At 66.1% G+C, this 56,982-nt stretch carries 52 protein-coding genes and 2 pseudogenes (1 of these 54 only partly in view); 14 read left to right on the forward strand and 40 right to left on the reverse strand.

The genetic code is table 11. From position 1 onward, the window contains the following. A partial coding sequence (locus tag B3D50_RS13535) for a phosphate acyltransferase (RefSeq protein WP_286951972.1) occupies positions 1-1,784 on the forward strand: 1,784 nt, incomplete at its 5' end. A 64-nt stretch (positions 1,785-1,848) separates the two neighbouring features. On the opposite strand, the gene B3D50_RS13540 is transcribed toward B3D50_RS13535, so the two are convergent. The 3 genes and pseudogenes from B3D50_RS13540 to B3D50_RS13550 form a co-directional block, all read right to left on the reverse strand. Next, entirely contained in the window at positions 1,849-3,528 is a 1,680-nt protein-coding gene (locus B3D50_RS13540) for an AmpG family muropeptide MFS transporter (protein ID WP_286951973.1), read from the reverse strand. Between the two features lie 54 nt (positions 3,529-3,582). Further along, a complete protein-coding gene (locus B3D50_RS13545; protein WP_286952308.1) occupies positions 3,583-5,058 on the reverse strand; it encodes a response regulator in 1,476 nt (491 codons plus the stop codon). Between the two features lie 140 nt (positions 5,059-5,198). Continuing rightward, positions 5,199-6,179: pseudogene (locus B3D50_RS13550) on the reverse strand (ATP-binding protein); the annotation flags it as partial. Between the two features lie 37 nt (positions 6,180-6,216). Here B3D50_RS13550 and B3D50_RS13555 point away from each other — a divergent pair. Beyond that, a complete protein-coding gene (locus B3D50_RS13555; protein ID WP_286951974.1) occupies positions 6,217-7,878 on the forward strand; it encodes a recombinase family protein in 1,662 nt (553 codons plus the stop codon). Between the two features lie 312 nt (positions 7,879-8,190). Here the strand turns inward: B3D50_RS13555 and B3D50_RS13560 are convergent, their stop codons facing one another. Next, the gene (locus tag B3D50_RS13560) at positions 8,191-8,619 is read right to left on the reverse strand and encodes a hypothetical protein (RefSeq protein ID WP_286951976.1); all 429 of its coding nucleotides are present in this window, start codon (positions 8,617-8,619) and stop codon (positions 8,191-8,193) included. Positions 8,620-9,147: 528 nt separating this feature from the next. On the opposite strand from B3D50_RS13560, the gene B3D50_RS13565 reads away from it, so the two are divergent. Further along, entirely contained in the window at positions 9,148-12,027 is a 2,880-nt protein-coding gene (locus tag B3D50_RS13565; RefSeq protein ID WP_286951977.1) for a DNA polymerase, read from the forward strand. 108 nt (positions 12,028-12,135) lie between these two features. On the opposite strand, the gene B3D50_RS13570 is transcribed toward B3D50_RS13565, so the two are convergent. The 7 genes from B3D50_RS13570 to B3D50_RS13600 form a co-directional block, all read right to left on the reverse strand. Continuing rightward, on the reverse strand, positions 12,136-13,050 hold the full coding sequence (locus B3D50_RS13570) for a GIY-YIG nuclease family protein (protein WP_286951978.1): 915 nt from the start codon (positions 13,048-13,050) through the stop codon (positions 12,136-12,138). A 221-nt stretch (positions 13,051-13,271) separates the two neighbouring features. Then, positions 13,272-14,426 carry a hypothetical protein gene (locus B3D50_RS13575; protein WP_286951980.1) on the reverse strand — a complete coding sequence of 385 codons (1,155 nt, stop codon included), beginning with the start codon at positions 14,424-14,426 and terminating at the stop codon, positions 13,272-13,274. 635 nt (positions 14,427-15,061) lie between these two features. Continuing rightward, positions 15,062-15,769 carry a recombinase family protein gene (locus tag B3D50_RS13580; RefSeq protein WP_286951982.1) on the reverse strand — a complete coding sequence of 236 codons (708 nt, stop codon included), beginning with the start codon at positions 15,767-15,769 and terminating at the stop codon, positions 15,062-15,064. 245 nt (positions 15,770-16,014) lie between these two features. Continuing rightward, entirely contained in the window at positions 16,015-17,400 is a 1,386-nt protein-coding gene (locus tag B3D50_RS13585; RefSeq protein WP_286951984.1) for a hypothetical protein, read from the reverse strand. A 37-nt stretch (positions 17,401-17,437) separates the two neighbouring features. Then, the gene (locus B3D50_RS13590; RefSeq protein ID WP_286952310.1) at positions 17,438-18,781 is read right to left on the reverse strand and encodes an LlaJI family restriction endonuclease; all 1,344 of its coding nucleotides are present in this window, start codon (positions 18,779-18,781) and stop codon (positions 17,438-17,440) included. Next, on the reverse strand, positions 18,768-20,393 hold the full coding sequence (locus B3D50_RS13595; RefSeq protein ID WP_286951986.1) for an AAA family ATPase: 1,626 nt from the start codon (positions 20,391-20,393) through the stop codon (positions 18,768-18,770). The genes B3D50_RS13590 and B3D50_RS13595 overlap by 14 nt, the downstream gene beginning before the upstream one ends. 17 nt (positions 20,394-20,410) lie before the next feature. Further along, positions 20,411-21,430: a DNA cytosine methyltransferase gene (locus tag B3D50_RS13600; RefSeq protein WP_286951987.1), complete on the reverse strand. Its 1,020-nt coding sequence runs from the start codon at positions 21,428-21,430 to the stop codon at positions 20,411-20,413. Positions 21,431-22,438: 1,008 nt separating this feature from the next. Between B3D50_RS13600 and B3D50_RS13605 the strand changes: the two genes are divergently transcribed. Continuing rightward, positions 22,439-22,906, forward strand: a complete 468-nt coding sequence (locus B3D50_RS13605; RefSeq protein ID WP_286951988.1) for a hypothetical protein — start codon at positions 22,439-22,441, stop codon at positions 22,904-22,906. Between the two features lie 330 nt (positions 22,907-23,236). Here B3D50_RS13605 and B3D50_RS13610 read toward each other — a convergent pair whose 3' ends face one another. The 4 genes from B3D50_RS13610 to B3D50_RS13625 are packed head-to-tail and all read right to left on the reverse strand — an operon-like array spanning position 23,237 to position 24,951. Next, positions 23,237-23,740, reverse strand: a complete 504-nt coding sequence (locus B3D50_RS13610) for a hypothetical protein (protein WP_286951990.1) — start codon at positions 23,738-23,740, stop codon at positions 23,237-23,239. Beyond that, positions 23,706-23,888 carry a hypothetical protein gene (locus tag B3D50_RS13615; protein WP_286951991.1) on the reverse strand — a complete coding sequence of 61 codons (183 nt, stop codon included), beginning with the start codon at positions 23,886-23,888 and terminating at the stop codon, positions 23,706-23,708. The genes B3D50_RS13610 and B3D50_RS13615 overlap by 35 nt, the downstream gene beginning before the upstream one ends. After that, positions 23,885-24,088 carry a hypothetical protein gene (locus B3D50_RS13620; RefSeq protein ID WP_286951993.1) on the reverse strand — a complete coding sequence of 68 codons (204 nt, stop codon included), beginning with the start codon at positions 24,086-24,088 and terminating at the stop codon, positions 23,885-23,887. The genes B3D50_RS13615 and B3D50_RS13620 overlap by 4 nt, the downstream gene beginning before the upstream one ends. 8 nt (positions 24,089-24,096) lie before the next feature. Continuing rightward, a complete protein-coding gene (locus B3D50_RS13625; protein ID WP_286951995.1) occupies positions 24,097-24,951 on the reverse strand; it encodes a lysozyme inhibitor LprI family protein in 855 nt (284 codons plus the stop codon). Between the two features lie 122 nt (positions 24,952-25,073). Here B3D50_RS13625 and B3D50_RS15805 point away from each other — a divergent pair, with 122 nt between their 5' ends. Further along, entirely contained in the window at positions 25,074-25,271 is a 198-nt protein-coding gene (locus B3D50_RS15805) for a helix-turn-helix domain-containing protein (RefSeq protein ID WP_409516102.1), read from the forward strand. A 135-nt stretch (positions 25,272-25,406) separates the two neighbouring features. Continuing rightward, the gene (locus B3D50_RS15810) at positions 25,407-25,601 is read left to right on the forward strand and encodes a helix-turn-helix domain-containing protein (protein WP_409516103.1); all 195 of its coding nucleotides are present in this window, start codon (positions 25,407-25,409) and stop codon (positions 25,599-25,601) included. A gap of 34 nt (positions 25,602-25,635) precedes the next feature. On the opposite strand, the pseudogene B3D50_RS13630 reads toward B3D50_RS15810, so the two are convergent. From B3D50_RS13630 to rdgB, 8 genes and pseudogenes are all read right to left on the reverse strand, one after another. Next, positions 25,636-26,277: pseudogene (locus tag B3D50_RS13630) on the reverse strand (magnesium chelatase domain-containing protein); the annotation flags it as partial. Positions 26,278-26,342: 65 nt separating this feature from the next. Then, positions 26,343-27,047, reverse strand: a complete 705-nt coding sequence (locus B3D50_RS13635; protein WP_286951997.1) for a hypothetical protein — start codon at positions 27,045-27,047, stop codon at positions 26,343-26,345. A gap of 26 nt (positions 27,048-27,073) precedes the next feature. Next, a complete protein-coding gene (gshB, locus tag B3D50_RS13640) occupies positions 27,074-28,024 on the reverse strand; it encodes a glutathione synthase (RefSeq protein ID WP_286951999.1) in 951 nt (316 codons plus the stop codon). A gap of 120 nt (positions 28,025-28,144) precedes the next feature. Further along, positions 28,145-28,957, reverse strand: a complete 813-nt coding sequence (locus tag B3D50_RS13645; protein WP_286952001.1) for a SirB1 family protein — start codon at positions 28,955-28,957, stop codon at positions 28,145-28,147. After that, the gene (locus tag B3D50_RS13650) at positions 28,954-29,382 is read right to left on the reverse strand and encodes a YraN family protein (RefSeq protein ID WP_286952003.1); all 429 of its coding nucleotides are present in this window, start codon (positions 29,380-29,382) and stop codon (positions 28,954-28,956) included. Before B3D50_RS13650 ends, B3D50_RS13645 begins: the two co-directional genes overlap by 4 nt. Continuing rightward, positions 29,379-30,251 carry a 16S rRNA (cytidine(1402)-2'-O)-methyltransferase gene (gene rsmI, locus B3D50_RS13655; protein ID WP_269296489.1) on the reverse strand — a complete coding sequence of 291 codons (873 nt, stop codon included), beginning with the start codon at positions 30,249-30,251 and terminating at the stop codon, positions 29,379-29,381. Before rsmI ends, B3D50_RS13650 begins: the two co-directional genes overlap by 4 nt. A 33-nt stretch (positions 30,252-30,284) precedes the next feature. Next, positions 30,285-31,415 (reverse strand): radical SAM family heme chaperone HemW, encoded by a 1,131-nt coding sequence (hemW, locus tag B3D50_RS13660; protein WP_286952311.1) that lies wholly within the window; start codon positions 31,413-31,415, stop codon positions 30,285-30,287. A gap of 115 nt (positions 31,416-31,530) precedes the next feature. Then, a complete protein-coding gene (rdgB, locus tag B3D50_RS13665) occupies positions 31,531-32,133 on the reverse strand; it encodes an RdgB/HAM1 family non-canonical purine NTP pyrophosphatase (RefSeq protein ID WP_286952006.1) in 603 nt (200 codons plus the stop codon). A gap of 440 nt (positions 32,134-32,573) precedes the next feature. On the opposite strand from rdgB, the gene B3D50_RS13670 reads away from it, so the two are divergent. The 3 genes from B3D50_RS13670 to B3D50_RS13680 are packed head-to-tail and all read left to right on the forward strand — an operon-like array spanning position 32,574 to position 34,068. Continuing rightward, positions 32,574-33,188 (forward strand): DUF2975 domain-containing protein, encoded by a 615-nt coding sequence (locus B3D50_RS13670; RefSeq protein ID WP_052748002.1) that lies wholly within the window; start codon positions 32,574-32,576, stop codon positions 33,186-33,188. A 23-nt stretch (positions 33,189-33,211) separates the two neighbouring features. Then, positions 33,212-33,445 carry a helix-turn-helix domain-containing protein gene (locus B3D50_RS13675; protein ID WP_003166522.1) on the forward strand — a complete coding sequence of 78 codons (234 nt, stop codon included), beginning with the start codon at positions 33,212-33,214 and terminating at the stop codon, positions 33,443-33,445. Positions 33,446-33,447: 2 nt separating this feature from the next. Beyond that, positions 33,448-34,068 (forward strand): Smr/MutS family protein, encoded by a 621-nt coding sequence (locus B3D50_RS13680; RefSeq protein WP_286952010.1) that lies wholly within the window; start codon positions 33,448-33,450, stop codon positions 34,066-34,068. On the opposite strand, the gene ccmB is transcribed toward B3D50_RS13680, so the two are convergent. Together ccmB and ccmA are read right to left on the reverse strand one after the other, a co-directional pair. After that, on the reverse strand, positions 34,065-34,730 hold the full coding sequence (gene ccmB / locus B3D50_RS13685; protein WP_286952012.1) for a heme exporter protein CcmB: 666 nt from the start codon (positions 34,728-34,730) through the stop codon (positions 34,065-34,067). The two genes, B3D50_RS13680 and ccmB, sit on opposite strands and share 4 nt — an antisense overlap. Further along, a complete protein-coding gene (gene ccmA / locus B3D50_RS13690; RefSeq protein ID WP_003166525.1) occupies positions 34,727-35,347 on the reverse strand; it encodes a heme ABC exporter ATP-binding protein CcmA in 621 nt (206 codons plus the stop codon). The genes ccmB and ccmA overlap by 4 nt, the downstream gene beginning before the upstream one ends. Before the next feature lie 186 nt (positions 35,348-35,533). Here ccmA and acnA point away from each other — a divergent pair, with 186 nt between their 5' ends. The 3 genes from acnA (at position 35,534) to B3D50_RS13705 (ending at position 39,355) form a co-directional block, all read left to right on the forward strand. After that, a complete protein-coding gene (gene acnA, locus B3D50_RS13695) occupies positions 35,534-38,239 on the forward strand; it encodes an aconitate hydratase AcnA (protein ID WP_269296485.1) in 2,706 nt (901 codons plus the stop codon). Positions 38,240-38,403: 164 nt separating this feature from the next. Continuing rightward, complete coding sequence (locus tag B3D50_RS13700) at positions 38,404-38,871, forward strand: antitoxin Xre/MbcA/ParS toxin-binding domain-containing protein (RefSeq protein ID WP_286952015.1); 468 nt, start codon at positions 38,404-38,406, stop codon at positions 38,869-38,871. Positions 38,872-38,878: 7 nt separating this feature from the next. Then, positions 38,879-39,355: an RES family NAD+ phosphorylase gene (locus B3D50_RS13705; RefSeq protein WP_125900741.1), complete on the forward strand. Its 477-nt coding sequence runs from the start codon at positions 38,879-38,881 to the stop codon at positions 39,353-39,355. Positions 39,356-39,365: 10 nt separating this feature from the next. Here the strand turns inward: B3D50_RS13705 and B3D50_RS13710 are convergent, their stop codons facing one another. After that, complete coding sequence (locus B3D50_RS13710; protein WP_269296483.1) at positions 39,366-40,259, reverse strand: hydrogen peroxide-inducible genes activator; 894 nt, start codon at positions 40,257-40,259, stop codon at positions 39,366-39,368. A gap of 222 nt (positions 40,260-40,481) precedes the next feature. On the opposite strand from B3D50_RS13710, the gene B3D50_RS13715 reads away from it, so the two are divergent. Further along, positions 40,482-41,036, forward strand: coding sequence for a peroxiredoxin (locus B3D50_RS13715; RefSeq protein WP_128719178.1), 555 nt, complete (start codon positions 40,482-40,484; stop codon positions 41,034-41,036). A 262-nt stretch (positions 41,037-41,298) separates the two neighbouring features. Next, entirely contained in the window at positions 41,299-41,832 is a 534-nt protein-coding gene (locus tag B3D50_RS13720) for a carboxymuconolactone decarboxylase family protein (RefSeq protein ID WP_286952020.1), read from the forward strand. A 78-nt stretch (positions 41,833-41,910) separates the two neighbouring features. On the opposite strand, the gene B3D50_RS13725 is transcribed toward B3D50_RS13720, so the two are convergent. The 14 genes from B3D50_RS13725 to B3D50_RS13790 form a co-directional block, all read right to left on the reverse strand. After that, positions 41,911-42,330 carry a helix-turn-helix domain-containing protein gene (locus B3D50_RS13725; protein WP_286952022.1) on the reverse strand — a complete coding sequence of 140 codons (420 nt, stop codon included), beginning with the start codon at positions 42,328-42,330 and terminating at the stop codon, positions 41,911-41,913. Between the two features lie 101 nt (positions 42,331-42,431). Beyond that, positions 42,432-44,021, reverse strand: a complete 1,590-nt coding sequence (gene lnt / locus B3D50_RS13730; RefSeq protein ID WP_286952024.1) for an apolipoprotein N-acyltransferase — start codon at positions 44,019-44,021, stop codon at positions 42,432-42,434. Further along, positions 44,018-44,488: an rRNA maturation RNase YbeY gene (gene ybeY, locus B3D50_RS13735; protein WP_286952026.1), complete on the reverse strand. Its 471-nt coding sequence runs from the start codon at positions 44,486-44,488 to the stop codon at positions 44,018-44,020. Before ybeY ends, lnt begins: the two co-directional genes overlap by 4 nt. Beyond that, positions 44,488-45,495, reverse strand: a complete 1,008-nt coding sequence (locus B3D50_RS13740; RefSeq protein WP_286952028.1) for a PhoH family protein — start codon at positions 45,493-45,495, stop codon at positions 44,488-44,490. The genes ybeY and B3D50_RS13740 overlap by 1 nt, the downstream gene beginning before the upstream one ends. Before the next feature lie 104 nt (positions 45,496-45,599). After that, a complete protein-coding gene (miaB, locus tag B3D50_RS13745; protein WP_286952029.1) occupies positions 45,600-46,991 on the reverse strand; it encodes a tRNA (N6-isopentenyl adenosine(37)-C2)-methylthiotransferase MiaB in 1,392 nt (463 codons plus the stop codon). 58 nt (positions 46,992-47,049) lie between these two features. Then, positions 47,050-47,520 (reverse strand): Fur family transcriptional regulator, encoded by a 471-nt coding sequence (locus B3D50_RS13750; RefSeq protein ID WP_003166535.1) that lies wholly within the window; start codon positions 47,518-47,520, stop codon positions 47,050-47,052. A gap of 37 nt (positions 47,521-47,557) precedes the next feature. After that, the gene (gene rimI / locus B3D50_RS13755; RefSeq protein WP_286952030.1) at positions 47,558-47,992 is read right to left on the reverse strand and encodes a ribosomal protein S18-alanine N-acetyltransferase; all 435 of its coding nucleotides are present in this window, start codon (positions 47,990-47,992) and stop codon (positions 47,558-47,560) included. Next, positions 47,989-48,687 carry a tRNA (adenosine(37)-N6)-threonylcarbamoyltransferase complex dimerization subunit type 1 TsaB gene (gene tsaB / locus B3D50_RS13760; protein ID WP_286952031.1) on the reverse strand — a complete coding sequence of 233 codons (699 nt, stop codon included), beginning with the start codon at positions 48,685-48,687 and terminating at the stop codon, positions 47,989-47,991. The genes rimI and tsaB overlap by 4 nt, the downstream gene beginning before the upstream one ends. Positions 48,688-48,745: 58 nt before the next feature. Beyond that, positions 48,746-49,114 carry a helix-turn-helix domain-containing protein gene (locus tag B3D50_RS13765; RefSeq protein ID WP_269296476.1) on the reverse strand — a complete coding sequence of 123 codons (369 nt, stop codon included), beginning with the start codon at positions 49,112-49,114 and terminating at the stop codon, positions 48,746-48,748. Positions 49,115-49,175: 61 nt separating this feature from the next. Beyond that, positions 49,176-49,760 (reverse strand): helix-turn-helix domain-containing protein, encoded by a 585-nt coding sequence (locus tag B3D50_RS13770; RefSeq protein ID WP_286952034.1) that lies wholly within the window; start codon positions 49,758-49,760, stop codon positions 49,176-49,178. A 61-nt stretch (positions 49,761-49,821) separates the two neighbouring features. After that, the gene (locus B3D50_RS13775) at positions 49,822-50,379 is read right to left on the reverse strand and encodes a NifU family protein (protein WP_286952036.1); all 558 of its coding nucleotides are present in this window, start codon (positions 50,377-50,379) and stop codon (positions 49,822-49,824) included. Between the two features lie 87 nt (positions 50,380-50,466). After that, a complete protein-coding gene (locus B3D50_RS13780; protein WP_003166540.1) occupies positions 50,467-50,934 on the reverse strand; it encodes a universal stress protein in 468 nt (155 codons plus the stop codon). Between the two features lie 206 nt (positions 50,935-51,140). Then, positions 51,141-56,003 (reverse strand): NAD-glutamate dehydrogenase, encoded by a 4,863-nt coding sequence (locus B3D50_RS13785; RefSeq protein WP_286952039.1) that lies wholly within the window; start codon positions 56,001-56,003, stop codon positions 51,141-51,143. A 437-nt stretch (positions 56,004-56,440) separates the two neighbouring features. Beyond that, positions 56,441-56,982, reverse strand: partial view of an AI-2E family transporter gene (locus B3D50_RS13790; protein WP_286952041.1) — the end only. The gene runs 628 nt beyond the window's last position; only the last 542 of its 1,170 coding nucleotides appear in the window; its start codon lies off the right edge, out of view; the stop codon is at positions 56,441-56,443.

Here is a 56,982-nt window from a genome sequence, read left to right on the forward strand (position 1 = left end):
ACGACGACCAGCACGGCACCGCCATCATCTCGACCGCCGGCCTGATCAACGCCGCCCATATCGTCGGCAAGAAGCTGGAAGACCTCAAGGTCGTCCTGTCGGGCGCCGGGGCCGCGGGCCTGTCGTCCATCGCCCTGATGAAGGCCGCCGGCGTCAAGGCCGAGAACACCGTCATCTGCGATCGTCAGGGCGTCATCTACAAGGGCCGCGACAACGTCTCCCAATGGCAGGCGGCGCACGCCACCGACACGCCGCTGCGGACTTTGGCCGAGGCCATGGTCGGCGCCGACGTGGTGCTGGGCCTATCCGCCAAGGGCGCGATCTCCAAGGAGATGGTCGCCTCCATGGCGCCCAATCCGATCATCTTCGCCATGGCCAACCCGGACCCCGAGATCACGCCGGAAGACGTCAAGTCGGTGCGCTCGGACGCCATCATCGCCACCGGCCGCTCGGACTATGTGAACCAGGTCAACAACGTCCTGGCCTTCCCCTATCTGTTCCGCGGCGCGCTGGACGTGCGCGCGCGTCAGATCAACCACGAGATGAAGATCGCCTGCGCCCACGCCCTGGCGGCGCTGGCCCGCGAGGACGTGCCGGACGAGGTCGCCGCCGCCTATCGCGGCCGCAAGCTGAAGTTCGGCCCTGAATACATCATCCCCACCCCGTTCGACCCGCGCCTGATCTGGTACATCCCGCCCTTCATCGCCCAGACCGCGATGGACACCGGCGTGGCGCGCAAGCCGATCGAGGACATGGAGGCCTATCGCATCGCCCTGCGTCAGCGGGTCGATCCGTCCGCCGCCCTGATGCAGAAGATCCAGGCCAGCGTGCGCTCGGGTCCGAAGCAGCGCGTCGTCTTCGCCGAGGGCGAGGAGCAGGTCGTCATCCGCGCCGCATGGGCCTTCAAGCAGGCGGATCTGGGCACGCCGATCCTGGTCGGCCGGGAGGAGTTGATCCGCCACAACGCCGCCGAAGCCGGTCTGAACTTCGACGACCTGGGCATTCAGATCATGAACGCCCGCGTATCGGATCGAAACGCCGAGTACGTCGACTGGCTGTACGCCCGCCTGCAGCGTCGCGGCTATCTGCGCCGCGACGTCCAGCGCATGATCAACCAGGATCGCAACTACTTCGCCGCCGCCATGGTCGCGCGCGGCGAGGCGGACTGCATGGTCACCGGCGTGACCCGCAACTTCAACATGGCCCTAAAGGAGGTCCGCCGCGTCCTGGACGTCACGGACCGGATGATCGGCCTGTCGATCCTGCTGGCCAAGGGCCGCACCCTGTTCGTGGCCGACACCTCGATCCACGAACTGCCCAGCGCAGCCGAACTCGCCGAGATCGCGGTCAAGGCCGCCGCCACGGTCAAGAAGCTGGGCCGCAAGCCGCGCGTGGCCTTCCTCAGCTACTCGACTTTCGGCGACCCGCCCGGCGATCGCGGCGAGAAGGTGCGCGAGGCCATCCGCATCCTGGACTCGATGGACGTCGACTTCGAGTACGAAGGCGAGATGCCGCCGGCCCTGGCGCTGAATTCCGAGGCCCGCGCCAACTATCCCTTCATGCGCCTGACCGGCGACGCCAACGTCCTGGTCATGCCGGCCATCCATTCGGCGGCCATCTCGACCCGCCTGGTCCAGTCGCTGGGCGGCGCCACCGTGATCGGCCCCCTGTTGGTCGGCCTGGAGAAGTCGGTGCAGATCGTGCCCCTGGGCGCCTCGGTCGGCGAGATCATCACCGCCGCCACCTTCGCCGCCTACGCCGAGGGCGTGGAAGTCGAGGACTGATCCTCCGCTTGACCACGATGACTTCGAGAGGCGGCCTTCGGGCCGCCTCTTTGCGTTTCCGCCCCTAGGCGTCGAGGTTGAGGCGGCGGCGCTCCATCGTCTGGCGGCCCCATTCCATCGCACAGAAGACCACCGCCACCACGCCCAGCCAGGCGGCGATGACGAACATGGCGGCATACCCCTGACGTTCGATCAGTTCGCCCAGGGCCCCGCGCCCCAGGGTGCCGATCAGCAGGGCCAGGGAGGTGAAGACGGCGAACTGCACCGCCCCGAACATCTTGTTCGACAGGGCCGACAGATAGGCGACGAAGGCCGCGCCCGCGAAGCCGCCGGCGATGTTCTCGCCCGCGATGGCCAGCATCAGCCGCGCCAGGGGCTCGCCTACCCCGAAGGCGCCGAACAGCTTGTAGAGGCCGGTCGCGCTCATGAAGCCGCCGATCACCGGCGCCCCCAGAGCCAGGTCCATCATCAGCAGATTGGTCGCCGCCGACAGGGCTGCGCCCAGCAGAAGGCTGGCCATCCGACCGATGACCAGCAGCGCCCATCCGCCCAGGGCGATGCCGACGATGGTCATGACCACGCCGAAGGTCTTGGACGCCAGGGCGATCTCGGTCTTGGTGTGGCCCAGCGCCCCGCCCGTGTCCCCCATGTAGAAGGGGAAGGCGAACGGGCCCCAGACGCCGTCCGTGATGCGGTAGGTCAGGATCAGCCCCAGCACGATCACCGCGCCCCAGCCCAGGCGTCCCATCAGCTCGACCAGCGGCGCCAGGATGGCGTCATAAAGGGTGTTGGCGAGCGCCGGCCCCTGATCGGTCTCGGACGCCGCCCCCGCCTTGCCGCCGCGCCAGACGATGATCCCGGCCAGCACGGCGGGCAGGATCACCGCCATGCCGACGATCCACGGTCCCCAGACGGCGGTGAACTCTCCGGCGCTGGGCGCAGGCTTGACGGTCAGAGCCGTGACCATGAAGCGCACCAGCATGAAGGCCGCCCAGGCCCAGGCGGCCAGGGTGACGACCAGAGCGGTCATCCGCAGACGCGGCGAGCCGATGCGTTCGCGGGCGATGGCGGCGCGCGGCGCCGCCTTGGGCTCGGGTGCGATCAGCGTGCCCAGAACGCCCAGACCCATCAGTCCCGCGCCGATGACGAAGGTTGTCGACCAGCCCAGTTGATCGGCCAGAACCAGAGCGCCCGCCCCGCCGACCAGGGCCGCCGTGCGGAAGCCCAACTGATAGACGGTCGACAGCAGATCCACCGGGGTCCGCTCGTCCGCCGCCTCGATCCGCCAGGTGTCGATGACAATGTCCTGGGTCGCCGAGGCGAAGGCGCCCAGGGCGGCGGCGCCCGCCAGCACCACGATGGCCCCCGTGCCCGGATGCGACAGGGAAATGGTCAGAAGCGCGCCCGCCAGCACGATCTGGCACAGGATCAGCCACGACCGACGTCGCCCCATCCGGCCGATCACCGGCGGCGTCAGCCCGACCGCGGGCGACCACAGGAATTTGAAGGCCCCGAACAGCCCGACCCACGACAGGACGCCGATCGTCGCCACCGATACGCCCGCGTCGGACAGCCAGGCGTTCAGGGTGCCGAACAGCATGGCGAAGGGCAGACCGGCCGAGAAGCCGAGCAATAACATGGCCAGGGTGCGCCGCTCGCGGAACGCCGCCTTGAGCACGCCCAGCCCTTTGGGCGACGGCTGCAGCGCCGCGACCTCGGAAGCGGGCGTCTTGGAATCGGTCATGCGTGGCTCCGGCGGGGCGCCGCCGGGTGATGCGGACGACGGACTACTGGCAGATCAGGAAACGGCGACCTTGGCGCGGTTGGCGGCGTTCGTCCAGCGGGCCAGGACGACGCGCAGCGCGTCCGCCTCCAGCGGCTTGGCCAGATGATCGTCCATCCCCGCCTCGAGACAGGCGACGCGATCCTCGGCGAAGGCGTTGGCGGTCAGGGCGATGATCGGCGTCTGGTCCCCGCGCGCCCGCAACGCCCGCGCCGCGCTCGGTCCGTCCAGGCGCGGCATCCGCATGTCCATGAACACCAGATCGAAGCGCGCCGCCTTCAGGGCGTCCAGCGCCTCCTGGCCGTCGGCGGCGGTCTGGACCACGCAGCCCTCGCGCCGCAGCAGGGTCTTGGCCAAAAGAGCGCCGACCGGATTGTCCTCGACCAGCAGCACCCGCACGCCCTTGAAGGCCACATGGGCCACGCGATCGTCGTCGCCAGATCGGACCGGCGGCGTCGGCAGACCCCGGCGCGGCGCGGCGGCCGCCCTGACGCGCTCGGCCAGAGACTCGCGGCGCAAGGGCTTGATCAGATAGCCGCAGAAGCCCGCCGCCCGATAGCGGCTGATCAGGTCGCGTTCGGATGGGCGCAGCAGGATGATGGCCTGACCCTGGCCCGGTCGAACGGCCAAGGCTCCGCCTTCGGCGCCCGCATGGTCGATCAGGGTCACCCCGGCCTGGCGCGCCACCCGGCCGCCCGAGGCCTCGACCTGATCGGTCGCCGCCCGGCGCACGAAGGGGTTCGGCGAACGGACCGCCACAACCAGCCCCTCCAGCAGGCGCGTGCGCGCCTCGGCGTCGGCCGCGACGGGAAACTCGGCTTCAAAGCGAAACCGGGCGCCGGGACCGTCCGGCCGGTCCTCGACCACGGCGTCGCCGCCCATGGCGCGGGCCAGCCGCCGCACCACCGCCAGACCCAGGCCCGCCCCGTCGAACCGGGCGGCGTCCGAAACGTCGGCGTGGCCGAATTCTTCAAAGATGCGGCCGCGCGCCTCTTCGGGCACGCCGGGGCCGGTGTCGTCGACGATGAAGGCCAGGCGCGCAAATGATCCGGCCGGGCGTCCTGCACCGAGAGGAGCCGCTTCAACCGTCAGACGCACCCCGCCCCGATCGGTGAACTTCACGGCGTTTCCCGCCAGGTTGAACAGGATCTGCCGCAGGCGGCCCTCGTCGGCAACGACGTCCGGGGCGTCGGCGGCCACCGACCAGACGATCTCCAGCCCCTTGTCGTGCGCGCGCGGGCTCAGCAGTTCGGCCACGCCGCGCACCAAGCCCTCCAGCTCGACCGGCGCCGGATCGAATTCCAGCGCCTCAGCCTCCAGCCGGGCGTAGTCCAGCAGGTCGTTGACCAGGCCCAACAGATGCTCGGCCGACTTCTGCGCGGCCTCCGCATAGGCGCGCTGGGCGCCGTCCAGACGGGTGCGCGACAACAGGCCCAGCATGCCGATCACCCCGTTCAGGGGCGTGCGCATCTCATGGCTCATCAGCCGCAAAAACTGCTGCTCAGGCGAAACGCCGTCTCCAGGCGTCGGCGTCGCAGCCTGCCCCGCTTCGAGCGCGGCAGGGAAAAGGTCGCTCTGCGGCGACGGCTTGCGACGGGTCTGTCCCATAAGGCCACGCTAGGGCCGAGGGGTTAATTCCAGACGAACGGCGTTTGTCCCGCCCCGCTTTCCTGCACGGGAAACAACGCGCGGCGACTGGCCTGGCGGTCGAAGTCCTCATGGGCGCCGACCGTGCTGCGTCGATACATCAGCGCTTCGGCCACATGGCGGCGCAGCACGCCGTCCGCGCCGTCCAGATCGGCGATGGTGCGCGCCAGGCGCAGGGTGCGGGTCCAGCCGCGTGCGGTCAGCCCGCCGGCCTCCCCCGCCTTCATCAACAGGGCGCGTCCCGCCTGATCCGGAGCGGCGAACCGCTCCAGCGCCTCGCCCGAGGCCCGGGCGTTGAGGGCCTGCATTCCCGTCAGCCCCGTCTCGGCCATGCGGGCTTCCTGCATCTGCATGGCGGCGGCGACGCGGGCGGCGGCCTCGGCCGTGCCCTTCGTCGGCGCAGGCAGGATCATGTCGGCCGCCGTCACCGCCGGTGTCTCCACCGTCAAGTCGATGCGGTCGAACATCGGGCCGGAGATACGGTTCTGGTAATCCTTCTGACAGCGCGGAGCCTTGCCGCAGGCGCCGCGGCCCGGCCCGCCCAGACCGCAACGACAGGGGTTCATCGCCGCCACCAGTTGGAACCGCGCCGGATAGCGCACATGGGCGTTAGCCCGCGCCACCACGATCTCGCCCGTCTCCAGCGGCTGGCGTAGGCTGTCCAGCGCCTGGGGCGAGTATTCCGGCAGTTCATCCAAGAAGAGGACGCCGTTGTGCGCCAGAGAGGCCTCGCCCGGCTTGGCCTTTAGTCCGCCGCCCGTCAGGGCCGCCATCGACGCCGAATGATGGGGCGCTCTGAACGGCCGTTCGCGGGTCAGCCCCCCGCGCTCGATCAGTCCGGCCACCGACCAGACCATCGACGTCTCCAGCCGCTCCATCGGCGTCAACGGCGGCAGCAGGCCCGGCAGACGCGCCGCCATCATCGACTTGCCCGAGCCCGGCGGGCCGACGAACAGCAGGTTATTTGTTTAACAGCCCAGGTTTTTCAGCTAGGCCGTTTGCATGTTAGCTGTTGCTTACGCTCGCTGGAGTTCCTTGGAACAGGGAAAGGGTTCGACACTGGAGCGGCAACTCCAAGTGGTCGAAAGGTACTGCGCTCGACGTGGACTGGATATACTCGAACGCGTCACTGACGAAGGCTCCAGCGCCTATGCCGGCACCAACGTCCAGACCGGCAACCTCGGCAAGATCATAAGCCGGGTCGAAGCGGGGAAACTCCCCCGAGACATTACCATCGTCGTCGAGCAGCTCGACCGGATCAGTCGTCTTCCCCCGGCTCAGGTAGTCGCTTGGATTCAGCGGGTGACCTCTCTGGGCGTAACGATTGCGACCGCCAACGACGGCTACATCATCAACGCCGACAGTATCAGCACGAACCTGATGGGATTCATGGGTTTGGTGTTCAACGCGTTCCGCGCTCATGAAGAAAGCCGACACAAGAGTGAGCGTCTCGCGGCCAGCTGGAAGATTAAGCGGGATCGGTTGGGACAAGCCGACATCCAGCCCATCACCGGCGTCTGCCCCGCGTGGCTGCGGCTTGATCAGAATAGGCAGCGTTTCGAAGTCATCCCGGATCGAGCGGCCATTGTGCAGGAAATCTTTCGGCGCACAGCGGAGGGTGAAGGCAAACGATCAATCACGGCTGATCTCAATCGTCGCGGCGTTGAAACTTGGGGTCGGGGGAAGAGCAAAGCGGCGGCCTGGCATTCCAGCTACCTCCACAAAATCCTATCCAATCCGGCCGTCGTCGGCGAGTTCCAGCCCCACAGCAAGCCTCGCGGAGCGACCCGCCGAGCCCCGGTCGGCGAACCGATCTCGGGATACTTCCCCGCAGTGGTCTCCGAAAAGCTGTGGGCGATTGTACGAGGCAGTCGGAGGCCGGGCCGTGGCAACGACGGGCAGCGTGGACAGGTTCGAAACCTTCTGAGCGGTCTGTGCAGGTGCGGTGCTTGCGGCGGGCCGATGATTTATCAGCTGAAGAGCGTCGAAGGCGTCAGGATGCGCAATGGCGTCGCCACGCCTCAGCGACAGGCAAGTTATCTAAGCTGCGCCCTACGGGTCCGTGGCGGCAACTGTGACCACGTTGATCACTACCGATACGAGCCGATTGAGAGGGGCATTTTAGACGCCTTCCTTCGGTCGGCCCTTTCGGATCGCTTCTTCGAGAACTCGGACGGCACGGCGGCCCTTGTCGATGCTGAGTATCGAGCGCTGCGTGAACTCGATCGTTCGAGAGATCGGGCGAAGCGGATGCTCGACTTGTTCGAGGAAACTGGCGACCAAGAAGCTCGCCAGCGCTGGCTAAGCGCCAGGACGGAAATCAAGGCCGCCGAGGTGGCTACCGAAGATCTGAGGCGACGGCTTGAGGAGGCCCGGGGTGCAGTAAGTCCCGAAAAGCACATCGAACGGGTCGCCGCCGTCCAGCACTTGTTGGATGGGCCGCCATCAGACGAGCGGCGGGAGGCCCGATCAAGGACCGCCTACAGTCTCCGAGAACTAATCGATCATGTGGACTTCTCGGGCGACTTGTTCGTGGCGCTTCGCGGTGCGCCGACCGTCGTGGTGTTCAACAAGAAGGGGGAAGTTCTCGGCGACATCAATGTCCCCAATGTGGCTGCGGATCAGGCGCATCTTGCGGGCAAAAAGATCCTCGTTGGCGGCTGACCCTCCGAAGTCGAGCCGCTACAGCCTCAGTAAAAGTTTGATTGGGGAGAGGCGGCCGAAGTCCTACTGAATGTCGCTCGCCGCGACGCTGTCCACGATCAGACGACCCAAATCGCCTCAGTACAAGTCTGATTGGGGAGAGGAGGCAGAACTCCTACTGAGCCAAGCGGCGCTTGCCCGTCGATCAAGATAGATCGCCAGATGGACAGCCGACTAAGCGACGTTCTGAGAGTCCGCGATGGGTTGGAAGCGGACCTCACGGTGCCACTAAACTGCCGAGGCGCCAACCGAGTCCGCTGACGAACTTCCCGATCAATCCTCATCGTCGAGCCGCTCGAGGAAAGCGAAAAATGCTCCCTGCGCGGCACGGCAAGAGCGACCCACGATTGAGTCCAATGCCTCCGGGAAAGCCCTGAGATACGTTCGCCCAATGCGATCGGCGAGTTTTGACTCCTCGTCTGTGGAGACGAAGGGGCTAGCTTCAAGCCCATTGTAGAACGCCCGGATCATCCACGCCTGCGCAAGAGTAAGATCTGGCGCTCGCTCTTCAAACGCCGAGAAACTCTCATTCCACCGACTAGGCACTTCGCCGCCGAGGTCGTAAGCGGCGGCTCGAACGAGGAGATAGGATCCGTTAATGGTGGCGATCTCTTCGGCAGTGAATCCGTTAGGTTGCGGAGACGCGAGCTCCTTACGAGGAAGTGGCGCGGCTGGAGGCGTTTTCCTGAACAGTCCGAACATCCCGTCTCTCCCCTCGTCAATTCAGATACTGACAGGACAGAGGGCAACATCAAGGGCGATAGGTCAGACACCCTCGTGAGCAAGCTGGCAGGACGCCAATGTCCGCATGGGGTCGGGAGCGGAAGTTGGTCTCATGGCCGAACCCTGACCCAATCATCCTCAGTAAAAGTTCGATTGGGGAGAGGGAGCAATCATCCTCAGTAAAAGTTCGATTGGGGAGAGGGAGCAAACTTCCTACTGACGACCTCACTTAACGCTCAGGCGACGGACCGCTGCCCGTCGTCGCCTTCACTAAGCTCCACAATAAGCGTTGCTTTTTGCGGCTGTTTGGTCTATGATTTCGGTTCTCTCGTCACCCGAGTCTTTTGCCCGTGAGCAACGGCGCACCCGCCGCTGCCGTGACTGAGTTCGTCTTCCTCACAACCCGCCTTGCCTCTCGGGTCCGCCGCTGCGGACCGAAGCGCAATTGTGCGTGCTGAACACAAGGAGACCGCCGCAACCCATCAACATCTACGCAAGGAGCGCCTCATGAGCCGCGACCAATTCCTGACTGCCGCCCGCCCCGAAACCGAAGTCCGCATCTGCAACGCCGATGAAGGCTTCAGCAAAATCCCGATCGAGGTGAAGGCCGAGTACTTCTATCCCGTCCCGCCGAAGGCTCCCAAGGGCTCCAAGAAGAAGAACCGGCTGGACCCGAACGGACCGGACGAGAACGCCTGTCTCGTGATCGGTTTCGACACTGAGTACGTGCAGATCGGCGCTGACGTGTCACGGGAGGAGTTGAAGGCGGGCAAGGGTAAAAACCGTCCCGTCTCTTACCAGGTCTACTGCCGCTTGTTGGACGCCAAGAGCGAGCACAACGGCGCAGAATGGGGCGGTGTGTTCTATCCGCCCGAGGAAGACCACCGCTTCACCCTAGACGAAGTGATCAGCTTCGCGGTGTGCCGGGGTGTCGACCTCGGCCACGTAAAGGGGGCCCCTCGTCGCATCGAGCTGATTTCACACTTCAGCCGCGCCGACATGCCGATGCTGGAAAATCTCGAGCAAATGCAGCCGTTCCTCGACGCCGTTCGAGGCGTCTTCGTCACCATGAAGCCGCTGAAGCTCCGCTATTTGCTGAAGACCGGACCGCTCGATCTCAAGGTGTCGATCCGCGACACCTACCTTCTGACGGCCGAAGGCGCGAAGCGGCTGGAGGACCTCGGCGAAGTGGTTGGCGTCCCGAAGGTGAAGCTCGCCGACTCTCCCGACGAGGAGAAGGCGATCAAGTCCCGCATGGATCAGCTGTTGGAGAGTGATCCCGAGCTGTTCGAGCGCTACGCCTTAGCCGACGCCATCATCTGCGTCCGTTACCATGAGCGCATCCGCGAACTCTGCCGCAAGACGATCGGCTCCGCCAAGGTGCCGCTCACCCTAAGCGGCATCGGTGTCAAACGACTCCAGAAGATGTGGGATGAAAACCCCGCTATCGAGCCGTTGCAGGTGCTCGGGCTGGAGAAGTACGACGAGCCGGCGTTCGAGCGGGATACCGGCCGGATGTACCGCCTAAAGAAGGTCGTCGACCGCGAGCGCGTTCACCTGCGCCGAACGCTGGCGATCGAGGCCTATCACGGTGGACGAGGTGAGCAGTACTGGTTTGGTCCCGGCCCGGCAGTCTTCCAGCCGGCAACTTGGATTGAGCGATTCAGCGGGTCAGAAAGCATGCCGCTGGTTCCGCCGCTGGTCTGGAATGATTTCGACCTGTCCAGTGCCTATCCGACCGCCATGTCCCTGATCGGCTATCCCGATTGGGACAACATGAATCTCCACCCGACGCTGGAGGACTTCACGCCGACGACGCTCGGCGTGGCGTTGGTGGACTTCGAGTTCCCCGAAGCTGCTTCCTACCCTTGCCTGCCCGTTCGCACAGAGCGCGGGCTCGTCTTCCCACGCCGCGGTCGCAGCTACTGCTCGGCGCCAGAGATCGCCTTGGCGGTCGCACTGGGCGCGACGCTCACCGTCATCGATGGGGCGGTGGTTCCTATGCTGACGGACGCGATCCGTCCGTTCGGCCAGTTTGTTGGGAACGCCATCAGGGAGCGCAAAGGCCACAAGAAGGGGTCGCTGGAAAACCGTTTCTGGAAGGAGATGGTCAATGCGCTCTATGGAAAGTTGGCCCAAGGCCTCCGGACCAAGCGCGTCTTCAACGTCTCCGATCTGTCGTCGAAGGATCTGGAGCCGAGCCCCATCACGAACCCGTACTTCGCGGCCTTCGTGACCGGCTATGTCCGAGCCCTGCTGGCTGAGATCATGAATGCGCTGCCGAAGCACGTTCTGATCTTCAGTTGCACGACTGACGGTTTCCTCTCTACGGCGACACGGCAAGAGATCGACGCCGCTTGCGAGGGCGTCATAGCGTCGGCCTATCGCAAGGCGCGGCTCGAAATCGCGGGGTCTGACGAGATCGTGGAGTTGAAGCACCAGACGGGTCAGCTGCTCGGCTGGCGAACAAGAGGTCAGGCCACCGTTCAGCCGGGCACACCCGAAGCCAACGATCCCGGTCACGAGTACATCTTGGCCAAGGCGGGCATCCGCACGCCTGAAGGGTGCCGAACGCTGGCGGACGAAAACGCCTACATCGTCGACCTCTTTCTGACCCGCACCCCAACGACGGTGGTGGAGATAAAGTCCTTCACCGGCATCCGGGACATCATCCTCGACAAGAACGACCTGGTCCCGAAGACCATCAATCGACGCTTGGGCATGGAGTACGACTTCAAGCGCCGGCCGGCAGCTTTGGGCAGCGCCGTCGTTGGCAATCACCGGCACGTCACGTGGAGCACCGTCCCGTGGGAAAATGTGGAGCAGTTCAACGCCGTGCGGGATGAGTTGGACATTTACCGGACACCCAAGCGCCCCAAGGGCACCAAGGCGAGCCTCCCGACCGAAGACGAGCGGGGGTGCATAAGGACGCAGGACGACTTCATCAACTTCGCCACACGGATCGCGGTGAAAGCTGGCGATGGAGCCTCGGGCTACATTCAGGCGGAGAACCCGGACATCAAAATCCTGCGCCGGGTCCTTTGTGCCGCCCGCCACCACAAGCAGGCAGGCTTGGACAAGGAGACGGACGGCCTGACGGCCGCCGAGTTCGCCGAGAAACTCACCGCTGCGGGGATACCCTGCAAGCGCACCGACGTCGAGAATGGGAGCAAGCTCAAGGTGCGGAAGGCATTCACACCTAATGCGGTCACCGCGACCGATCCGGTGAGGGTAGCCCTCGGGAAGCTGCGGTCCGCGCTTCCTAGTCTGCGGCCGCAAGACATTCTGACCGATAGCGCGCTCGACCTACTGGCAAACCTTGGGTCTGTGGGTTGCGATGGTCGGGAGAGCCCGCTGCGGCTCTGGAAATACCCTCAGCCTCACTGAGACTGAACGCCCTTCCCGGCCCTAAGCCGGGAAGGGTGCCCGCCCCCCGCGACCATCAGTAAGAGTTCGATTGGGGAGATGAGGCAAACTTCCTACTGAGCCTCGGCGTCAGAGGTTGATGTCCATTACCGATTTGGCGGACATCACCTTCTGGCGGGTCGTGTAGCGAGGAGCCTGCATGACCCCGCTCGGGGCTGCGCCGTAGGGGACCGGATGCTCCAACGCGACCGGCGACCCTTTGAAGAAGAGCTTGTACTTGCCACTGTCCCCGTACGGCTCAATCCGGTCGATCTCAGCGATGTGAGTGATCTGAGAGATCGGACTAACCTGATAGGCGGCACACCATTTCAGCTTGTCCAGCTTCGACTGAGCGATACGGATTGCCCACCAAGCATGCTCACCCAGATAGGCTGTAGCGAAGCCCTCTGGTTGGGCCGGCACAACGATCGTGTCGATGTCTGAGGTACCCTTGGCGAGCAGGGTCGGAACTGGCGCTGGCTTGATAACCTTCTTCGGCTCAAATGCTCGCAATCCGACCAGCGGCAGGATGCTCAGCAGATCATCAAGAAAGGCAGTGGTGTCCGCCTTCTCGAACTCGTCGAGATTCGGTTCATTGGGTACGTTTCCGTTAGCCAGAACAACGCCGTCGTTGCCCTTGATCCGGTTGATCAAGGCCCATTCAAGCCAAGTCACGTGAGCGCGATTGAGACTGTTGCTGTTCGAAACAAATAGAATGACCCGGCTCCAGAAGTCCTTCTTGGCCTCGTGATTATCGACGCGCCAACGAAGGGCCTCGGTCTGGCCAATGTAGAGAACGGAGCGGTCTTGCCCGATCTCATCCGTCTCTTCGACAACGAGGATGTAGACGCCAGCCCGATCGAGCTCGGGCCGCCCCTTCACCTCTGACCAGCGATCGCGCGGGATGACGAGTCCTCGTCCGGTCCAACCCACCCGCTCGACGACCCTGAGACCTTCCGGGTCGCCTTCCGCAACGAAGATCCGGAGGGTGTAAGGTGATGGCATCGTGAGGACTCCGGTGATCAGGTAGTTGTAGCCGGCATATTTGACACGAGCGAACCGTCTTCCGCCTCGCCACGCAAGGTGCAAGCGCTCCCCCAGAAGCCTGCTCGCGACAGCCGTCGACCTTGATGGCGAGCGCCACGACGCCTAGCTTCTGCTTTCCGTGAGGAGACGCAGCGCGAGGTCTCGGTGCGCGTTCGCGGCGAGACAAGCCGCAGTGCGCGTCAGCCGCCGGGCTCGGTGAAAACTGTTCCGGGGAACATTGAGAACAGTTCGGGGACGCCGTAAGCGTCAGCCATGATCTTGACGGAACTCTCGATCAGGTCGGGGGCACCCTCTCCTAGCGGTCGGGGGTAGAGCCGGTTGATCAGCGAAATGGGAATGCGGACAGCGGCGTCATGGGTAAAGCCACGCAGCTTATCCTTGAAGCGTTTCAGGCGGAGGTCCGCCACGGCTTCGCGCGCGCCTTCCAGATATGCCACATAGATGATGCCGAAGCTCCCCGGGGGCACTTGCAGGGTCGCATCTCCGAATAGTCCGCTCGCGGCCCAAGAGCGCTTCAGGAGGGCTCGGTCCGCGTCGTTGTTCCAGAGCAGAGCAACTGGTTCGCGCGCCCTGTCGGACGCGAGTTCTGGGCGAGATATGGAACAACAAATGCCGTCCCAAACCGGTAAGTCGGTTGCCCAGCCGAATAATTCGGCCAGCATTGCAGGGCTGTAGAGCCGATGTGTCTCGCACATATCGACGAGCCCCGGCAACGGTCGTAACGCGACCGTGCCAAATGGCCAGGCCGTCGGTCGGCTCGGGTCCACGGCCATTCTCTGACCAACAAGCGCGGCCGTAACCTCGTTGATTGAGATTGCCTCAGATTCAGTGTTGAGATGCAGTTCGAAGGCACCAAAAACGCCGAGGCGCCTGCACTCCGACCGAAGCGCGACGAATAGCGCCTTCATGGTCTGCGCCTCAGTCAGTTCATATTGGAGGAATGGCGGCTGCCGCTTGCACTCGACCACCAAAGGAAAAGGGTCGTGGCAACGCAGGTCAGGGGATTTGCGGGCGTCCGCAGGCAGGAACTCGACGCTTCGTCCCATCTCGGCACAACGGACCCCCGTGACAATTTCGTAGGCAGTTGCGTCTACTTCCGACGATGGTCCTCGCCATAAGTGGGCCAGCCGACGCTGCCCATCCCCAGCAATGTGATCGAGCAGGTCTAGGCTGCTGCCCAGCTTGAACACAGTTGGAATCGCCATCGCGCCCGCGAAATGATCGTAGGCTGGGTTGTCGTCGCGGAAGTCGCGCGCAACCCTCAGCAGCTGGCGGAAGCGATGAGATGCCGGAAGTTCGCTCTCCGGCCGCATGCCTTTGACGAGGGTGAGCACACTGTCTGGCACCAGTAGATCACTGAGGTCCGTGGCCGACCCGACTTCGTCCGCCCAGCCAGCCGGGGCTCTGGCGAGTAGGCCCTCCAGAGCGTTGGGGAGGACCTTATCTAAGGTGGCGGTCGGTGCGATGTGGTCTTGGGTAAGTGAGGCGCGCATAGTTCGGTCGACCCGGTCCCCGCTCGGCCCTTTTGTCGCCGGCTTCGTTAGGCCGAGGGTCGCGCCCAGTGCATCGACTGCGGCTGTGAATTCATCATTGCGCCGTTGCGCCTCTGCCTCCAGTTCGTGAAGCGCTCTCTCGGTCTGGGGACTTGGAGTTTGAAAGTAGGCCCGCCGGGCTCCCTCTAAGAGCGGGAAAATGGCCGTTAGATTGATCCGGAGCCGCTCGATCTCTTCGAGGGACGGACCACCCTCGGGGGACGGGGACGGCGTCTGGGAATGGTTTTCGGTCATAACTTCGGGTCTACGTGATCAATTCCGTTGCGCCGTGGCGCTTGTGTCATCCCGCGTCGCAAGGGCCCCTCTCAACCGAGCGACGGAGGTCTCACGACAAAGAGTTCCATCTCAACGGCCACCTCAGTAAATCTCCGGTGGGGGGGAGAGGGAGCAAGTCTCCTAGCGAGGTGCCAAGACGGTCAGCGCGCGTAGGCCTTCGCCGTTGACGCGTGCCACTTGCCGCCCCGCGGAGACGCAATTCCCCTCCGATTTAGTTCCGCGGCGATTGCATAGGCGCTGGAGTGTCCCGCGGCCTTGATCGCCCGAACGACCTGCTCAATGTTCTGCCGCCGCAGGGACGCACGATCCCGTTTTGCCCGTCTCGCCAGTGTCAGATCACCGGCGAAGTCACCAAGGGCTAAGGCTCCGGTAGGATTCCCGAGCCGGCTAACCATGCGCCCACTCCGCGCTGAAACGTGCAACTCGCCTCGGCCGATCTTCTGCTTAATCGCCGCCAGCGCCTCTTTCGTGCGACGGGAGATCGCCTCACGCTCTGCCTGAGCGATGACGGCAAGAACGCCGATGGTTAGGTCGTTTGCATCCGGCACGTCGGTGGCCAGGAAGCGGACTCCACTGTCGCGGAGGGCCAGCAGGAACGCGGCGTTGCGAGACAGGCGATCCAGTTTGGCGATGACTAGGATTGAATTTGTCATGCCGGCGTGATGCAGAGCCTCGTTCAGGACCGGACGATCATTCCGCTTGCCGCTTTCAACCTCAGTGAACTCCGCCAACAGCGTCAGGCTACGGGCTCTCGCCAAATCCCTCACGGCCGCCTTCTGTGCCTCTAACCCGAGGCCGCTGCGCCCCTGCGCGGTTGTGCTGACGCGATAATAGGCGACTGCCTTCATCGACCCTCCGAGGCCTACCATTCCGGCAAACGAGCGATTGCCATAATGGTCCCCTCTCAACGAATGGAACTTCGATCTCAACAGGGAGGGTCGTTTCCAACGTGACGTGCGGGCAGGGCCATGGCTTCTGGCGCTACCGGGGGGCCAAGTTGTGCAAGGCAGGCGGGGGTGAGCCATTATAGCCCCCTTGCTTGGCGCCCATGCTGGGCGACCAGGCGATCGGCTTCGCCAAGTTTAAGCGCCATTCACGCAGGCATATGCAAGAACGCCTTGCTGAAGTCGTACGACTTGATGACCTTTCCAGAATTCAGCTTGGTCTTTGCGAATTTCTGTCGGGACTCCCAGACACGCTCCGCTTCGCTTAGATTACCCTCACACCATGCGAGCAGATTCGTAGAAACTGGGAATCTGTCGATTAGTTCATTAGTAACATGGAACCCATCACCGAAGCTTCGCCAGTATCTATAGAACAGGCTTGAAGAAAGCACTTGCAAGAGAATCAGGGAACTGTCGCGCTCGTTAGTCTTGATCGGAATTGTCCCTGAACCTGCCGATGGATAGTCGCGAATACCAATGAAATTCCGCGCGACCGCTCCAACGGAGAACGTTCCAGTCCCGATCCGTGACATAAACTCCCGAACCGTGCGCCCACTGGTCGCTTCTGCCAGGTAGCGGCTCAAACTCGAGTCCGTGGGCCGAGGAATCTGGCGCTCGATGTCGAATCGTGAGCAGTCGTGGAAGGCTGGCGTGCTTGAAAGGAATGCGCGCCGGTCGCCTGCTGACCATCGAAGCAGCGGCGATGACTCCACCACTCCCGTGCGCGGTCCACCAAGCTGCAAGATCGTGCACCGCTGGCTGTTAGCCTTATTGGTGTTTCGACTTTCAGGCTTTCCTGCCTTGAAGAGGCAATCGGGGATGTTGTCATAACTCGAAGCGCTGAGCGGGCGTCCACTGTCGCGGAGCAGCCTGCGCAGTCCGACGTAGTCGCGGCTAAAGCAAATAGAGATTGGGACAATCAGGCTAAGATTGCTCTGCGGGACACCTGAGAGCATCGCGGCCACGAAGTCGGCGTATATATTCTTCCATTCACTGCCTCGCGCATTTGCGACGAATGGTGGATTTCCGACAAAGGTCGCAGAAGGCCGTGCCTGCGCCGCGATCCATTTAAGGAAGTCTGCCTCCGCTAGGGCTACGTTTCGAAAGCGCACCTGAAACCGGGTTTCAAGGCGACGTAGTTCTGCTTCAAGAAAATCGAGCGCGGCTCGGTTGATATCAACGGCTGTGAACCGAACATCAGATGCTGCGCGCGGCCCGATCTGAAACTCGGCGAGGCTACGCAGCAAGCTGAAGAAGAATATCCCTGAGCCTACCGATGGTTCAACGAAATCGGCCTCTTGGATCAGGCGGAGCGCTGATGCGCCATCTTCGACCTCGTGGTGACGCCAGAACAGCTTCCAAAAGTGGGCCGCAACGTCCGCTGGAGTATAATAGGATCCGCTATCACGACGACCAGCGCCGTGGTTCGCGAGGCGCATCTCCGCCGATTCCAGTTCGGCCAGGAGCGCGTCTAGTTCATCCTTCCAAACTTGGACCTCACTGAAGCCAGCCGAATCGCTCGCACACTCCCCCATTCTTCGCCCCTTTGCGATTCGCCGAATTGGCGAAAGGCTAGGCGGTGTTCTCACATTGTTCAACGGCCGACCCCTTGAACTCGCGGTAAGATACGGCCGGGATCAACTCCGAGAGCACCACAGTTCGAAGCTGTTCGCTACCACTGGAGTAAGCCTCCAGGGCCTGTAGGAAGTGCAACTCGAATGCTTGGACGCTTTCCTGTCCGGCGGGAAATTGAACGCTGCCAACTCGACGAACCGGCGAGGCAGTGGTGCCCGGGAAGAGAAAGATATTAGCGGTCTTGGAGTAGCCACGATCATTGGCTGGCGCAGCCAAATGCTGTCGATACCAGACTTGTTTGGCGACATCGTTGACGCCCGGGACGCCCGATAGGGCTGGTGGCATGACCGGGCGATAGTACTTCGCATCCGCGATGAGGAGAGCGTTCCCGAGTGGCGTTACCACGTCGGGGCGGAACGTTAGCGCGTCCTGCTCCTCGTTCCCCTCGGATCGCCAGATGGGCTTTGGGAGGACACCGAGCCAAGCATCAACGTCATTCCCTGTGGCATGCGCACACGCCGCCTCCCAGACATTATGGAACGCGTTGGTCCCGAAAAGCGACAGCCCTCGGCGCCGCTCAGACTCCAGCGCCCGCACGGCGGCCAAGAGCGTTTTGAGCAAGGCCAATGACCTATCACTGTACACGGTTCGCATTTCTGCCGCGAGCATGCGTTCGCACTCGCCAGCGCTTGGAAGAAGATCAAACCGTTCAACCGGTTCGTGGTCTAGCACTAGCGGATCGCAGTCGAGGACCGCCGCGAACTCCGCTGAGAACGATTCGAGCAAGTGCAGATGGAGCATCGTGGCGAAGTTCGTCGCATCGTTCTCGGCTCGCCGGGTAATGCGTTGGGGGTAGATTGGGCGGCCACGCGAGAATATCGGGTGCCTACCAGCGATTGTCGCTGCCCAGTTAGTTCGACCTAAGCCGTTTTCCTCGTGTTCGACGACGGAGCGCCTGTATAAGCCGTGCGCCCAATAGTCCTGCATCAGCCAGTCGCACAATGCGATCGCGCTCAGGGAACCGACTTCTGGATCTGCATTCAGATAAGGTGCCGGCTCGTGATGCAGGGGCGCCCTGCGGGCGTATTTTTTTAGAGCCCGAATGATCTGGCGCTGAACCAGTCTAGGTGCCGCATCCACGCGCACCTTCGGGAGCAGAACCAGCGTCAGAGCATCCTTAACTGCGACGCCGACGAACTGAATTCGCGCCTGCCCGGCGGGGTCGGGCCGCAGCACTCCCGCACGCAGGAGCTGTTCGGTGAGACCTGGGCAGGCCTCGTCTAGGCTCTCCGGAAATCGGTCGCCTTCAAATAGGTGCGCCGTTGCCCTACTCGTCTCCACCAAGGTCCACCCCTGAGACGAAGATCGACTCTCCCGCTCGATACTGCGCAACCAGCGCGCCATAAGTCAGTGAAGATCCAGAGAACAACTTATTGGGCGCGGACCTCACCACATCATCCCTGAGGTATTGAAGAAGCTTGTTCTCGAATGCCGAGTCAGAAGAGAGTTCTTTTTTCGTCATGAAGAACGGACCGATTAGCCTATCTTCTGGAACACCTTCATTCTGCAAGTGCTTATTGATAGCCCGGCGCAGAATGTTCCACTTAACAGGCGCCTTACGGAAGCGAACCTTGATTTCCCAGTCCTCTACAACGGCCTCGCCCTCGTCAATGCCGACGTACTCTAGAGACCACCTACGCCGAAAGGCGGCATCCATTGGCAACACGCCTTGGTCTGCGCTGTTCATTGTAGCCCAGATGTAGAGGTTCTTGGGTATTCGAACCGACCCTGGTACGCCTTGGCTCTCTAAGTAATCTTGGGCTGCAGGTGATAGTACGACTGAGAAGCGCCCGGCACCATCTTCAGTTCTGTCGAGAAGTTGGAATACCTCTCCGAACACCGCGCTGGCGTGCGCGCGATTGATCTCCTCAATCACTACCGCGAAGTTGTGCTCTGGATGCTTAAGTGCGCGTACAAGGACTCGGAGGAATGGCCCCGGCACAAACCGATAATCGATCAAAGGTTCGAGGCTGTCGACTGTTGTCGTACGATCAGGCCCAATAAAGTCCCTCGAACTACGGCGGTATACAGGCACCGGCCTGTACTCTCCCACAAACGCCCCGTTGGTCGTATCCGGGTAAAATGTTGTGCGCTCATAGAGGGCCGGAGTCGGAAAATACTTGGACAGATCATCGTCTAAACGATGACTCTTCCCAGTACCGGGGGCACCATAGATAATCCGATTATGAGGCAGGCTGTCGGGGACTTCAACGACGCTGTCGGGTAGGCGAAGCATCTCGGCAGATGAACTGTTCGCCACCTCAGCTGCCCGCCCCTCGTCTTCAGGCGCTGGCCGTATAAGGTCTTGGGTCACTGAGACGTGCTCGTGAAGAAATTTCATATTCTCCAGATAGTAAGCGAGCATGTCTGGCGTGAAGCAACACACTAGTCGTTCGTTTTGATCTACTCCTTGACTAAATCCATTCCGCTGAGCAGCGGACATCGCTGGAACACGGATGTAGCAGCTAGATGGATTCTTGTGGCCCTTGTACGCAGATGCATCCCAAGCGCCAAATAGCGTGACCTTATCTCGCCGATAGATGCCCATCACAGCACACCGCGGGTCACCAGCTTTGTCTAATTCAAAGTCGGATGCGTGCTCTTCGTAATCGCGCGAAAGCTGGATGCGTTTTTCTGCGTGAGATCGCTTGCCGTTGGACCACGCGAAGTTGCTAAAAATGTAAGTGATGATCCGGAAGGAGACGCCACCTTTGCTTATCACGAAGGCGCGCCGCCTAGAGGCTTTGTTGGCCTCCTTAAAATCTACATCCCATCCCCTCTCCCTCAGAGCGTCACGGATGATCAATTCTTGTTCTTCAAAAGGCACCTGAGGGGGATCGAAGTCGACTACGACTGAACCATCCTCCACGACTTGCTGGACTTTAGTCGGCACCCTTCGCCCCCCTCCGGTCACATGTGCTCCAGGAGATGACTAACCATCGCCTCTCCTAAGAGGCAAGGGACTGCATTTCCGATCTGCTTCTGAACGGAACGGCGGCTGCCAGCGAAGCGGTAACCGACGGGGAAGGTCTGGATCGCAGCGGCTTCGGGCGCTCGTAAGCGCCGGTTGTTCCAATGAAATGGTCCGACCCAAGGCCCCGGTTGGGCCGCTATCGTGATCGATGGATGGTCGGGGTGGAGTTTGTATAGGAAGTTCCAGAACCGTCCGCCCGCCCGGAATGTACGTCCCTCGTAGTTCGGCAACTTCGCCAAGGCCATGTAGTTCTCGCCGGGAGGCACATGACGTAGTTCCGCCTCGTAGGTGCCGCCAGAGACAACCTCTGAGGCCTCGGAGTACTGAGCCCCGGCGAACGGTTTGATGAAATTCCCGACCCCGACGTGCGGCGGAAGATTATCAGCTGGATTCGCGGAATGAGTAGGTCGGGGTTCAGGTATATTGTGTGTGCTCGCTCGGACCGCGAATATGAACACGCGTTTGCGCTTCTGGGGCACACCATAATCGGCGGCGTTCGCGAGATGCGTTGTGCAACGATACCCGAGCTTCTCCGCCTGCGCCAAGAACGCCGCTAACGCATGCTTGTTTGTCGGATGTCGTAAACTCTCGACATTCTCGAACAAGAACGCTTTCGGCCGCGCCTCATCAACCGCCCGGAGAAACTGCGAGAGCATGTTTCGCGGATCGCGCTCGATCAGACGGTTTTCGTTTTTGACCCAGTAGCCGTTCTTCGAAAACGGCTGACAAGGCGGCCCGCCGATTACGATGAGATCGCGCGCCGAGTCCCGATGCTCTGTGAAGTCGAGGTCACATATGTCTTCACATTCAATCCGCGTGTGGGGGTGTGCGTTAAGGCGAAGCGTTTGGGCTGCGTCCGGATCGAACTCCACCGCGCGTAAGATCCTAACGCCAGCGTTAACGGCACCGACATCTAAGCCGCCCGCGCCCGAAAACAGGCTGATACATTCAACCACTAACTATCACCCCGTGATTGGGAGACGCCCGAGGACTTCCCATGCAAATGGGCGCGTAGACCACGAGGGCGGCTTACCCACCCTGTCTGTCAAGCCGGCTCAGCGGATCAACGCCCCGCCGCGATCATACGGCGGAAGCGACCGCAAGCCCAGACCCAACTAGGCCATGCAGCAATCTACGACCGTTCGGCACGGCCGACTTCCCTCTGCGACGAGACACACCTCCATCTTCCGTGACTCTGCACCTAATCCGTTTCGAGCGAACGCGAGACCCAGGCAGCAGGAGCGTGCTGGGTTCGGTCTACAGACGCTCGGAGATCGCCCTCCAATGCCGTTCGGACTTTCCGATCGACGTTCCTCACTTCTTGCTCGGTCGGTGAGCGGTCACTCAACCGCTCGATGACTCTTCGCGCCAACTGGCGAGTGGTCTGAGGCTCTGTTGGAGAGAGGACTGCTCGAAGAGCTTGATGGATGGCTTCAGCATCGTACCGGCGAACCGGTTGGATTGGCTCAATATGATGGGCGTCCCAGAGCGGATCAAAGTTGGCTTGGATCAATGCACGAAGTGCGTTCAGCTTAGCTTCGGCCTCGCGCCTTCCGCTGTAACGCAGTTCGCCTAGTAGTCGAGCATAGCGCCGTTCAAGTTGCTCGAGGCCGGCTAAGGGATCCATGGTGTCCGTAGTCGATCTGCAGGAGCAAAACCCCGAAGGCTGTGTACGCAGCCAGTTCTGCCAACCACTAAGGTGGGTCGGTCCATACAACTGTCCAGACGCCGCACGTCAACCTCGCCGTTGTGTCGCAGCGCGATTGGCCGATGATCGGGGCGCCACCTCCTGAGCAGACACAGTTTTCCATCCCGCGTTGCTGAGGCCGCGCCTCGGGCAGGGGCTAACGCGCGAGCGGCCACGCGCCTTGTAGTGCGGGACGGCGCAAGGTCTTGAGCCCGAAGCCGCGTTGTCCCTCGGGAGGTTTTGCTGGACGCCCCCTTCATCAACAGCGGAGGTCGGCATGAGTGTTCTGGACAGATTTGAAGTGATTGACGGCGGCGAGCGGCAGGTGGGCTACGACCCGGTGCGGACCCGTCGGCGCAAACTGGCCGCGGCCTTGGTGGAGCAGATCGGGCTGATCGACGCTCTGGAGGCCGGCGAAACCTATCGGAAGGCGGTCGTGCGTCGCCGACAGGATCTGGAAACCGACGAGGTCGTGGAGACGACTGAGCAGCGCACGGTCCCAGCGTGGTGGCGTGTGGACGACACCGGTCAGGTCCACTTCGCCCTACGCTACGGCGCGTTGCGGCTGAAGGTGAAGGACGGCAAGGACACCTTCGTTCTGCCCTCGCTAGAGGCGCTGCGAGACCTGCTGCCCCCGCTGCGGCAGGAGGTGCTGATGGGGCAGCTGGACGGAGCGCTGGCGGACGCCGCCGCCAGCCTTCAGACCCGCTTCACGCCGAAGAAGCCCCCCGCGAGGAAGGCCTGACAGGGGGACTCAGTAAAACTTCCATTGGGGTAGAGAGGCGAACTTTCTACTGAGCGTCGGACGCGCAAGCGCCGGGTCGAACAGACCCGGCGCCTTTCCTTTGCAAGCGACGGGCCCATCCACCGTGGGACGACCTCCGCGCGGAAGTGCAGCGTGGGGAACTCCATCCAATTTCCCGGTACTGGAAGACCGCATAACGGGACGATTTCTCGGGTGTAGCAGAGCGGTCGGGATGGCTCGCCGACATCTCCCGATCGGCGGCTAGAAACGCGGGAGAATCGATTTTACGCCCTGTTGATAAGCTCGCTCTGCCCTGGCCGATTCAGCCGATCATCCGGCACCGTAGAACGGCGCTTGTTTGGCGCTGTAGAACTGGCTCATGTCAACGCCGACGCGGATGTCGAACCCGTCGGCGGAGGGCTGCGCGGTCCAGACGACGTTCCGGGTATTTCGAAACTCACCATTTAGCGTGAACAGCTCACTGCGGCAGACCATGCGTTTGGTCTGCCCATCGAAGGCGACCTGCACGCTTTCGCTCGTGCTCATGACCCTTGTCGGCATCGTGTCGCCGGGGATCACCCGGTTAAGCCTCTCGCTGATCATGGCGACGGCGGTCTGCTGAAGCCCGGCGTCGGCGCAGACCCACGGCCTCCCTTCCTGCAAGGCGGTCATCAGATCGGCTGTGGACTCCTCTTCGGTCACGTCGCCTCCGCCGCCTTTCATGGCGTCGCCTTGCGGGCCGCAGGCCGCGAGCAGGAGGCCACATCCGATGAGGGTGAGGCTGAAGGTGAGCTGGCGGTCAGCGGTCTTTGGGCTGGTCATGGTCTTCTCCATCGTCAGCGTCTTCATCCGGTTTGCGGCGGTTGGCGGCCCGATTGAGGTGTGCGATCTCATCGGCGGTGTAGCCGTCCGGTCTTCGAGCACTGCGGAAGTGGATGGTGGCGAACAGCGCCGGCAGCGGCCGATCTTTGTCTGCGCTCATAACGCCACCTCAATCAGCCTGAGGGAAAGGCCAGTAAGGCCGAGAATAGGGATCAGGACCACGGCACATCCGATCGCCGCGCCCGCTTTTCGCTGACGCCCCGGACGGCTGAACGGCACTTCGGTCCCCTTGGCGAACTTGCGCTTGGCTGCCGTCAGGCCGCTCGCCCGAGACAAAGAGAAGCTGAAGCCCGGCCGCATGCGCCGCTTCAAATCCGACGCCCTTCCGCCTTGGCTTTGGTGACGCCGTAGATGACCCAGAGGATGGCGACGACGAGCGGTTGGATGATCGTCATGGCGAGGCCGGTGAGGAGATTGGTCTTGGTGATGTTGACGATCAGCACGACCAGCCAGCAGCCGGCAAAGACGACCAGCCCCATCATGATCCCGCCGAAGCTGGCGACGAACAGACCCGCCACAGCCCCCATGAAGTGGAGCAGGTTCCACCAGTTCATGATCAGCGGCCAGCCGTACTTGTGGGTGGTGTGATCGGCGAGCGCCTTGGTCGCCAACAATGCCGCCACCACCGCCAGGATCATCCCGAGGAACAGCCCTCCGCCCGTCAGGGCGACGAGCGGGTTGCCTTGGGTTTTCCGTCGGACATCCCCGATCGTTTTGGCAGCTTGCGGTTCTGGAGACGCCGCCGGACGAGGTGCTCTTTCGACCGGCGTTGCGGTCGGAATGGGCGCTGCGTCGGTCGCCTGCGCTTCGACGGGCTCCGGCTCATCAGCCGCAGAACTGTCTCCGCTGAACGAGTCCAGCACGGCGATGCGGTCGGCGTAGCTTTCCTCGATGCAAAACGGATCTTCGCCGCACAGCTGGAAGTCCTTGACCCATTCGCGCTGACTTTGCCGCAGGGCTCGATCATCAGCGGCGTTGGCCAGAGCGGACTTGTAGGCGGCGTCCAGCTCTCGATCGATCGCGGCTAGCCCGGGATTGGCGCACACAGTGCGTTCGGTCGGCGTCGTCGCCTTGGAGCAGTCGAAGCTAGCCTGCCCTTCGGCACCCCCGGCGATCGCCAACGTGAAGAGGGCCGCAAGAGCGGCCAAGGAGCGGATCGCCATCTGATTTTCCCCCGAACGGTTTTGACCCGCCGCCGTCCGCCAAATCGGCAACGCGGACAACGAGGCCTCCGTATTCACTAAACTGACTAAACTTGGCGTCCGGAGACCGTCAACGGTGCCGCATGGACGTGCGGGCCGTCATTGGGGCGAACGTGAAGCGGCTTCGGCTGGCCTTAGGGCTGACGCAGGAGCAGCTGGCGGACCGCTGCGACTTTGATCAGCGCTACATCAGCCAACTGGAGCGGGGGCAGCGGAATCCGACCGTGCTGTCGTGCACGAGATCGCTCAAGCGCTCGGGACCACCGCCGTTGTCCTTCTGACGCCGTTCGAGGACGCCGCCGCCGAAGGCTGACGACCCAGCCTCTTGGAGGCTGCCGATGTCCGACCCCACTGCCGCTGACTTCTTCAAGGCCGCCTTCGGCGAACGAGTGTTCGTCTGGCGACTGTCGTTGGGGATGAGCCGGACAGCGCTGGCTGAGAAGGCAGGCGTGTCGGCGGATTACGTTTATCGGATCGAGCAGGGCTGGGCGAACCCCAGGATCACTACGGTGCGAACTATCGCGATAGCTTTGGATACGACGGCGTCTGAACTGCTCGATCTGGACGGTGAGGTGTTCGGAATCGCTGCCAAGGGGCTCTCGACATCCTAGGCGAGTCCGATTCGGGCTGCATAAAAAATAACCTCAGGAGATTGTGCCCCCCGGCGGCGGCGATCTCCAGCGCCCGCTTGGCCCCCTCCTGTCCCTTGACCTCGCGCAGGTCGGGAACGGCGCGCCCTTCCAGCACCGGCCCCGGCTGGGGCGGGCGCAGCACCTGGGTTCCGCGAAAATGATTGATCAGCCCGATCAGGGAGCGCGGCGCCAGCAACCGCGCCTCGCCCGCCCAGGCCGCCTCCGGCCCGTTGGCCTCGGGGCAGATCAGGCCCAACCCCATGGCGTTCACCGCCATGGCGGCGGGAAGGGTTCCGCCCACCGCCGCGATCTGACCGTCCAGACCAAGTTCGCCCACCGCAGCCCAACCGTCCAGGGCGTCTGGTCCGATCACCCCCATGGAGGCCAGGAGGGCCAGGGCGATGGGCAGGTCGAAATGGCTGCCTTCCTTGGGCAGGTCGGCGGGGGCCAGATTGGCGATCACCTTCTTCGCCGGCAGCGCCAGACCAATGCCCGCAAAAGCGCCGCGCACTCGTTCGCGGCTCTCGGCCACCGCCTTGTCCGGCAGGCCGACGATGGCGAAGGCCCCGGCGGGCGAGCCGACCTGCTGCACCTCCACGTCGACCCGGCGCGCATCGACGCCGTCGAAAGCCACCGTCACCACCCGCGCGACCATGCCGTTCCCCCTGCAATCGAGAGAACAAATCACGAACTGATCAACACTGCAAGAGCGTTGTTCGTTCAGTTCGTCGGCAGGTCGGCCTCTGGCGCGATGGTGTGGACCACCTGCCCCTCAGCGTTCAGGAACTGGATGGCGCCGAAGCCCTCCTCGGTCACGGTCAGGCGCAGGCGCGGCTTGTCGTTCCTGTCCGACAGGGCGACGGCGGGCGTCCCGTCGGCGGCCAGCGACAGGCGCATCCGCGTCGGCGTCTGCACGCCGGGAACCAGAGCCCCGCCCAAACCCTGCTCACGCACCAGCGGCGGCGCCTGGTTGAAAACGAAGCTGACCGAGCCGTCGGGCGACACGCGCCAGCCGACCGCGTCCATCGCCGGGTGATCCAGCGCCAGCACGGCCATGCCGCCCTCGACGTCGGCCGTGCCGAAGCCGCCGCGCTCGCTGCCCTTGTCGTCGTAGAGGATCAGTCCGGCGACGTTGAAGGCGCGCTTATATTGAACGCCGTCGATGATCGGGGGCGGGGTCGCGCCCGACAGGGTCATGCGGATGGTCCCGTCGGCGTCGACAATATCGATGCGCCGGGCGCTGATACGGTCATGGTCCGGCGTCTCGATCCGGGTCTGCGGCGTGCGGGTCTCGATAATCCGCTCCAGCACCTCCAGCGGCGGGCGTTTCGGCGCGGCGTCTGGCGAGGCTTCCTGGGCCGCCGCCGGGCAGGGGATCGCCAGCGCCAGGGCGGCTGACGCCCCGGCAATGTTCAGTACGCTCATAAAGTCCCCTCCCATGCAGCGCGGGGTCAGGCGGCCGCGCGTTTCCTTTGCTCGATAACCTCCCACATGCGCTCGGTCGCATCGACGCCGGCGAAGTTCAGCAACTGCTGGGCGCCGGTGGGGGAGGTCACGTTGATTTCGGTCAGATAGTCGCCGATCACGTCGATGCCGACAAAGATCAGGCCGCGCTCCTTCAGATAGGGGCCGATGGCGGCGCAGATCTCCAGGTCGCGCGGCGTCAGCTCGACCGGCGCCGCCGTGCCGCCGACGCGCAGGTTGGAGCGCACCTGATCCTTGGCCGGAATGCGGTTGATGGCGCCGACCGGCTCGCCGTCAATCAGGATGATGCGCTTGTCGCCCGCCGAGACGGCCGGGATGAATTTCTGGATCACCAGCGGATCGCGCGACCCGGCAGCGTGGATCTCGATCAGGGCCTCAAGGTTCGGATCATCCGCTTTCAGCCGCACCACGCCCGAGCCCGCCGCGCCGTGCAGGGGTTTGAGCACCACATCGCCGTGACGGCGGTGGAAGTCGACCAGGGCCTCGGGGTCGGACGACACCAGGGTCGGCGGCTGCAGGCCGGGGAAGAGGGTGGCGATCAGCTTCTCGGGCGCCGAGCGCACCTCGGCCGGATCATTGACCACCAGGGTCTTGGGATGCACCCGCTCCAGCAGATAGGTGGCGGTGACATAGGCCATGTCGAACGGCGGATCCTGACGCATCAGGATGACGTCGACGTCTTCGGCCAGATCCAGCCGCTGTACGGGGCCGAAGTCGGCGTGGTTTCCCTGCTCGCGCCGCACCGTCACCGGACGGGCGCGGCAGAACAGGCGACCGTCCTCCAGCGCCAGGGTGCGGAAGTCATAGACCCACAGCTTGTGGCCCCGCGCCTGCCCGGTCAGGGCCATCAGGAAGGTGGTGTCCGACTCGACGTTGACCGCCTCGAGCGGGTCCATCTGGATGGCGACCTTGAGCATGGGAGTCCTTCTTGGTGGGCGCTATCGCTCGCGCCGCGGGCGCTTGCTGCTTGAGCGCCCGAACGAGGGCGCCGCTGAGCGTTACTTGAGGCCCCGCAGCGCCCGCCGCAAGGCCGCGCTTCAGTTCAACCGCATCCGCACCCGGTCCAGCCGCGCGTCGCAGGCGGCGATCGGCTCGCCCAGGGTGCGGGCGCGCGACAGGGCCTGCATGGCCCCGGTCAGGGCGCCCTGCTTCTCTCGCGCGGCGGCCACGTCCAGCCACGGGCGGTGATCCTCGGGGTCCAGCAGGGCGCGACGCAGGGCCGAGCGTTCGGCGCCTTCATAGTCGCGAGCCTGAAGGGCGCGGGTGAACAGGATGTTCTGCAGACGGATCAAGGCCTGACGCTCGCTGACCGGCGCCATCAGCAGGTCCAGACGGTCGGCCACATGCGGGGTCAGCCCCGCCAGCAGGGCGCGGCGCGTCAGCTCCGACGGCAGGACCAGCCGCCCCTGGCTGAACGGGTCCAGCGCCACCGGCCCCTCGGGCGTCTCGACCCGCAGCAGGACGTGGCCGGGAAAATCGACCGGCGCCGCCGTCAGCCCGGCCCGCCGCGCGGCGTCCAGATAGAAGATGACCAGCACCGCCGACAGCCCGCGCCGACGCTCGGCCACGTCAATCACGTCGGTGTTGGCCGGATGGTCGTAGTTCAGCAGGTCGCCGTTCAGACGCAGGTCGCCCGCCAGGGCCTCGGTCAGGGCGTCGTCGGGGCTTTCGTTGGCGGCCCGCTCCTTCAGCCGCTGGGCCGCATGGTCGGCCAGAATCCGCACGCCGTCGGCGTCGCGGAACGGATAGTCGTGGATGGCGCAGGCGATGGCGCAATCCAGCAGGGGGAAGGCCTCGTCAGCCCCCTGTCCCGCCTGGGCCAGCACCGCCTCTGCTTCCTCGCGCGTCAACGCCGGTCCGCTCCCGTGGAGATCACGCCGCGAAGATGACGCGGAAAGCGTCCGGGAGCCAGCGCCACCATGTCGATTCTCAACTCCAGCCCCGGCAAGGCCGGTCGCCCGCGCGCCGCCGCCTCGGCCGCGCGGATCAGGCGCTGGTGCTGGTCCGGTCCCAGGGCCAGGGTCGCGGCCTCCAGCGTCGCGCGGCGCTTGACCTCGACGGCGGCCAGGACTCGCCCGCGCCGGGCCAAGATGTCGATCTCTCCGCCCCGGCCCTTCAGACGGAAGGCCAGAACCTGATAGCCCTTGAGCATCAGCCACAGGGCGGCGATCCACTCGGCGTCATGGCCCTGACGATGCGACCGTCCGCCCAACGCCTGGCGCCAGCCCGCCTTGGGCGTCTTCGGTGGCGGATGCGGGTGCGGCGCGAGGCTCACCGCCCCTTCAACTCCAGCGCGCGCTTGTAGAGCGGCTTGCGCGGCAAGTTGAGCGCCTTGGACACCTCGGCCGCCGCCTCGCCGGGCGGCAGGCGGGTCAGGGCCTCGGCCAGGGCGGCGTCGGCGTCGGCGGCGCTGGCCGTCTCGGCTTCCCCGGGGCCGACCACCACCACGATCTCCCCCTTGGGCGCGTCCAGGCGCGGGTCGACGGCGAGTTCGGCCAGATCGCCGCGCACGCATTCCTCATAGAGCTTGGTCAGTTCGCGGGCGACGGCGGCCGGGCGGGCGCCCAGCACCTCGGCCATGTCCGCCAAGCTGTCACGCAGGCGCGGCCCGCTCTCGAAGAAGACCAGGGTCTGCCGCCCCGGCCGCAGCTCTTCCAGCGCCGTGCGGCGCGCCGCCGACTTGGGCGGCAAGAATCCGGCGAACAGCACCCGGTCGGCGGGCAAGCCGGCGATGCACAGGGCGGCCAGCAGACTGGACGGACCGGGCACGGGATGAACCGGCAACCCCTCGGCCACGGCCGCCCGCGCCACCACATAGCCGGGATCGGACACCAGGGGCGTGCCCGCGTCGGACACCAGGGCCACCACCTCGCCCGCCTTCAGCCGTTCGACGGCGATCTCCGCGGCGCGGTTCGAGGCGTGGTCGTCGCACCGCTCCAGCTTCGCCTTCAGACCATAGGCGGTCAGCAGCTTGGCCGTGACCCGCGTGTCCTCCGCCAGCACCAGGTCGGCGGCCGCCAGCACGTCCAGCGCCCTCAGCGTCATGTCGCGCAGATTGCCGATCGGCGTCGCCACCAGATAGAGGCCCGGCGAAACGGGGCGCGCGGGCGGGGCGGTCGGCGGAAACAGGGAGGCGTCGGACATCGGCCGGACCCTGCCAGTCCGGCGCGCCGCGGTCTAGGTCAACAGGGCCTTGAGCACCGCGTCCAGCAAGGGCCGCCCGCTTGCCGTGGCGGCAATACGACCGTCCTTCAGGCTCACGAAGCCGTCGGCCAGCAGATCGGCCAACCGACCCTCGTCCGCCGACAGGCCCAGCCGCTGCAGCAGGGCCAAGGGCACGCCCTCGACCGTGCGCAGGCCCAGCAGCACGCGTTCCTCGGCGGCGTCCTGCGGCTCCAGAACCTCGCGCTCGGCCCAGGGCGAGCCGGCGGCGACGCCCGCGACATAGTCGCCGATGCGACGCTCGGCCACGGTGGCGACGCGCCCCTCGGCCAGGGTCATCCGCCCGTGCGCTCCCGGCCCCAGGCCCAGATAGTCCCCGCCGCGCCAGACGTGCAGGTTGTGGCTGGAGCGGGCGGCCACGTCGCGCGCGTGGTTGGACACCTCATAGGCCTCGAACCCCGCCGCCTCGAGCGTCTCCTGCGTGGCTTCATAAAGAGCGGCGGCCAGATCCTCGTCCGGCGACGACCAGGCGCCGCGCGCCACGGCCCGGCCGAAGGCCGTCGCCCCCTCGATGGTCAGTTGGTAAGGCGAGACGTGCTCGAACCCCAGATCGAGCGCCGTGGTCAGCTCGGCGGTCCAGTCGCCGACGCCCTGGCCCGGCCGGGCGTAGATCAGGTCGATCGACAGGCGCGGAAAGGCGCGGCCCGCCAGGGCGATGGCGCGGCGCGCCTCGGCGGCCGAATGGTCGCGGCCCAGGAACTTCAGCGCCGCATCGTCGAACGACTGCACCCCCATCGACAGGCGATTGATCCCAGCCTGCGCCAGGGCGGCGTAGCGTCCGGCCTCGGCGTCGGTTGGGTTGGCCTCCAGGCTGATCTCGATGTCGCCCGCCGAGGGAAACAGGGCGTGCGCCCGCTCGACCACCGCCGCCACGGCGTCCGGCGGCATCAAGGACGGCGTGCCCCCGCCGAAAAAGATCGAGGCCAGGGCGCGCGGGCCGACCAAGGCGACCTGCGCCTCCAGGTCGTTCAGGATGGCCTGCGTCAGCTCCGCCTGCTCCTGCGTCCGCCCCCGGTCGCGCACCACGTTGAAGTCGCAATAGGGACAGATGCGCGCGCAGTAGGGCCAGTGGACGTAGAGGGCGATGGAGTCTTTTTCGTCCCTATCGCCGCCCTCGCGGAGGGCGGCGGCTTGAGGGACAGATGGATGCTCGCCCCTATCGCCGCCTTGGCGCAGGGCCACGGCTCGTGCGGCGGGCGTCTCAGTCAATCAGCGCCGCCTTGAGGCGGGCGAAGGCGCGCGCACGGTGGCTGAGGGCGTCCTTCTCGACCGGGTCCATCTCGCCGAACGTCAGTTCCGAGCCCTCCGGCCGGAAGATCGGATCATAGCCGAAGCCCTGGTCGCCGCGCGACGGAAAGACCAGTTCGCCGTCGATCCGCCCCTCGACCACCACGCAGGGGCCGTCGGGCCAGGCCACGGCCAAGGCCGAGGTGAACCAGGCGCGGCGATCGGTCGAGGCGATCTCCTCCAGCCGCTGCTCGACCTTCTTCATGGCCAGGGCGAAATCCTTGGTCGGACCGGCCCAGCGCGCGGAATAGACGCCCGGCGCCCCGTCCAGGGCGGCGACCGACAGGCCGGAATCGTCAGCCAGGGCGACCTCGCCCGAGGCCTGGGCCGCGTGACGCGCCTTCAGCATGGCGTTGCCGACGAAGGTGCTCTCCGTCTCGTCCGGCTCGGGCAGATCCAGCTCTCCGGCGGTGACGATCGTGTAATGTCCGTCGAGCAGCGCTTCGATCTCGCGCGCCTTGCCCGGATTGTGGGTGGCGGCGACGAGCCGCATCCCCTTGATCAGCTTGAGATTCATGGCGTGACCTTAGTCCCGTCCGGTCCATTGCGAAATGGTAACATCGTTAAACGATATGTAAGTTGGCTTTCGTCGGCGCACGACCTATCTTCATTTTCAAGGACGGACGGCCGCACCGTTCAAACGAGAGAAACATCTCGCAACAATGATCCAGCGGCACAACAGATACGCACAAAAAATGTGCATTGATGGAGAGACCGATATGCAAGCCATGCACAAGACCAATCTGATGGACCGTCTGGCTCACAGCCTGGGCAACGCCTTCCTGCTGGCCGCCTTGCCCGTCGCGGCGATCGCCCTGATCGTTCAGAGCTTCTGATCCTGCAGAGTTCGAGGGGGACTTTGACGATCGCCATGAACGCCGTGAAGAATAGAGCCGTGCGCGGGTCGGCCGGACCCGCCGCGGCGACGGCGCCCCTGTCCCCGGCCTGAGACGCCCGATGACGCGCTTGCGGAAACCGAACCGGCTCGCCACCGCCGCCCAGACCCCGCTTCGCGCCGCCCAACTGCGGACGCCGAACCTGAGGACCATCGGTCCCGGCTCCGTCGCCAGCCTGCTGAAGATCGCGCTGGACGTGGCCTATGTGGTGATGATCCTCGTCACCGGCCTGCTGCTGCTTCTGTGGGTCGCCTCCATCTTCATACCCATCGACAATCTGAACGTGACCGTCTCGGACGGCGCGGACGGCCGCGAGATGCCGCTGACGCGTCCGCTGCTGCTGTTCGCCCTGGGCGCCCTGAGCGCCTATTTCGGCGGCTTCCTCATCATCCTTCGCCATCTGCGGAAGATCTTCCGCACCCTGACCCTGGGCGACCCGTTCCAGCCGGACAATGTGCGCCGCCTGCGCCATGTCGGCCTGATCCTGGCCGTCGTCACCGGCGGGGTGTGGATCGTGCAGGGGCTGGTGGCGTCGCGCCTCGCCCCCGGCGTCATGGAGCCTCAAGGCGTCAGCGACCTGCTCACGCCCGTCTTTTCCGTCCTGGTCGTCTTCGTCCTAGCCGAGGTGTTCCGCGAAGGCGCCCGTCTTCGTCGCGAATCCGAACTGACGATCTGATCGAGAAACGCTAAAGCTCCCCCATGGCCATCCGCGTCCAACTCGACCGCATCCTCGCCCAGCGCCGCATGTCGCTGACGGAGCTCGCCGACCGCGTCGGCGTGACCGTCGCCAACCTGTCCATCCTCAAGACGGGCAAGGCGCGCGCCGTGCGTTTCTCCACCCTGGACGCCCTGTGTCGCGAGCTGGACTGCCAGCCCGGCGACCTGCTGGCCCATGAGCCCGGTCCGCCGGACGCCTTCGACGACGAGGGCTGAGCGTGGCCCGCCCCCCTTCGGGCAAGGGACCGCCGAAGGCCGCATCCGCGACCGGCGACGACGACAAGCGCATCTGGAACCGGGTGACGTCCACGGTGACGCCGCCCGTGCGCCGCAAGGCCGCGCGCGTGACGCCCGGCGCCGTCATTCCTGCGCTTGGAGACGAAGCCGCGCCTCTCGTCGCGCCGCCCCCGCGCGGCGTTGCGGGCAAGAAACGCGCGACGGCCCTGACGCCCGCCTCGGCCGGACGCTCAGCGACGCCTCCGCCCCCGAAGGCCGTGGCGCCACGCCCGCGGCACGCGCCCGAAGAGCTTGAGCCGCGCCGTCAGCGCCGCCTGTCGCGCGAACGCGATCCGATCGAGGCGCGCATCGACCTGCACGGCTTCGGCCGCTTCGAGGCCGAGGATCAGCTGCGCGCTTTCCTGATCGGTTGCCAGATGCGCGGCCTGCGCTCCGTGCTGGTCATCACGGGGCAGGGCAGGCGAGGCGGCGGGGTCATCCGCGCCTCGGTCCACGAATGGCTGACCGGGCCGCACCTGCGCGGCGTCGTGTCGGGCTTCGCCTCGGCCCACCAGCGCCACGGCGGCGATGGGGCGCTGTATGTGACGCTGAAACCGCGCTAGCCCTGCGCGTTCCGAACCGCCGCCGCGCCCGCGATCGGCGCGATCACCAAAGCGAACAGGACATAGGCGGCCAGTAGCGCCAAGGCCGAGGCCGGGCTCTGACCGCTCGCCGCACGAGTCAAGGCGCCCGCGCCGAACACCACCGGCGGAATGAACAGCGGCAGCACCACCACGGCGATCAGCAGACCCCCGCGCCGGGCGCCCAGCGCCAACGCCGCGCCCAGCGCCCCGGTGAAGGCGAACCCCAGACCGCCCAGCGCCGCCGACAGCCCTGTCAGGCCTATCAGCTCCGGCGGTTGGCCCAGGGCCAGGGCCGCGACCGGAGCGGTCAGCGCCAGCGGCAAGCCGGTCGCCAGCCATTGCGCCAGAGCCTTGATCGCCACCAGGGCCTCCAGCGGCAGCGGCCCGGTCGCCAGCAGATCCAGCGCCCCGTCCTCCAGATCGCGCTCGAACATCCGCTCCAGCGACAGCAGGGAGGCCAGCGCCAGCGCCATCCAACTGGCCCCCGACGCCGCCGGGGCCAGAACGCGCGGATCGCCGCCCGCCGCCAGCGGCAGGATGGCCGTCAGGCACAGCAGGAAGCCGCAGGCCAGCAACGGCCCACCGCCGCCGCCCCAGGCCAGCGACAGTTCACGCGCGAACAGGGCGCGGACGACCTTCATCGCGCGTCTCCAAGACTGAGTGATCGCGATGGAACGGGCAGGGGGTCGTGCACGGCGGCCAGGATCATGCCCCCGCCCGCCAGATGTTCAGCCATCAGTTCGGCGGCGACGCCCCGCCACGCCTCGTCCAGCGGGGCCAGCGGTTCGTCCAACAGCCACAGGGCGCGCGGGGCGGCGACCAGGCGCGCCAGCGACAGCCGCCGCCTCTGCCCCGCCGACAGCTTGCGCGTCTCCAGATCCAGCAGGGGCGTCAGCTTCAGCCGCTCGACGGCCGCGTCCATGGCGGCGGCCGAACCGCCCAGCCATTCGACCTGAAAGCCCAGCTCCTGCCGCGCCGTGCGCTGGGGCTTCAGACCCTCGTGATGGCCCAGCAGGTGAAGCGCTGCGCGCCGCGCCGTCTCGGCCTCGATCTCGCCGTCCGCATCATGAAAAACGACCGTGCCTGCATCGGGCCGGATAAAGCCCGCCACGGCGCGCAGCAGGCTGGTCTTGCCCGCGCCATTCGCTCCGGTCAGGGCCGCCGCCTCGCCCGCCGACAGGGCGAAGGACAGGTCGCTGAACAGCCGACGTTCGCCGCGAGACAGGCTCAAGCCCTGAATGTCGAGACGGATCAGCACTTGCGAGTCTCTATCAATGTCCACGTCGAGGGTGTGGATACATGGACGGCCCTCGCGCGCGGGACTATATGCGCTAGCGCCGCAGCAGGCTTTCGCCGCGCGCGCCGGGGACCTGTGCGCCCCGACGTCCAGCGCGCGAAGGCGCAACCGAATTGTCGGGCGGCGTTTGTCAGAGGACTACTCTCCATGCCGTCGATTGACAGCCTCAAGACCCGCCAAGACCTCGCGGTCGGGCGCAAGAAATACGCCTATTACAGCCTTCCCGCCGCCGAGGAAGCCGGCCTGGCCGGGATTTCCCGCCTGCCGCGCTCGATGAAGGTGCTGCTGGAGAACCTGCTGCGTAACGAAGACGGCGTCTCCGTCACCGAGGACGACCTGAAGGCCGTCGCCGCCTGGATCGAGAACAAGGGCGCCGTCGAGCACGAAATCGCCTTCCGTCCGGCCCGCGTGCTGATGCAGGACTTCACCGGCGTTCCGGCCGTCGTCGACCTGGCCGCCATGCGCGACGCCATGGACAAGCTCGGCGCCGACGCCAAGAAGATCAACCCGCTGGTCCCCGTCGATCTGGTCATCGACCACTCGGTCATGGTCGACCACTTCGGCAACGCCCAGGCCTTCAGCCAGAACGTCGAGCGCGAGTATGAGCGCAACATCGAGCGCTACAACTTCCTGCGCTGGGGCTCGTCGGCCTTCAACAACTTCCGCGTCGTGCCGCCCGGCACCGGCATCTGCCACCAGGTGAACCTCGAAAACCTGGCCCAGACCGTCTGGACCGCCGAGGAAGGCAAGAAGACCGTCGCCTATCCGGACACCGTGGTCGGCACCGACAGCCACACCACCATGATCAACGGCCTGGCCGTCCTGGGCTGGGGCGTCGGCGGCATCGAGGCCGAGGCCGCCATGCTGGGCCAGCCGATCCCGATGCTGATCCCCGAAGTCATCGGCTTCAAGCTTACCGGAAAGCTGCCGGAAGGCGCGACGGCCACCGACCTGGTGCTGACCGTCACCCAGATGCTGCGCAAGAAGGGCGTGGTCGGCAAGTTCGTGGAATTCTTCGGTCCCGCCATCGCCGGCATGACCATCGAGGACCAGGCCACCATCGCCAACATGGCCCCGGAATACGGCGCCACCTGCGGCTTCTTCCCCGTCTCGCAGGCCACCATCGACTATCTGACAGCCACCGGCCGCGAGAAGGCGCGCGTCGCCCTGGTCGAAGCCTACGCCAAGGCGCAAGGCCTGTGGATCGACGAGACCTCGGAAGACCCGATCTTCACCGACGTGCTGGAGCTGGACATCTCGACGGTCGTGCCGTCGCTGGCCGGTCCCAAGCGCCCGCAGGACCGCGTTGAACTGACCGTCGCCGCCCCGTCGTTCGAAGAAGCCCTGACCGGCGTCTTCGCCCGCCCGGCCGACGCCCCGCGCGCCGCCGTGGAAGGCGAAAGCTTCGACATCGGCGACGGCGATGTGGTGATCGCCGCCATCACCTCGTGCACCAACACCTCCAACCCTAGCGTGCTGATCGCCGCCGGTCTGGTGGCGCGCAAGGCCAACGCCCTGGGCCTGAAGCCCAAGCCCTGGGTCAAGACCTCGCTGGCCCCCGGCTCGCAGGTCGTCACCGACTATCTGACCGACGCCGGTCTGCAGAAGGATCTGGACGCCCTGGGCTTCAACCTGGTCGGCTACGGCTGCACCACCTGCATCGGCAACTCGGGTCCGCTGGATCCGGCCGTGTCCAAGGCCATCAACGACAACGCCCTGGTCGCCACCTCGGTGCTGTCGGGCAACCGCAACTTCGAAGGCCGGGTGAACCCGGACGTCCAGGCCAACTACCTGGCTTCGCCGCCGCTGGTGGTCGCCTACGCCCTGGCCGGTTCGATGCGCATCGACATCACCAAGGAGCCGATCGGCAAGGACAAGAAGGGCAATGACGTCTTCCTGAAGGACGTGTGGCCGACCTCGGAAGAGATCGCCGCCATCCAGAAGAAGTCGGTCACGCCCAAGATGTTCGCCAAGCGCTACGCCGACGTCTTCAAGGGCGACGAGCACTGGCAGGCGATCGCCGTCACCGGCGGTCAGACCTATGAGTGGGAAGACACCTCGACCTACGTCCAGAACCCGCCCTACTTCGAGGGCCTGACCATGGAGCCCGCTCCGGTCACGGACATCGTCGAGGCGCGCGTGCTGGGCATCTTCGGCGACTCGATCACCACCGACCACATCTCGCCGGCCGGTTCGATCAAGAAGGCCTCGCCCGCCGGTCAGTACCTGACCAACCACGGCGTCGACGCCCTGGACTTCAACAGCTACGGCGCCCGCCGCGGCAACCACGAAGTCATGATGCGCGGCACCTTCGCCAACATCCGCATCCGCAACAAGATCACCCCGGACATCGAGGGCGGCGTCACCAAGCACTTCCCCTCGGAAGAGACGATGTCGATCTACGACGCGGCCATGCGCTATCAGTCGGAAGGTCGTCCGCTGGTCGTCTTCGCCGGCAAGGAATACGGCACCGGCTCGTCGCGCGACTGGGCGGCCAAGGGCACCCGCCTGCTGGGCGTCCGCGCCGTCATCGCCGAGAGCTATGAACGCATCCACCGCTCGAACCTGGTCGGCATGGGCGTCGTCCCGCTGCAGTTCAAGGAAGACGGCTGGCAGAAGCTGGGCCTGACGGGCGAGGAGATCGTCACCATCCGCGGCCTGACCGACGCCAACGTCGGCAAGCTGAAGCCCCGCCAGGATCTGTGGGTCGAGCTGTTCCGCCCGTCGGACGGCAAGATGGCCCGCTTCCCGGTCCGCTGCCGCATCGATAACCAGACGGAGCTGGACTACTTCAAGGCCGGCGGCGTCATGCCCTACGTCCTGCGCAACCTGGCGCGCGGCGACGAGAAGTAAGCGGTCTCAAGCAGCGCGAAAGCGCGTTAGACCAACCAGAATGAAGGCCGGCGGAGCGATCCGCCGGCCTTTTTTCTTGGACGCCGGGATGAGCAGGGAAGCGAAGTCCTTGCCGCATCGCCGTTTGACGCCCATATTATCGTCATATGACGAAAGCCGCCGCCATGACCGCCCTCGACCTCTACGCCTCGCCCGAGACCCTGCCCGCCAGCGACGCCGCGCGGATCGGCAAGCTGCTGGGCCTGAACGACAATGAGACGATGGACGACGTGGCCCTGGCCGAGCGGGTGTCGCAGGGGCTGAAGCCCGCCGCCGCCGCCGCCCTGGGCCAGGTGATCGGCATGCCGCGCGTGGTCGGCCAGATCATCCCCGAGGCGACGCTGCGGCGCGCCCGCACCAGCCGCAAGCCCCTGTCGCGTGAGATGAGCGAGCGCCTGTACGAGGTCGGCCGCGTGGTCGACGCCGTGGGCCGCGCCTATCGCGGCGACAGCGCCGCCGTCGTCCGCTTCCTGAACCGCCCGCATCAGCTGCTGAACGGCCGCACCCCTCTGGCCATGGCCCAGTCCAGCTCGGCGGGAGCCGAGGCGGTGATCAATATGGTGCGCCGCGCCGACGCCGGCTTCGCGGTCTAGGTCCGGCATGCACCGTCGGCTGGACGACGCGCTCAAGGGATTCCGCATCGGCGATCCGCGCGGCGAGTATCCCATCTGGAGCGACGGCGGCTCGCGCCGGGCTTCCGGCCGCTGGCACGAGGCGGGCCAGAGGGTGATCTACGCCGCCGAGCACTATTCCACCGCCATGCTGGAGAAGCTGGTCCATTTCGGCGGCGAACTGCCGTTGGGCCAGCACCATGTGGAGATCCACATCCCGGCGGGCGTCTCCTATGAAGTGGTCAATCCGGATCTGGTCCCCGGCTGGGCAGAGCCGGGCGGCGCGGCGGCGCGCGCCTTCGGCCGCGCCTGGCATGCGGAAGGCCGCTCGGCCCTGCTGATCACGCCCTCGGTCGTGGCGCGGATGGAGCGCAACTTCGTCTTCAACACCGCCCATCCCGACTTCGCCCGCATCAAGCCGGGGCTGGAGACGCCGGTCTGGTGGGACAGCCGCCTGTTCGGCTGATCCGGCTCGCTCAGTCCAGCTTCAACGCCTCTGCCAGCAGGCGCGCCTCGGCGGCGCGGCTGGAGCCCGCCCGCCAAGCGACGACGATCTCGCGGCGCGGGGCGTCTTCGGAAATAGGCCGCACCACCACCCCGGGATGATCGGCCAGACCCGCCCGCACCGCCATCTGCGGCAGGAAGCTGACCCCAAGGCCCGAGGAGACCATCTGCACCAGAGTCGGCAGGGTGGTGGCGGCGAAGACATCCTCGCCGCGCGGCGCGTCGATCTTGACTGCGGCCAGGGCCTGATCGCGCAGGCAGTGGCCGTCTTCGAGCAGGATCAGGTCCTCAGCCTTCAGAGCCCCTTCGGGAATCGGCCCGGACCCCGCCAGGGCGTGACCGGCCGGCGCCGCCGCCAGGATCTCATCGTCGCCGATGCGGGCGTGATCGATGCCCGGCGCGTCATAGGGCAGGGCGATGACGGCGGCGTCCAGCTGACCCGCCTTCAGCCCGGCGATCAGGCGCGGCGTCAGATCCTCGCGCAGGAACAGCCGCAGGCCGGGATAGAGGTCCCGTACGCCCGGCAGGGCCTGGGGCAGCAGGAAGGGGGCCACCGTGGGAATGATGCCCAGGCGGAACCGGCCCGACAGGGGCTTGCCCGCGTTCTGGGCGGCCTCGACCAGATCCTCGGCGCGGGCCAGAACATCCTCGGCCCGCCGCACCGCCTCGGCGCCGACGGCCGTCAGGATCACCGCCCCGCGCGTCCGCTCGACCACGGCGGCGCCCAGTACCCGTTCCAGCTCCTGCACCCCGGACGACAGGGCGGGCTGGCTGACGTGAGCAGCCTCGGCCGCTCGGCTGAAGGAGCCGTGCTCGGCCAGAAGTTTCAGATACTGGAGCTGACGCAGGGTCGGCAGAACGGACATGTTTCGCGCATTCGAGAGAGGAGGCGACATAGGCGCCGCCTATGTCTGATGCAGACGCTATCGGCCGTTCTTATAACTCGCCCAGCACGATAAGTTAAATCTATTTGTGAAAGCAAAATGATCGATTTGACTTAAGCAGCGCCAAGGCCCATCTCATGGCCTCGACGGTTCGCACTCCCCGCGTTCCGGCGGTCCATTTTTTCTGCATCTAGGAGAAGCGCGATGCTCGGCGTCGGTCAAAAACTGCCTGATTTCAAAATTATCGGCGTCAAGCCGGGCTTCAACAGCCACGAGGAAAACGGCGTCTCGGCGTTTGAAGCCGTCACGCAGGACAGCTTCGAAGGCAAGTGGAAGGTCATCTTCTTCTACCCGAAGGACTTCACCTTCGTCTGCCCGACCGAAATCGCCGCCTTCGCCAAGCTGGGCAAGGACTTCGAGGACCGCGACACCGTGGTCCTGGGCGGTTCGACCGACAACGAGTTCACCAAGCTGGCCTGGCGTCGTGACCACGCCGACCTGAACAAGCTGCCGATCTGGCAGTTCGCCGACAACGGCGGCAAGCTGGCCCGCGCCCTGGGCGTGCTGGACGAAGAAGAAGGCGTGGCCCTGCGCGCGACCTTCGTCGTCGACCCGCACAACGTCATCCAGCACGTCTACGTCACCAACCTGAACGTGGGCCGTTCGCCGGAAGACACCCTGCGCGTCGTCGACGCTCTACAGACCGACGAGCTGTGCGCCTGCAACCGTCCGGTCGGCGGCGACACCCTGGCCGCGTAAGTACTGGCCAAGGGTCGCAACGACCAGGCCCGGACCGCGTGAGTAGGGTCCGGGCCGCCCCTCGAAAGAGGCGGCGGCGGGCGACTGTCGCCGCCTTTTTCATGCCTGCATCATTGTTGGAGGCGCTATCTCGGCTCGCGGAGCCGCGCGACTTGAGCGCCCATCACGAAATACGGCCCCAAAAGACGGCTCAAGAAGTAAGCGACCACGTCGCGAACGATAGCCGCTCTTTGAAGCGTCGCTTCCTGAAAGGAACACGAAAATGTCCATCGACGCCCTGCGCGACCTGATCCCGGCCTATGGCAAGGACATCTCGCTGAACCTGTCCTCGCTCGCCAATGAGACCGTGCTGAACGACCAGCAGAAGTGGGGCAGCTTCCTGGCCTCGGCGCACGCGATCGGCGTCGGCCCCGTGGTCAAGCTGATCGAGGCCCAGGCCGCGACGGTCATGACGCCCGAAGCGATGAACGCCGCCAAGGCCGCCGCCGCCATCATGGGCATGAACAACATCTACTACCGCTCGCTGCACCTGATGAAGAACCAGGAGTACACCACGCTGCCGGCCAAGCTGCGGATGAACGTCATCGCCAATCCGGGCGTCGACAAGCTGGACTTCGAGCTGTGGTCGACCGCCGTCTCGGCCATCAACGGCTGCGGCGCCTGCCTGGACGCCCACGAAGGCGAACTGCGCAAACACGCCGTGCCCAACGTCCAGATCCAGGCCGCCCTGCGCATCGGCGCCGTGGTCCACGCCGCCAGCCGCATCGTCGCCTCGGAGTCGGCGCTGACCGCCTGATCCCAAGCGGGCTCCAAAGACAGGAAAAGGCGCGGATCGCTCCGCGCCTTTTTCTTTGTCCGCCGGCTCGCGACGCCTTCAGCCGTCGTTGTCGGCGCCGTCTTCCACCAGCTCGCGCATGAGATCGACCACCAGCTTCTGCTGGCGCGACGACAGGCGCGGCGCCAGACGGCCGATCTCTATAGTCTGACGGGTGGCGGGAAAGTCGTGCACGAAGGGCTCCGCCTCGCCCTCGGCCATGCCCGGCTGGGCCGCGCCGGTCAGCCCCTCGAAGAAATAGCCGATGTCGACGCGAAAGAAGCGGGCGATGTCCCACAGCTTGGACGCCGAAATCCGATTGGCGCCCTTCTCGTATTTCTGCACCTGCTGGAAGGTGACCCCCAGCGCCTGGCCCAGATCGGTCTGATTATAGCCCAGGGCGATGCGCTTCTCGCAGACGCGCCGGCCCACGTGCCGATCCACCAGATGGGGGCCATCAGCCCCGGAACCCCTGACCATGTCCTGCCCTCTTCCCTATTTTTCTTGTCGACATGCCGCCGCCCACGGCCTCTGTCATGCGTTTTCGCGTCTCAGGGGCGCAGCCGCCCCTCACGATAGGGTTAACGCGCCAGCCTCCCGATTCCGGCGCGGCCCCGCCCCGCGATCAGCATTATAATCAGCAAAACGGCGAACCCCATATCGCCCCACCGGCCGTAAAGCGTCGGCGGCGCCGCCTGCGGCAGACGCACGTCGATGATCCCCGCCTGACCGGGGTCCAGCCGCTTGCCCTCGACGATCCGTCCCCAGGGGTCGATCATGGCCGAGACGCCGGTCGGCGTGGCCCGCGCCACCGGCAGACCGGTCTCCAGCGCGCGATAGGAAGCCAGGTTCAGATGCTGGCGCGGACCCGACGTCTTGCCGAACCAGGCGTCGTTGGAGACATTGACGATCCACGCCGGGCGCGTCTGCGCCGTCGCCGGCGTAAAGCCGGGATAGAGGGCCTCGTAGCAGATCAGCGGCTGCACCGGCGGAGCGTTGACCAGGCTGATCGGCGCGGGCGTCGGTCCGGCTGTGAAATCAGCGGGGACGTGAACTAGGCTGCGCACCCCGATCTTGCTCATCAACGCGCCCATCGGCAGGTATTCGCCGAACGGCACCAGCCTGTGCTTGTCGTAGATCGGGCCGATGCGCAGGTCCATCGCCCCTTCATCATGCAGGGCGAACAGGCTGTTGTAGTAGCGGGCGCCGGTCTCGGCGCTGGGATCCGGCTCGCCCCGGCTCAGGCCCGCCAGCAGGGTCTGGCCGGTCTGCAACGCAGCGGCCACGGCATAGGCGTCATTGGTGGCGAACAGGTCATTGGCCGTAGTCGGCAGGGCGCCCTCGGGCCAGATCACCACGTCGGGCAGGGCGGCGGCGGGCTGGGCGGTCAACTCCAGATAACGACCCAGAATGGCGTGATAGGCCTCGGGACTCCACTTGTAGTCCTGGGCGATGTCGGCCTGGACCAGGCGCACCAGGGTCGGCGTCTGCACCACCTGCGCCGATGACAGGCGTACAGCGCCGAAAACGAACAAGCCGATCAGGGTCAACGCGCCCAGCCCCGCCGCGATCAGGCGCGGCCGTCGCGGCCCCGCATTCGCCAGAGGCGCCAAGGCGCTGGCCGCCGCCACCGTGATCAAACCCAGCCCATAGACCCCGCCGATCGAGGCGAACTGCGACATGGCCGATCCGGCCGCCCAGCCGGCGCCCGCCGGGTTCCAAGGAAAGCCCGTCAACACATGGCCGCGCGTCCACTCCAGCAGGGCGAACAGGGCCGCGAACAGCAGGATGCGCCGCACGCCTGCCGGGCTGAAGCGGCGATAGGCCATGGTCGCCAGCCCCCAGAACAGCCCCATGCCCGCCGGCAGCAGGCTGGCCGCAAACGGCGCCATCCAGGCCTGGGCCGGATTGACCAGAAAGGCCTCGGCCACCCACCAGCAGCCGATGAAGAAATAGGCGAAGCCAGCCAGCCAGCCGACCCAGAAGCCGCCCTTCATGCCGCCTGAACGATCCGCCAGCAGCAACAGCAGGGGATAGCCCAGCAGCCCCGGCAGGAAACCGAACGGCGGATGGACCAGGGCGGCGCCCGCCCCGGCCAGAAGCGCCAGAGCGATCCGACCCCAGCGGTTGCTCAGAAGGCCCGCGAACCGGGCGGCGAGCGCCCCGCTCACGCGGCGCCCTCATGCTCGATCGCACCATTCTCGGCGGCATAAGGATCGGAAACGCCCAGTTCGGCCAGGATCTCGCGTTCTTCGGCCTCCATCTCCTCGGCCTCGGCGTCGTCCTCGTGATCGCGGCCCAGCAGGTGCAGCACCCCGTGGACGACCAGATGGCTCAGATGATCCGACAGGGTCTTGCCCTGCGTTTCAGCCTCAGCCGCGCAATAGGCGTAGCCCAGCACCACATCGCCCAGATGCGGGAAGGCGCTTTCCGCCGCCGGGAAGGACAGGACGTTCGTCGGCCGGTCCTTGTCGCGGAAACGCTGGTTCAGATCCTGCACCGCCGCGTCATCGGCCAGCAGCACCACCACATCGCCCTCGACCGTGCCCAGGGCCGCGCGAGCGGCGCGCTCGACGACCGCCGCCGCCTCGGGCAGGGCCGCAGTCCAGTCGTCGCTGTCGATCTCGACCTCGATCATCAGGCGTCGTCCTCAAGGTCGGGGAAGGGGCGGCTGCGCGCCGCATCGGAATCATAGGCGCGCACGATGCGCTCGACCATGGCGTGGCGCACCACGTCCTCGGACTTGAACTGCTGGACGCCGACGCCCTCCACGTCCTTGAGGATCCGCAGGGCGTGGGCCAGGCCGGAATCGCGCGGGTTCAGCAGGTCGACCTGCGACGGATCGCCCGTCACCACCATGCGCGCGCCTTCGCCCAGACGGGTCAGCACCATCTTCATCTGCATGCGCGAGGTGTTCTGCGCCTCATCGACGATGATGAAGGCGTGGCTCAGCGTGCGGCCGCGCATGAAGGCGATGGGGGCGGCTTCGATCTCCCCCTTCTCGCGGCGACGGCGCACGTCGTCGACGCCCAGGATGTCGTTCAGCGACTCCCAGATCGGCGCCAGATAGGGGTCGACCTTCTCGTTCAGATCGCCCGGCAGGAAGCCCAGCTTCTCGCCCGCCTCGACGGCCGGGCGGGTGATGACCAGCCGGTCCACCTGACCCCGCTTCAGCAGGGAGGAGCCGTAGGCGGCCGCCAGGAAGGTCTTGCCCGTGCCCGCCGGTCCGACGCCGAAGGTCAGTTCGCAACGGCCCAGCATCTCCAGATAGCGCGCCTGCGACGCCGTCTTGGGGGCGATGGCGCCGCGACGGCCGACGGGCAGGGCGGCGCCTTCGGGCACGCTGCGGCCTGGGCTGCGGCCCGCCGGTTCGGCGCGGGGCTGGGTCACGGCGGCGCCCAGGGCGGTGCGCACATCGGCCTCGGTGATCTCCGCGCCCGCCTCAGCCCGGTTCGACAGAGCCTCGATCACCCGACGCGCCTGGGCGCGATCCCGCGTCGAGCCGTTGATCGACACCCCGCCGCCCGGCGTCTCGACCAGCACCTTGAAGGCGTCCTCGATCAGAGCCAGGTGGCGGCTCTGCGGCCCGATGACGGCGCGCAACGCCTCATCGCTGAGGGACAGGAACTCGGACTCTCGCGCCATGAGGTCTCCTTGTTGGTCCCCTAACGCCTCGCGCGCGGCGCGAGGCTGCTTGAGGGGGATTGTAAGCGTTCCTGTCCCGCACACGGCGCGTGGCGAAACAGGCGTCAGTTGGTCTGGATCAGGCGTCCGGACAGGCTGTTCTGCTGGCCGCTGATGATCTCGACCGGAACGATCCGGCCGATCAGTTGATCCGCGTCCTCGACGTGGACCGATTGCAGATAGGGCGAGCGGCCGATGGCCTGGGCGCCGTGGCGGCCCTTCTTCTCGAACAGCACCGGCAGGACGCGCCCAGCCAGCGACTGATTGAAGGCGACCTGCTGCTCGGTCAGCAGGCCCTGCAGGGCGTGCAGACGTTCCTTGGCCACGGCGTCCGGCACCTGGGCCGCCATGGTCGCGGCGGGCGTGCCGGGACGCGGCGAATACATGAAGGAGAAGGCGCTGGCGTAGTTCACCCGCCGCACCAAATCCATGGTGTCCTCGAAATCGCGCTCCGTCTCGCCGGGGAAGCCGACGATGAAGTCGCCCGACAACGCCATGTCCGGCCGCGCCGCGCGGATGCGGTCGATCAGGTCGAAATACTTCTGACGCCCGTGCTTGCGGTTCATCAGGCGCAGGATGCGGTCCGAGCCCGCCTGCACCGGCAGGTGCAGATAGGGCATCAGGGCGCCCAGTTCGCCGTGCGCCGCGATCAGATCGTCCGACATGTCGTTCGGGTGGCTGGTCGTATAGCGGATGCGGTCGATGCCGGGGATGTCCGCCAGGGCGTAGGCCAGCTTCGCCAGGGTGAACGGCTTCCCGTCCGGCCCCTCGCCGTCATAGGCGTTGACGTTCTGGCCCAACAGGGTGACTTCGCGCACGCCCCGGTCGGCCAGGGCGCGGGCCTCGTCCAGCACCGCCGCGACCGGGCGCGACCACTCGGCGCCGCGCGTATAGGGCACCACGCAGAAGGTGCAGAACTTGTCGCAGCCCTCCTGCACCGTCAGGAAGGCCGTCACCCCGTCCGTGCCGCGCGCAGCGGGCAGGGCGTCGAATTTTTCGTTGGGGGCGAAGTCTGCGCCGATGCGCTCGCCGCGCGCCCGCGCGGTGCGGGTCAGCAGTTCCGGCAGCTGGTGATAGGCCTGGGGCCCCACCACCAGATCGACCGCCGGCTGGCGCTTCATGATCTCCTCGCCCTCGGCCTGGGCGACGCAGCCGGCCACGGCGATGGTCATGCCGCCGTCGCGCGCCTCCTTCATCTGCCGCAGCTTGCCGAGTTCGGAATAGACCTTCTCGGCCGCCTTCTCGCGGATGTGGCAGGTGTTCAGGATGACGAAGTCGGCGTCTTCCGGCGTCTCGGTCGGGGCATAGCCCAGCGGCCGCAGCACATCGGCCATGCGCTCGGAGTCATAGACGTTCATCTGACAACCGTAGGTCTTGATGAACAGGCGCTTGGGCGCGACGCTCGCGTCAGATGCGCCAGCGTCCGCCGGGGCGGGAAGGTCGAGCGTATCAGTCATGCACGGCTTATGATCGCCGAAATCGACGACGGCAAGACGACGCGAACGCCGACGGCGGTCAGTCTTCGGTCTCGTCGCGCGGACGGCGCTTATAGATCAGGCCTTCGCGCTCCACCGGCTCGGCGCCGGGGATGACGTGGCCGTAGAGCTCCAGCTTATGGCCGACCAGCTCATAGCCCAGCTTGCGCGCGATCTCGGCCTTCAGCCGCTCGATCTCGGCGTCGAAGAATTCAATGACCTCGCCCGTCTTGGTGTCGATCAGATGGTCGTGGTGGTCGTCGCCCGCCTCTTCATAGCGGCTGCGGCCGTCGCCGAAGTCGTGCTTCTCGACCACGCCCGCCTCTTCGAACAGGCGCACGGTGCGATAGACGGTGGCGATGGAGATGTGCGGGTCGATCGCCGAGGCGCGGCGATACAGCTCTTCCACATCGGGGTGGTCTTCGGCGTTCGACAGGACGCGGGCGATCACCCGACGTTGCTCAGTCATGCGCATGCCGCGTTCGGCGCAAAGTTTTTCGATCCGGTCCATGGCGGCGAAGATAGGCTGTACCGTCGCCTTATGGAAGCTATTCAGGGAAGTTCAGGACAAGCGTCAGCGCGTCCTCCCGGCATCCGTCCGTATGCGAATAATAGCCGCGACGGCGGCCCATCTCGACGAAGCCGTTTCGGGCGTAGAGGGCGCGGGCGGCCACGTTGCCTTCGGCCACCTCCAGGAACATCCGCTCGGCTCCCAAGGCGGCGGCCCGCACCACCGCCGCCTCGACCAGGCGAACGCCCAGGCCCGCGCGACGCGCAGAAGGCCGCACCGCCAGGGTCAGGATCTCGGACTCGTCGACCACGACGCGGATCAGGATGAAGCCGTCCTCCTCGGCCACGGCGAACACGCCCGGCGAAGTCAGCAGTTCGGTCAGGGCCGCTTCATCCCACGGCATCGCAAAAGCCTCGGCGTGGATCGCGGCTAGACGCCCAGGATCGGCCGTCGGGAAGAGCGGCGCGCTCACGCGGCGGGCTGGCGCGGCTGGCCCGGCAGGCGGCTGGGCGGCGTAGCGTCGGGCGCGCGCAGATAGAGCGGCTGCGGCGGCGACGTCGCCGGATCGGCGGCCAGGGTCAGCGCCGCCACCGCCTCTGGCGTCGGCGCGGGCAGGGGATACAAGACCGCGCACGCCAGCTCAGGGAAGGTCTCGGCCAGAAGCGCCGCCCCGCTGCCGATCAGGGTCGACCGTGCGTCTCCGGCCGCAGCCAGGATGCGGTCGCGCGCCGTCTCCAGCGGCAGGGCCTCAGCCTCGCTCAGCGGCGCGCCGTCGCGGAACAGGCGCGCATAGACCTGGCCTCGACGCGCGTCGATCACAGCGGCGACCAGGCCTCCGATCGGCGCCGAAGCCGCCAGCGCGTCCAAGGTCGAGACTCCGATCACCGGCCGATCCAGCGCCGCGCCCAGACCGAGCGCAAAGGCCAGACCGACCCGCAGGCCGGTGAAGGAGCCCGGCCCGACCGTCACCCCGATGCGGTCGATCCCGTCGAAGCCCCCCGCCTCGGCCGCCGCATCGCGCGCCAGACCGCCCAGACGCTCCTGATGCCCCTTGGCCATGACCTCCGCGCGCACGCCCAAGGCGTAGGGCGGGGCCGCATCCGCCTCGCCCGTGAACACCCCCGCAACGCAGGCGCCCAGCGCCGTGTCGATGACCATGACCTTCATGGTTCTGTCCCTAATGCGAAACCGCTTCGGATGCGACCGCCACGACGCCGAGCGTCGATCAGGCGCCCGCCATGGCCTGGGCGACCCGCGTCAGGGCGCGGCGCGCGCCGGCGTCGGGAATGCGGGCGAAGGCCTCGGCCAGACCCCGCCCCTCGGCGCTGGCCAGGACCGGGTGGACCAGCTCGACCTCCCCCTCGGCGCTGGGGCGGGCGGGAAAGAAGTCGGCCACCGAACACCCCATGGCCGTCGCCGCCTGATGCAGGCGCGAGGCGGAGACGCGGTTGGCCCCCGTCTCATATTTCTGAACCTGCTGGAAGCTGACGCCCAGCTCCCGCGCCAGAACGGATTGAGACCAGCCCAGGGCGGACCGCCGGGCGGCGATGCGTAGGCCCACGGCCTGGTCGATATGATGGCTGCGACGCGACATGAACCCCTCCGATTTCAACCAGAGCGTTTCATGACCTGCGCCAGAATACAACTATTTTGTTTCATTCATCATCGAGGCGGCTGATGATCGCCGACATCGACTGGATATGCGAGCGCGCGATCCGCTCCGACCGATCCAGGCCGCCCGCGCCGAAGACCACCACTTCAGCATCGTCGGCGCGATCGTAGAGACGAACCTTCTGAACACCGTCGTCCATCTGGATAATGCAGCCCTGTCCTCGGCGCGGCCAACGCCCCGGCGCATATTCCAGCACCGTCCCGGCGGAGGCCCAGGGCGTCAGTTCATCCGTCTCCAGCCGCAGCCGACGCGGCGCGATGGGAGCGCCCTCGAACGTTCGGCCGCGCGCCGAAACTCCATTGGCAGCAAGGACTTCAGGTGAAGTCGGCTCGCCTTCCAGCTGCAGGACCAAGGCCTCGGGCGTGGCGTCCAGGGCGCCGGTCAGGCGGCGCTGAACGTCAGGGCGAAACAGGCTGGAGCGCTTGCCCGCCTCATACAGGCCCCAGCCCTGGCTGGTCATGCCGATCCTTGCACCCGCCTCGGCCTGGCTCAACCCGCGTTCACGCCGCAGCGTCGCCAGTGCCTCGCCCAGGGCGCGCGCCTGGAATGTCTCGTCCGAACCGCTCATGACGCCATCATGCCCGACGACGCGCCGTCCGACGAGTGTTTCATGTGAAACAGGGCGGCGCTTACAGCACCTGTTCGACGCTGGTCACTTCAGGGACGTAGTGGCGCATCATCTGCTCGACCCCGGCCTTCAGGGTCGCGGAGGAGGAGGGACATCCCGCGCAGGCGCCGCGCATCCGCAAGCGCAGCACGCCGGTCTCCTCATCGAAATGGTCAAACAGAATATCGCCGCCGTCCTGAGCCACGGCCGGGCGGATGCGGCTGTCGAGCAGGCTCTTGATCTCGGCCACGATCTCCGTGTCCTCGCCGGCGTCCTCGGTCGCCGTTTCGCCCTCGCGCACCAGCGGCGCGCCCGAGACGAAATGATCCATGATGACCGACAGGATCGGCGCCTTCATCTCGGCCCAGTCCGGGCCGTGGGCCGCGCGGGTGACCGAGACGTAGTCGGCGCCGAAGAAGACGCCCTCGACCCCTTCCAGCTCGAACAGAGCCTCGGCCAAGGGCGAGGCCGCCGCTTCGTCGATCGTGCGATACTCCAACACCGCCTGCGGAGCCACGTCGCGGCCCGGCAAGAACTTCAAGGCGTTGGGATTGGGCGTGGCTTCGGTCTGGATGAACATGAGCCCCAGATGCGCCCTGCGGCGTCACGGTTCAAGTGGGCGCTCAAGCAGCGAGCCGCCGCGCGGCGAGCGATAGCGACCCTCAAATCAAGCCAGATCCAGAATCTCCGCCTCGGTCAGTTCGCCGGGCACGATGGTGACGGGCAGTTTGCGGCCCGTGAAGGCGGCACCCTGTTTCAGCACCGCCGAAACCAGAGGGCCAGGTCCGCGCCCGTTGGCGCCGGCGGCCAGGATCAGGATCTTGATGTCGGGATCGTCGCCGACCGCCTTGCGGATGGCGGCCTGAGGATCGCCTTCCTCGATCAGATAGACGGGCGGGGCGCCGGACGTCTCGGCGACCTTTTCCCCCAGCCGGGCCAACAGCGCCTCAGCCTCTTCGCGTTGTTGGCGTCGGATTTCGTCGCGGACGCCGGACCAGTGCTCGTCCGATCCGCCGACCAGGGCGCGCAACAGCACCACATGCCCCCCGGTCGATCGCGCGCGGCGTGCGGCGTAGGCCAGGGCGGCGTCCAATTCGGGAGTGTCGTCGACGACGACGAGGAACTTCCTGGGCATGGGCCCTCCGCTTCGCTGAACAGCAGGCGCCACCTAAACCGACCCCGCCCCAAACGCCAAGGCCCGCCCGCTCGCCAAACGACGAAACGGACGGGCCTTGATGTGTCGCAGCGGGTGTTGGCGCTCCAAGAAGCGCTCAAGCAGTGAGCGACCGCGTCGCGAACGTAGCGCGTGACGCCGGGCCGCAGGCCCGGCGTCACCACTACTTAGGAAGCCGAAGCCAGCACCTCGCGGATCTCGCCATTGGCGATGGTCAGCTTGGCGAAGGTCCAGCCGGAGCCCGAGGTCTCGATCTCATCGACCGAGGCGCGCAGGGCCTCCACCTGATCCATACGGGCGCCGATCCAGGCGTCGACCGCCTGTTCGGCGCTGTCCTCGCCGGCGCCCGCCGCCTGGGCCGAGGCCTTGGCCACGGCGCGGGTCAGCTGCTGCTGCTCGGTCATCAGATCCTGGATCAGGCGACGCACGGCCAGGCGATCGAAGCGATCGCCGGACGGCACCGATCCGGCCGCCACGCGCAGGCGGTCGAAGTCGAAGGCGGCGCCGACCTGGTGATAGACGCGGGCCATGGCCGGGGCGTCCCAACCCAGTTCGCCCGACAGGTCGCCGATGTCGGCCGTGGCCACCATCGGACGCAGCATGGCGATGTCGCGGGCCAGCTCTTCCGGCGCGCCCAGACCGATGAAGGTCTGGACCCTGCCTTCATAGCGGGCGTGCTCATAACGCGACAACACTTCCGGACCGGCGGCGCGCAGGGCGTCGGCGGCGGGCTGATAGGCGGCGATCATGCCGCCGACCGTCGTCTCGGTGCGAGCCGCGCGGCGCGCCAGCCAGAAGGTCTGGCGACGCAGGACCAGGGCGATCTCCTGATAGAGGGCCGTCTGGGCCTCGGCCGGGATCTTCAGGTCCAGGGCCGACACCGCCTTCCAGGCCTCGTCGAGGCGGAAGACGTGGCGGGCGGTCTCGAAGGCCGTGACCATGGCGGCGGTGTCGCATTCTGCCGCCGCGCGCAGACGATCGGGGAAGGTCGGCCCGGCCATGTTGACGATCTCGTTCGACAGCACGGTGGCGATGATGTCGCGACGCAGGCGGTGGCCCTTCATATCCTCTTCGAACTGAGCCAGCGGCGCCGGGAAGTATTCCAGCAGCAGGCGTTCGAAGAAGGCGTCGTCCGGCGCCGTCGAGCCGACGATCTCGTCGAACAGCTCAAGTTTGGAATAGGCGGTCAGGACCGCCAGCTCCGGCCGGGTCAGGGCCTGGCCCTGCAGCTTCATCTCGGCGATGCGGGCGTCGTCGGGCAGGTATTCGACCGCCCGGTTCAGCTTACCGATCGACGACAGATGCTGCATGAAGGCCTGCTGGGCGTCCAGCGCGGCCGCGCCTTCAGCCTGTTGCAGCGTCAGGGCCAGGGTCTGGTCGTAGTTGTGGGCCAGCACCTTGTCCGCCACCTCGTCGGTCATCGACTTGAGCAGGGCGTTGCGGTCCTCGGCCTTCAGATGGCCCGAGGCGATGGCGCCGCCGGTCAGGATCTTGATGTTCACCTCGTGGTCCGAGGAGTCCACGCCGGCCGAGTTGTCGATGGCGTCGGTGTTCAGACGCACGCCCGCGCGGGCGGCTTCGATCCGGCCGAGCTGGGTCGCGCCCAGGTTGGCGCCTTCACCGACGACCTGCGCCCGGATCTCGCCGCCGTTGATGCGGATGGCGTCGTTGGCCTTGTCGCCGACCTGCAGGTTCGTCTCGCCGGCGCCCTTGATGTAGGTGCCGATGCCGCCGAAGTAGAGCAGCTCGGCGCGAGCCTTGAGGATGGCCTGCATCAGGGTGACCGGATCGACGCTGTCGGCCTCGATATCCAGCAGTGCCTTGATCTGCGGCGTCAGGGCGATCGACTTGGCCGAGCGCGAGAAGACGCCGCCGCCTTCCGAGATCAGGCTCTTGTCATAGTCCTGCCAGCTGGTGCGCGGCGTCTCGAACAGGCGCTTGCGCTCGGCCCAGGACTTCGCCACGTCCGGGTTCGGGTCGATGAAGATGTCGCGGTGATCGAAGGCGGCCACGACCTTGGTCGCCTGCGACAGCAACATGCCGTTGCCGAAGACGTCGCCCGACATGTCGCCGACGCCGACCACGGTGAAGGGCTCGGTCTGGATATCCTTGCCGAGTTCGCGGAAGTGACGCTTGACCGCCTCCCAGGCCCCGCGCGCCGTGATGCCCATCTCCTTGTGATCATAGCCGGCCGAGCCGCCCGAGGCGAAGGCGTCGTCCAGCCAGAAGCCGTAGGACTGGCTCACGCCGTTGGCGATGTCCGAGAAGGTCGCCGTGCCCTTGTCGGCGGCCACGACCAGATAGGGGTCGTCGCCCTCCCAGGCCACGACGTTCGCCGGACGCACCGGCGCGCCGTCGCCGACGATGTTGTCGGTGATGTCCAGCATGCCGGACAGGAAGGTCTTGTAGGCGCGGATGGCCTCGGCCTGCGTCTCCTCGCGCGTGCCGCCGACCGGCAGCTGCTTGGGATAGAAGCCGCCCTTGGAGCCGACCGGCACGATGACCGAGTTCTTGACCTGCTGGGCCTTCACCAGACCCAGAACCTCGGTCCGGAAGTCGTCACGACGGTCCGACCAGCGCAGACCACCGCGCGCCACCGGGCCGAAGCGCAGGTGCGAGCCCTCGATGTGCGGCGCCCAGACGAAGATTTCGCGGAAGGGCTTGGGCAGGGGCAGGTCGGCCAGTTCCTGACCGGCGATCTTGATCGAGATATGGGCCTTGGGCGTGCCCTCGGCGTCGACCTGATAGAAGTTGGTGCGCTTGATGCCGTCGATCAGGGCCGCGATGCGGCGCAGGGCCCGGTCGTGATCCAGACTCTTCACGTCCTGCAGCAGGATCTCGATCTTGGCGTCCAGTTCGGCGACAGACGCCTCGCGTTCGGCGACCGAGCCGCCGTGCGCCGGATCGAACTTGGCCTTGAACAGCGCCAGGATGGCGCGCGCCACGTCGGGGTACTCGCGCAAAGCGGCTTCCTGCACCGACTGCGACGGGTCCAGACCCGTCTGCTGGCGATAGCGGGCCAGGGTGCGGATCAGTGCCGCCTCGCGCCAGTCGACCCCCAGCTCGAGCACCAGGCGGTTGAAGCCGTCGCTCTCCGTGCGGCCGTTCCACACGGCCTTGAAGGCCTCTTCGAACGGGGTCTTGAGATCGGCGAACACCAGGTCGGCGCCGCGCGGATCTTCCAGCAGGAAGTCGTGGATGTAGATCGGCTCCTGGCCGATCGTGCGCACGACGTGGTCGGATTCCTCCAGCGTCTTCAGGCCCATGTCGGCCAGGATCGGCAGGACGTCCGACAGCGGCACGGCTGACCCGCGGCGATACAGCTTGAAGCGGAACTGCAGATTGGTCTCGTCCGCCGTACGGAAGGCGCGCACGGCCACCGGTTCGGCGTGGACGCCGTCGGCGGCCGACCCGTCGTTCAGACGGTCGAACTGCTCGAGGTCGGCCACGGCCTCGGCTGCGTCATAGCGGGCGCGGAAGGCCACGCCGAAGCCCTCGGCCCAGCGGGCGCTGGTCGGGCCGACGGCGGCCTCGTCCACCCCGGCCAGGCGCAGGGCGCGCTCGAAGCGGTCGATCCAGCTGCGGCCGGCCTCGGCCACCTCGGCCTCAAGCGCCTTCAGATCCGGGATCGGATGATCGCCCGGCGTCACGCCGATGATGTAGTGGACGCGGGTCAGCGGCTGATCGGTCAGCTGCGGATACCAGGCCGAGACGCGGCCGCCCCAGGCCTGGGCCAGGATGCCGCCGATGCGCTGGCGCAGACCGGCGTCGAAACGCTCGCGCGGGATGAAGCACAGCACCGAGACGAAGCGGTCGAACGGATCGCGGCGCGTGAACAGGCGGATGCGCGGGCGGTCGTACAGGTGCAGGATGCCCAGCGCCGTATCCAGCAGCTCGTCCTCGCCGATCTGGAACAGTTCGTCGCGGGGGTAGTTCTCGAGGATGTTCTTCAGGCGCTTGTAGTTGTGGCTGCCCGGCGTCTTGCCCGCGCGCTCCAGCGCATTGGCGACCTTGCGACGGATCAGCGGCACTTCCTTGGCCATCTTGTCGTAGGCCTCGGCGGTGAACAGGCCGACGAAGCGGGTCTCGCCGGTCGGCTTGCCGTCGGCGTCGTAGCGCTTGACCCCGACGTAATCCATGTAGGCCCGGCGGTGCACGCGCGAGCGCATATTGGCCTTGGCCACGGTGACGGGATCGCTCTCGTCCAGCTGGCGCTGCATGGCGGCGGTCAGGACGGCGGGCTCGGAGGCGCGGCGCAGGACGCGGCGCTCGGGATCGCTGAGCACGCCCAGGCCGTCGCTGGACTGGTTCAACGGCGCCTCGGCCTCATAGGAGCCGGACGCGTCACGCGGGTAGTCGTAGTCGCGCGCGCCCAGGAAGACGAAATGGTCGCTCTTGGCCCAGCGCAGGAACTCGAGGTTCTCCTTCAGCACCTCGGGATCGACGCCCTTCGGCGGGGCGGCTTCAAGACGCTGGACGGCGTCGCGCATGGTCTGGACCATGGCGCCGTGGTCGCGCACGGCGACACGCACATCGGCCATGGCCTGCGCCAGGCCCTCGCCCAGGGCGTCGCGGCGTTCCTGCGGCAGGGGGTCGATGACCACGATGATCAGGGAGTCGCGACGACCGGCCTCGACCTCGACGATGGGGTGGAACAGGGCGCGGACGGTGACGCCCGCCTCAGCCAGTTCGCCCAGGACGCTGTCGACCAGGAAGGGGCCGTCGTCCTGCAGGATAAGGATCTGGTCATAGCCGGTGTTGACGCCGGCGGCGTCGGCCAACGGACCGACGGTGATGCGGGCGGGCTCGCCCGCCTTGCGGGCCTCGGCGCCGCGCCAGGCGCCGGCCAGCAGGACCGCCAGGTCGTCTCCGCCCAGTTCGGGCGTCTCATCCGCCGAATAGTCGTCGAAGGCCTGAGCCAGCAGGGTCTTCTCCGCCGCGCCCGGCGGCGCCGCAATCCGCGCGTAGGCCGCCTCCAGCGCTCCCAGGTCGGCGGGAACGGCGGGAACGATGCGCGAAGCAGCGGACATGACTCAGGTCTCGAACGGCGCGGTGGAAAACCGCTGGGGAAAACAGCCGCACCTTAGCGTCCCCGGCGAGAACGGCTAGGCCGCCCACGCCCCGAAAGACGGGGAATTTCAGTGTGCACCGCACCATGTGGCGCAGGAGGCCCAGTTGGGGACTGTTTTAGCCAGGCTCGCCGCAGAACAGAGAAATAAAAGCCCCAATTCAGCCGTGATCGGACAGAAGCGCGCGTCGGCATGAAGGGAAATCGGCCCCTGAAACGAACAAGGCCGTCGAACGGAGTCCGACGGCCTGCTCGGTCCGGCGCTCAGGAGGGGGAGGGGAAGCGCCGGCCTGGGACGTCGCGGTCCGGGAGGGGGAGGGGAGGACCGCGTCGTCGTGTGAGGATGAGATAGGCGTCGATTGCGGCAGTTCAAGGACAAGAAGACGAATATTTCTAGCTTTAAGCCTGCGGCGGGACGTCGCGCCCCAGTATACGATTCAACAGGGTAGAACCGCCCCGATTCTTGGGTGAAGATTCAGTTTTCTTATCCGGTTTCTTCGTTTGCTTGGCGGCGTAGGGTTCGCCGTCGCCCGACAGCAGGACCGCGATCCAGCGCGAGCCCTTGAACTCCGCCAGGATGGCCATGGCCATCACCGCCAGCGGGGTCGACAGGAACATGCCCGCCACGCCCCACAGCTTGCCCCAGAAGGCCAGGGCCAGAAGGACGACGATAGGGTCGATATTCTGATTGTCGCCCTGCATCCGCGGCTGGACCAGATTGCCGACCAGGAAGAGCAGGGTCTGAAGACCGACGAAAAGGATCAGGGCGGGCCAGTAGCTCTCGAACTGGACCAGGGCGAACAGCGGGGGGGCGCAGCCCGCCACGGCGCCGCCCAGCACCGGAATGAAGCCGACGATGAAGATGACGAAGGTCCAGAACTCGGCGTTCTGAAGCCCCACCGCCCGCATCAGCCCCCAGGCCACGACGCAGATCATGGCCC

This window comes from Brevundimonas sp. UBA7507 (assembly GCF_002478355.1).
GTDB lineage: Bacteria > Pseudomonadota > Alphaproteobacteria > Caulobacterales > Caulobacteraceae > Brevundimonas > Brevundimonas diminuta_D.

Bases quoted from the DNA above. Each gene is read 5' to 3' on its own strand.
- B3D50_RS13555 (WP_286951974.1), top strand. From the start codon at position 6,217: ATGTTAGCTGTTGCTTACGCTCGCTGGAGTTCCTTGGAACAGGGAAAG.
- B3D50_RS13565 (WP_286951977.1), top strand. From the start codon at position 9,148: ATGAGCCGCGACCAATTCCTGACTGCCGCCCGCCCCGAAACCGAAGTC.
- B3D50_RS13560 (WP_286951976.1), bottom strand. From the start codon at position 8,619: ATGTTCGGACTGTTCAGGAAAACGCCTCCAGCCGCGCCACTTCCTCGT.
- B3D50_RS13750 (WP_003166535.1), bottom strand. From the start codon at position 47,520: ATGGACCGGATCGAAAAACTTTGCGCCGAACGCGGCATGCGCATGACT.
- B3D50_RS13780 (WP_003166540.1), bottom strand. From the start codon at position 50,934: ATGCCCAGGAAGTTCCTCGTCGTCGTCGACGACACTCCCGAATTGGAC.
- ybeY (WP_286952026.1), bottom strand. From the start codon at position 44,488: ATGATCGAGGTCGAGATCGACAGCGACGACTGGACTGCGGCCCTGCCC.
- B3D50_RS13670 (WP_052748002.1), top strand. From the start codon at position 32,574: ATGACGCGCTTGCGGAAACCGAACCGGCTCGCCACCGCCGCCCAGACC.
- B3D50_RS13610 (WP_286951990.1), bottom strand. From the start codon at position 23,740: ATGGAGAAGACCATGACCAGCCCAAAGACCGCTGACCGCCAGCTCACC.
- B3D50_RS13580 (WP_286951982.1), bottom strand. From the start codon at position 15,769: ATGAAGGCAGTCGCCTATTATCGCGTCAGCACAACCGCGCAGGGGCGC.
- B3D50_RS13615 (WP_286951991.1), bottom strand. From the start codon at position 23,888: ATGAGCGCAGACAAAGATCGGCCGCTGCCGGCGCTGTTCGCCACCATC.
- B3D50_RS13675 (WP_003166522.1), top strand. From the start codon at position 33,212: ATGGCCATCCGCGTCCAACTCGACCGCATCCTCGCCCAGCGCCGCATG.
- tsaB (WP_286952031.1), bottom strand. From the start codon at position 48,687: ATGAAGGTCATGGTCATCGACACGGCGCTGGGCGCCTGCGTTGCGGGG.
- miaB (WP_286952029.1), bottom strand. From the start codon at position 46,991: ATGACTGATACGCTCGACCTTCCCGCCCCGGCGGACGCTGGCGCATCT.
- B3D50_RS13785 (WP_286952039.1), bottom strand. From the start codon at position 56,003: ATGTCCGCTGCTTCGCGCATCGTTCCCGCCGTTCCCGCCGACCTGGGA.
- B3D50_RS13715 (WP_128719178.1), top strand. From the start codon at position 40,482: ATGCTCGGCGTCGGTCAAAAACTGCCTGATTTCAAAATTATCGGCGTC.
- B3D50_RS13625 (WP_286951995.1), bottom strand. From the start codon at position 24,951: ATGGCGATCCGCTCCTTGGCCGCTCTTGCGGCCCTCTTCACGTTGGCG.
- rdgB (WP_286952006.1), bottom strand. From the start codon at position 32,133: ATGAATCTCAAGCTGATCAAGGGGATGCGGCTCGTCGCCGCCACCCAC.
- gshB (WP_286951999.1), bottom strand. From the start codon at position 28,024: ATGCTCAAGGTCGCCATCCAGATGGACCCGCTCGAGGCGGTCAACGTC.
- B3D50_RS13705 (WP_125900741.1), top strand. From the start codon at position 38,879: ATGCACCGTCGGCTGGACGACGCGCTCAAGGGATTCCGCATCGGCGAT.
- B3D50_RS15805 (WP_409516102.1), top strand. From the start codon at position 25,074: ATGGACGTGCGGGCCGTCATTGGGGCGAACGTGAAGCGGCTTCGGCTG.
- rsmI (WP_269296489.1), bottom strand. From the start codon at position 30,251: ATGTCCGACGCCTCCCTGTTTCCGCCGACCGCCCCGCCCGCGCGCCCC.
- B3D50_RS13740 (WP_286952028.1), bottom strand. From the start codon at position 45,495: ATGGCGCGAGAGTCCGAGTTCCTGTCCCTCAGCGATGAGGCGTTGCGC.
- B3D50_RS13725 (WP_286952022.1), bottom strand. From the start codon at position 42,330: ATGGTCAGGGGTTCCGGGGCTGATGGCCCCCATCTGGTGGATCGGCAC.
- B3D50_RS13765 (WP_269296476.1), bottom strand. From the start codon at position 49,114: ATGTCGCGTCGCAGCCATCATATCGACCAGGCCGTGGGCCTACGCATC.
- B3D50_RS13720 (WP_286952020.1), top strand. From the start codon at position 41,299: ATGTCCATCGACGCCCTGCGCGACCTGATCCCGGCCTATGGCAAGGAC.
- B3D50_RS15810 (WP_409516103.1), top strand. From the start codon at position 25,407: ATGAGCCGGACAGCGCTGGCTGAGAAGGCAGGCGTGTCGGCGGATTAC.
- B3D50_RS13620 (WP_286951993.1), bottom strand. From the start codon at position 24,088: ATGCGGCCGGGCTTCAGCTTCTCTTTGTCTCGGGCGAGCGGCCTGACG.
- ccmB (WP_286952012.1), bottom strand. From the start codon at position 34,730: ATGAAGGTCGTCCGCGCCCTGTTCGCGCGTGAACTGTCGCTGGCCTGG.
- B3D50_RS13605 (WP_286951988.1), top strand. From the start codon at position 22,439: ATGAGTGTTCTGGACAGATTTGAAGTGATTGACGGCGGCGAGCGGCAG.
- B3D50_RS13710 (WP_269296483.1), bottom strand. From the start codon at position 40,259: ATGTCCGTTCTGCCGACCCTGCGTCAGCTCCAGTATCTGAAACTTCTG.
- B3D50_RS13570 (WP_286951978.1), bottom strand. From the start codon at position 13,050: ATGCCATCACCTTACACCCTCCGGATCTTCGTTGCGGAAGGCGACCCG.
- B3D50_RS13775 (WP_286952036.1), bottom strand. From the start codon at position 50,379: ATGTTCATCCAGACCGAAGCCACGCCCAATCCCAACGCCTTGAAGTTC.
- B3D50_RS13770 (WP_286952034.1), bottom strand. From the start codon at position 49,760: ATGAGCGGTTCGGACGAGACATTCCAGGCGCGCGCCCTGGGCGAGGCA.
- B3D50_RS13540 (WP_286951973.1), bottom strand. From the start codon at position 3,528: ATGACCGATTCCAAGACGCCCGCTTCCGAGGTCGCGGCGCTGCAGCCG.
- acnA (WP_269296485.1), top strand. From the start codon at position 35,534: ATGCCGTCGATTGACAGCCTCAAGACCCGCCAAGACCTCGCGGTCGGG.
- B3D50_RS13635 (WP_286951997.1), bottom strand. From the start codon at position 27,047: ATGAGCGTACTGAACATTGCCGGGGCGTCAGCCGCCCTGGCGCTGGCG.
- B3D50_RS13700 (WP_286952015.1), top strand. From the start codon at position 38,404: ATGACCGCCCTCGACCTCTACGCCTCGCCCGAGACCCTGCCCGCCAGC.
- B3D50_RS13585 (WP_286951984.1), bottom strand. From the start codon at position 17,400: ATGGGGGAGTGTGCGAGCGATTCGGCTGGCTTCAGTGAGGTCCAAGTT.